Consider the following 43,245-nt stretch of genomic DNA (forward strand, 5'->3'; position numbering starts at 1 on the left):
GACCATCCGCATCGGCCTGGCGTTGGGCTGCCGGATCGCGTCGTGGTCGCGCTTCGCGCGGAAGAACTACTTCTACCCGGACATCCCCAAGGGCTTCCAGACCAGCCAGTACGACGAGCCGCTGTGCACGGCCGGGCACCTGGACGTCGAGGTCGACGGCGAGACCTACCGCGTCGAGATCGAGCGGGTGCACATCGAGGAGGACACCGGCAAGAACCTGCACGTCGGTGGTGCCACCGGGCGCATCCACGGCGCCGACCACTCGCTGGTCGACTACAACCGCGCCGGCATCCCGCTGGTCGAGATCGTGACCCGCCCGATCCCGGGGACCGGGGCCAAGGCGCCCGAGGTCGCGAAGGCCTACGTCACCGAGCTGCGGGAGATCCTGCTGGCGCTCGGCGTCTCCGAGGTCCGGATGGAGCAGGGCAACCTGCGCTCGGACGTGAACACCTCGCTGGCGCCGATCGGCAGCCTGGAGTGGGGCACCCGCACCGAGACCAAGAACGTGAACTCGTTGCGCTCGGTGGAACGCTCGGTGCGCTTCGAGATGCGCCGCCAGGCCGTCGTCCTGGACGCCGGTCAGCGCGTGGTGCAGGAGACCCGGCACTTCCACGAGGACACCGGCAGCACGTCGGAGGGCCGCAGCAAGGAGGAGGCGACCGACTACCGGTACTTCCCCGAGCCCGACCTCGTGCCGCTCGCGCCGGACGAGGAGTGGATCGAGAAGCTCCGGGCCGCCCTGCCCGAGCTCCCGGCGGCCCGCCGCGCCCGGCTCCGCGACGAGTGGGGCATCTCGCCGACCGAGATGGCTTGGCTGGTCAACGCCGGCGCCGTCGAGCTGGTCAGCGACACCGTCGCCGCCGGCGCCGACCCGGCCGACGCGCGCAAGTGGTGGCTGGGCGAGCTGGCCCGTCGCGCCAACGACGCCAGCACCGACCTCGGCGAGCTGGCCGTCACCCCGGCGCAGGTCGCGGAGCTGATCGGCCTGGTCTCCGCCGGCACCATCAACGACCAGCTCGCCCGGCAGGCCCTGGACGGCGTGCTCGCCGGCGAGGGTGATCCGGCGGCGGTCGTCGAGTCCCGCGGCCTGGCCGTCATGGGCGAGTCCGACGAGCTCGTCGCCGCGGTCGATGCCGCCATCGAGGGCAACCCCGACGTCGCGGAGAAGGTGCGCGGCGGCAAGGTGCAGGCGATCGGCGCGCTGGTCGGCGCGGTCATGAAGACCACCCGCGGCAAGGCCGACGCTGCGACCGTGAAGCGGATGCTCGAGGAGCGGCTGATCGGCTCCTAGCATCCTCGGCGGCGTGGAGCTGCCCGAGGTCGAGCTGCGGCCGCTGCGGCGCGCCGACCTGCCGCTGCTGGCGCGGTGGCTCGCCGAGCCGCTGGTCAGCCGGTGGTGGCGGCCGACGAGGCCTCCTGGCGGGCGCTGCGGCGGGCGGGCGCCACCTGGTACGCCGACGGCGAGCTGAGCCTCGGACAACCCGGTGGACTCCCGGCAGCACGTCGTCCACCGCTTCGTGCGCTGATCCCTAGAGCGGGGAGTTCGGCTGACCGCCGGGCGGGCGGATCCGCAGCACCTTGTCGTCGTCCTCGGCGGGTGAGCCGAAGCCGTCGTGGTTGGACGTGGTCACCCAGAGCGCGCCCTCGGCATCGAGGACGACGGTGCGCAGCCGGCCGTACCGGCCGCCGAGCACCTCGTCGACGGCGCCGTCGACCGGGACGCCGTTCTGGTCGAGGGTGATGACGTGCACCCGCTGCCCGTCCAGGGCGCCGAGGAACACCGTGCCGTTCGCCACCGCGCAGCCGCCCAGCCCGCCCTCTTCGGCGGGGACCGTCAGCAGGGCGACGCCCGGGCCGTCCTCCTGGACGATGTCCACCTCGTCGGGGCCCTCGCGCGCCTCGTCGGTCGCGTACAGCCGTTCCCCGTCCTGGCAGAGCGCCGTCACGTCGCGGTATCCCCAGCTGTACACCGGGCTGAGGCTCTGCACCGCGCGCCCGAAGACGTCGATGCGCAGCACCTTGCCGGCCAGCGACTCCGGGTCCGCCGCGAGCGCCGGGTCCCCGGTGTCGCCGGTGCCGACGTAGAGGTGCCCGTCGGCGCCGGTCATCAGCGCGCCGCCGTTGCCGGTCTCGCCGCGCGGGATGCCGGTGAGCACCGGGTTCGGCGTCCCCCCGATCGGGAAGCGCACCACCCGGTTGTCGGTCGCCGTGGTGATGTAGGCGAACAGCAGCCCGTCCTCGAGGAAGGTGGGGGAGAGCGCCAGCCCCAGGAGCCCGCCGTCGCCGCTGGTGTCCAGCCCCGGCACGGTCATGAGCTCCACGGCCGGCGACCGGTCGGGGAAGACCTGCAGCAGCCGCCCGGTGTCCCGCTCGCCGACGACGGCCGAGCCGTCGGGCAGCAGCACCAGGCCGGTGGGCACGCTCAGCCCGCTGGCGACCACGTTGGGGTCGCCCTGCTCCTCGCCCGAGCCGGGCTGCGCGGGGTCCGCGGGCGGCGGCAGGGTCGCCGTGGGCGGGCCGACCTGCGGCGGAGGGCCCTCCGGCAGCGGGCGGAAGGGGCCGGCGGGTTCGTAGCCGCCACCGCCGCAGCCGGCCAGCAGCAGGCCGGCGAGCAGCGCGGCGGCCGCGCGCGGTGCGCTCCGCGCCCTCGTCCGCCTCACCCGGCCCAGAGTACGTGCGGCGGACGCGCGGCCGGGGTGCGCACGCGGGCGCGCTGCTGGCTAGCGTGAGGCGGTGACGACCCTGGAGCTGGCGGCGGACGAGACGCTGCACGTGCTGGTCCCCTCCCGCCGGCTGGCCGAGGCGGTGGAGGAGCTGTCCCCGCGGGTGCGGGCGCGCAGCTGGAAGCCGGAGGACGAACCACCCCACGGGGAGGCCGCGCAGGCCCAGGTCTGGGTCCCCTCGACACGGACCGCGCCGGAGGGTCTGCTCGAGGCGCTGCCCCATCTGCGGCTGGTGCAGCTGACCAGTGCCGGCGCCGAGGGGTTCGCGGGGCGGATGCCCGAGGGCGTCGTGCTGTGCAACGCCCGCGGCGCGCACACCCCGGCCACCGCGGAGTGGGTCATGGCGGCGACGCTCGCCGCCCAGCGCGGGCTCCCCTTCTTCGTCCGCGAGCACGAGGCCCGCCGGTGGTCGTTCACCACGCACCGGTCGCTGGTCGGCGCCCGGGTGCTGGTGATCGGCGCCGGTGACATCGCGACCACGGTGGGCCGCATGCTCGCCGGGTTCGACGCGCGGCTCACCTACGTCGCGCGCCGCCCGCGGGAGGGGGTGCGCACCATGTCGGAGCTGCCCCAGCTGCTGCCCGAGGCCGACGTCGTCGTGCTGCTCGTGCCCCTGACGCCCGAGACCACCGGGATGGTCGACGCGCGGTTCCTGGCCGCCCTGCCCGACGGCGCGCTGCTGGTCAACGCCGCCCGCGGTCCGGTCGTCGACACCGCGGCGCTGCTGGCCGAGCTCACCTCGGGCCGGCTGCGCGCCGCGGTCGACGTCACCGATCCCGAGCCGCTCCCGGACGGCCACCCGCTGTGGCGCGCGCCGAACCTGCTGCTCACCCCGCACATCGGCGGTGAGGTGCCCGAGACGCGGGAGCGGGCGACGGCGGCGGTCACCGAGCAGATCGGCCGCATCCTCGCGGGGCAGCCGCTGGCGAACGTCGTCGGCGACTACTGATCCGCCGGGCGGGCGGAGGGGTCGGCGAGGCGCCCGCCCGAGGCGGCGGCCAGGCGGGGCAGGTCGCGCACCCGGAGCACCGGCAGCCGCACCTCGGTCCCGCCCGTCGTTCCCAGCCACACGTCGCCGCGCCCGCCCAGCCGGAGGCGGGAGAGCTCCGACCAGGCCACGGTGCGGGAACCCAGCAGCGAGCGGGCGGTGATCCCGCCCTCGCCGACGTCGACCCCGGTCCGCAGCACCCACGCGGCCACCACGGCCGGGATCAGCAGCAGCAGGAGGGTCCACGGGCTGACCAGGGCGGTGGGGAGGACGCAGAGGGCCAGGATGATCACGGGCAGCAGCGCGCTCCGGTTCATCCGGAAGCGGGCGGGAGGCGTCACGGAGGGCGATCCTCCCACCCGCGCCCCGCAGCCCGTCGGGGGACGGGCCTACCATCCCCGCTCGTGACGATCGGCGAGGACCTCATCCCCGGAAACGAGCCCGCGGGCGCGACCCACAGCCCGCTCAAGCCCCGCAGCCACGAGGTGACCGACGGGCTGGCGAAGGCCCCGGCGCGCGCGATGCTGCGGGCGGTCGGCATGGGGGACGAGGACTTCGCCAAGCCGCAGATCGGCGTTGCGTCCTCGTGGAACGAGATCACCCCGTGCAACCTGTCGCTGGACCGGCTGGCCAAGCGGGCCAAGGAGGGCGTGCACGCCGCCGGCGGGTTCCCGCTGGAGTTCGGCACGATCTCGGTGTCCGACGGCATCTCCATGGGCCACGAGGGCATGCGCGCCTCGCTGGTCTCCCGCGAGGTGATCGCCGACTCGGTCGAGACCGTCATGTTCGCCGAGCGGCTGGACGGCTCGGTCCTGCTCGCGGGCTGCGACAAGTCGCTGCCCGGCATGCTCATGGCCGCCGCGCGCCTGGACCTGGCCAGCGTCTTCCTGTACTCGGGTTCCACGCTGCCGGGCAAGCTCGGCGACCGGGACCTGACGATCATCGACGTCTTCGAGGGCGTCGGCGCGTGCGCCCGCGGGCTGATCACCCAGGACGAGCTCGACGCGATCGAGAAGGCCGCCTGCCCGGGCATGGGCTCCTGCGGCGGCATGTACACCGCCAACACGATGGCCAGCGTCGCCGAGGCGATCGGCATGGCCCTGCCCGGCAGCGCCGCGCCGCCCGCCCCCGACAGCCGGCGCGACGCGTACGCGGTCGCCTCCGGCGAGGCGGTGGTCAACCTGCTGCGCAAGGGGATCACCGCGCGGCAGATCATGACCCGCGAGGCCTTCGAGAACGCCATCACCGTCGTCATGGCGCTGGGCGGCTCGACCAACGCGGTGCTGCACCTGCTCGCCATGGCGCACGAGGCCCAGGTCGAGCTGACCCTCGACGACTTCAACCGCATCGGCGACCGGACGCCGCACCTCGCGGACGTGAAGCCCTTCGGCAAGTACGTCATGACCGACGTCGACCGGGTCGGTGGCGTGCCGGTCGTCCTGCGCGCGCTGCTCGACGCCGGGCTCCTGCACGGGGACGCGCTCACCGTGACCGGGAAGACGATGGCCGAGAACCTGGCCGAGATCGCCCCGCCGGACCTCGACGGCACGATCGTGCACGCCATGAACGACCCGATCCACCGCACCGGGGGGCTGAGCATCCTGCGCGGTTCGCTGGCACCCGAGGGCGCCGTGGTGAAGTCGGCCGGCTTCGACGCCGACGTCTTCGAGGGCACCGCCCGGGTCTTCGACGGCGAGCAGGGGGCCATGGACGCGGTCACCGACGGCACGCTGCAGCCCGGTGACGTCGTCGTCATCCGCTACGAGGGCCCGCGGGGCGGTCCGGGGATGCGCGAGATGCTCGCGGTCACCGGCGCCATCAAGGGCGCCGGCCTCGGCAAGGACGTCCTGCTGCTCACCGACGGCCGGTTCTCCGGCGGCACCACGGGCCTGTGCATCGGGCACGTCGCCCCCGAGGCCACCGACGGCGGCCCGATCGCCTTCGTGCGCGACGGCGACCGGATCCGGCTGGACCTGACCACCCGCACCCTCGACCTGCTGGTCGACGCCGACGAGCTGGCCCGCCGGGCCGAGGGCTGGGCGCCGCTCCCGCCGCGCTACACCACCGGCGTGCTCGGCAAGTACGCCAAGCTGGTCGGGTCGGCGGCGCAGGGTGCCATCTGCGGCTGACCCCCCGACGGGGTGACACCGGGGCGGCACCGGCTCAGCGGGACCGCCCCGGTGCCGATCCGGTGGTCGTGAGCAGGTGGCCCGAGCAACCCGGTGGCGGGCACGTCCTCGTGCCGTCGCACCCGTGGCTCCGCCCTGCCCCGCGGCTGCCGGTCGCGGTGCAGGTCCCGGCCGCACGCGAGGACGCCCGGTGCCGGCGGGAGTCGGCCACGGCGTTCGCGGTCCTCGGGCTGCTGGCCGCGCTGACCGTGGCGGTCCAGCTGCTGGCCGGCCCCCTCGCGCACCGGACCACCCCACTGCTGCTGGCGCTCTCGTCCGCGGTCGCGGCGGGGGTCGTCGTCCGGCACGGCAACCGGCTCGACCGCCGGTCGCGCCGGCCCTGGCGCGCCCTCGCCCTCGTCGCTGCCCTGCTGGTCTGCGGGCAGCTCGTGTCGGTCATCGACCCCGGTGGCGCGCACGCGCAGAGCATCTGGGCCCACGTGCCGCAGGTCCTCGCCGTCCCCCTCGCGGTCGCGAGCTGCCTGTCGCTCCTGTCGCGCCGCACCGGTCGCCGGCCGGGTGTGCGCGAGCTCCTCGACGGCGCGGTCGTGCTCGTGGCGCTGGTGCTGGTCGGCTCGCTGGTGCTCTCGGACGCCGTCGCCGGCCGCCGCGGTCCGGTCGACACGCTGCTGGCCGTCGGCTACCCCGTCTCGGGCGCGCTGCTCTGCGGCGTGGCCCTGGTGGCCGTCTCGCGCGTACCGCGGGTGCGCCGGCGGTCGGCCGTCTGGCTGCTGGTCACGATGGTCGCCCTGGTCGTCGTCGCGATCGCGGGTGCGCTCGCCAACGTGCTGGGCGACGCCGCCTCCGGTGTGCTCACGGTGGTGGCGTGGTCGGGCATGCTGGCCGCCGCCGTGCGCGCCGTCGACGACGACCCCGGCCAGCCGGTCACGGGTGCCGGGGAATTCGCGGTTCCCGCGCTGCTCGCTGTCGTCCTGGGCCACCTCACCAGCTACGGCGTGGCCGGCGTCGTGGTGGCGCTGCTCAGCGCCGGGCACGCGTTCACGCTCCTCGAGCAGGTGCTGGTCGTCCTGCTCGTCCTGCTGATGTCGGTGCGCGGGCTGCTCTGGGCCGCCGACGACGCCCGGTTGACCCGCCGGCTGGTGCAGACGGAGGCGTACTTCCGCGCGCTGGCCGCCAGCGCCGAGGACGTCACCGTCGTTCTGGACGACGACGGCCGGGTGCACTGGGTCTCCGGCGCGGTGCACAGCCAGCTCGGGTGGTCCGAGCGGGAGCTCACCGGCCGACGGCTGGCCGACCTGGTCGACGCCGACGACCGCGTGGTGCTGGAGGACGTCCTGCGCGGCAGCGTGCCGGCGGATCCCGCCGCGCTGCCGCCGACCGTCCGCATGGTCACCCGCGGCGGCGACCGGCGCGACGTCGAGCTGTCCGGTGCCGCCCGCGCCGGGGTGCCGGGGAGCGCGCTGCGCACGGGTCTCGTGCTCCACCTGCGCGACGTCACCGCGCACCGCTCCAGCCAGCGCGAGCTCGAGCGCATGGCCTGGACCGACTACCTCACCGGGCTGCCCAACCGGGCCCGGTTCCTCGCCGCGCTCGAGGACGCACGCGGCCGGGCCGCCGAGGGTCGGTCGAGCTGCGTGCTGCTGGTCGACCTCGACGGCTTCAAGGCCGTCAACGACGTCGCCGGGCACGAGGCCGGCGACGCACTGCTCACCCAGGTGGCCGACCAGCTGCGCACCGGCGCCCGGGAGCAGGACCTCGTCGCCCGGCTCGGCGGCGACGAGTTCGCGCTCCTGGTGCCCGGCGGTCTCCAGGAGGCCACCGGCCTGGCCGAGCGGCTGGTCGTGTCCCTGGACCGGCCGTTCCGGGCGCCGTTGCCCGACGGGCAGGGCGCCGGCCCGCGGTTCGCCGTCTCGGGCAGCATCGGCCTGGCCGAGCTCGACCCTGCCGCCGACGTGTCGGCCACCGTCCGGCAGGCCGACCTCGCCCTGCGCGCGGCCAAGGCCGCGGGCAAGCGCTGCGTGCGCTCCTCCGGCGAGGCGGTCGACGCGGCGGTCGGCCGGCGCACCCGGCTGGCCCGCGACCTGCCCGCGGCGATCGCCGAGGGCCAGCTGCGGGTGCTGTACCAGCCCGTCGTCGGCGTGCGCGACCGCCGCGTGCTGGGGCTGGAGGCGCTGGTGCGCTGGGAGCACCCGCTCCTGGGCACCGTGCCGCCGGACGAGTTCATCCCGCTCGCGGAGGAGGACGGGCTGATCGTCCCGCTCCAGCGCTGGGTGCTCCGGGTGGCGACCGAGCAGGCGGCGGTGCTGCTGGCCGACGGCTGGGACGTGCAGACGGGTGTCAACGTCTCGGTGCGCCACCTGCAGGCCGGCTGCCTGGCCCCGGACGTCGCGGCCGTGCTCGCCGCGGCGCAGCTGCCCGCAGACAAGCTCATCCTGGAGATCACCGAGTCGGTGCTGCTGGACGCGCACGAGGGGGCGCTCGGCGACCTGGAGGCGCTGCGCGGCATGGGCGTCGTGCTCTCGCTGGACGACTTCGGGCGGGGGTGGTCCTCGCTGGCGTACCTGGCCCGCCTGCCGGTGCAGATCCTGAAGATGGACCGCGAGTTCGTGGCCGGCATCGACACGGATCCGCGCGGTCGCGCGCTGGTGGCCAGCGTCGTGGAGCTCGGCCGCGCGCTCGGCATGGACGTCGTCGCCGAGGGCGTGGAGACCGAGGCCCAGCTGGCCGAGCTGCAGGCCATGGACTGCCGCTACCTGCAGGGTTACCTCTTCGGGCGGCCGATGCCCTTCGCCGAGCTGCGCGCGCTGCTCGCCAGCTTCGACGACTCGGTCCTGGACGTCCCCGAGCCCTCCGCGACGAAAATGGACGGAGATGTCCACCTGGTGGGACGCGACGGTTGACGGCAGGCGGGCCGCGGGCGCACAGTGTCCCCGTGCCTCGCACCAGCATGCCCGCCGACGCCCGCACCCCCGGCGTCCTCGTAATCGCCTAGCGCGTCCGGTCACCGACCGACGCGCTGACCCTTCGTGCCCGGGGCACGAGGGGTTTTTTGTTGGCCGTGACCTGCCGCACAGCGAGCACGTCGTCCGTCGCACCAGCCCGCACCACGCCGCAAGGCACAGGAGACCCGCGCGATGACCACCACCCCGAACGAGGCCCCCGACTCCGAGGCCGCCACCCGCGAGGCCGCCGCGGCGCTGACCGGTGTCGAGACCACGGCCCGCTCCGTGGCCGAGGCCGCCGCCCAGCCCGTGGCCGGTATCACCGGCGCGCAGAGCCTCGTCCGCTCGCTCGAGGCGGTCGGCGTCGACGTGGTCTTCGGCATCCCCGGCGGCGCGATCCTCCCGGCGTACGACCCGCTCTTCGACTCGCACGTGCGCCACGTGCTGGTCCGCCACGAGCAGGGCGCCGGCCACGCCGCCACCGGGTACGCCCAGGCGACCGGCCGGGTCGGCGTCTGCATGGCGACCTCCGGGCCCGGCGCCACGAACCTGGTCACCCCGCTGGCCGACGCCTACATGGACTCGGTCCCGATCGTCGCGATCACCGGGCAGGTCCCCAGCGCCGCGATCGGCACCGACGCCTTCCAGGAGGCCGACATCCGCGGCATCACGATGCCGGTCACCAAGCACAACTTCCTGGTGACCAGCGCCGCGGAGATCCCGCAGCGGATCGCCGAGGCGTTCCACCTGGCCTCCACCGGCCGGCCCGGTCCGGTGCTGGTGGACATCCCGAAGGACGTGCTGCAGGCGACCACCGACTTCACCTGGCCGCCGCGGCTCGACCTCCCCGGCTACAAGCCGACCACCCGTCCGCACGGCAAGCAGGTCCGCGAGGCGGCGGCGCTGGTCGCCGGCGCTCGCCGACCGGTCCTCTACGTCGGTGGTGGTGTCCTCAAGGCGCAGGCGACCGAGGAGCTGGCCGCGCTGGCCGCGCTGACCGGGGCCCCGGTCGTCACCACCCTCATGGCCCGCGGTGCTTTCCCCGACAGCAGCCCCCAGCACCTGGGCATGCCCGGCATGCACGGCACCGTCGCGGCGGTGACCGCGCTGCAGAAGGCCGACCTGATCGTCGCCCTGGGTGCCCGGTTCGACGACCGGGTGACCGGGCAGCTGTCGAGCTTCGCGCCCGAGGCGCTGGTGGTCCACGCCGACATCGACCCGGCCGAGATCGGCAAGAACCGCAAGGCCGACGTGCCGATCGTGGGCGACGCGAAGGAGACCATCGCGCAGCTGGTCGAGGCGCTGCGCGCCGAGCACGAGGCCGGCCGCACGCCCGACCTCGCGGCCTGGTGGGCCCAGCTGGAGGACTGGCGGGAGCGCTACCCGCTCGGCTACGACTGGCCCGAGGACGGCGAGCTGTCCCCGCAGTACGTGATCGAACGGCTGGGAGCCATCGCGGGGCCCGAGGCGATCTACACCTCCGGCGTCGGCCAGCACCAGATGTGGGCCGCGCAGTTCATCTCCTACGAGAAGCCCGGCACGTGGCTCAACAGCGGCGGGCTCGGCACGATGGGCTACGCCGTGCCCGCGGCGATGGGTGCCAAGTACGGCTGCCCCGAGACCACCGTGTGGGCCATCGACGGTGACGGCTGCTTCCAGATGACCAACCAGGAGCTCGCGACCTGCGCCATCGAGGGGATCCCGGTCAAGGTCGCCGTCATCAACAACGGCAACCTCGGCATGGTCCGGCAGTGGCAGACCCTGTTCTACGAGGGCCGTTACTCGAACACGAAGCTGCACGCGCGCAATGCCGACGGCACCCCGAAGCCGGTGCGCATCCCAGACTTCGTCGCCCTGGCCGAGGCGCTGGGCTGCGTGGGGCTCCGGTGCGAGACCAAGGAGGAGGTCGACGCGGTCATCCAGAAGGCGATGGAGATCGACGACGCCCCGGTGGTCATCGACTTCGTGGTCGGGGCCGACGCGCAGGTGTGGCCGATGGTGGCCGCCGGCGCGAGCAACGACGACATCCTGGCCGCGCGCGACCTGCGCCCGGTCTTCGGCGACGGGCAGGTGTGAGACAGATGAGCAGGCACACGCTCTCGGTGTTGGTCGAGAACAAGTCCGGCGTGCTGGCCCGCGTCTCGGCGTTGTTCAGCCGCCGCGGGTTCAACATCGAGTCCCTCGCCGTGGGGCCGACGGAGAACCCCGACCTGTCCCGCATGACGATCGTCGTCGACGCGGAGTCCCAGCCGCTCGAGCAGATCACCAAGCAGCTGAACAAGCTCATCGAGATCATCAAGATCGTCGAACTGGACGGCGAGGCCGCCGTGCAGCGCGAGCTGCTGCTGGTCAAGGTCCGCGCGCCGATGGCCGAGCGCACCCAGGTGCTGCAGACCGCGGAGCTGTTCCGGGCGCGTGTCGTCGACGTCAACCCGGACACCGTGACGCTGGAGGCCACCGGGACACCCGACAAGCTCCAGGCGCTGCTCGCGGTGCTCGCGCCGCTGGGCATCAAGGAGATGGCCCAGTCCGGCACCGTCGCCCTGGGGCGGGGACCGCGCGCGATGTCCGGCGCCGGTACCTTGCGCCCGGTCGAACGCACCGCGTGACGACAGCCCCGGGAGCATCGCAGCGAGGAACGAGCGAGGAGCGGACCGGGGCGCGGAGTCACGCCAGAGTTACCGCCTGAGTCTTCGCACCTCCAACCGAAGGGAACAACCACCAGCATGGCCGCCGAGATCTTCTACGACGACGACGCCGACCTCTCGATCATCCAGGGGCGGACCGTCGCCGTCCTGGGCTACGGCAGCCAGGGCCACGCCCACGCGCTGTCCCTGCGCGACTCCGGCGTCGACGTCCGCGTCGGCCTGCCCGAGGGCAGCAAGAGCCGGGCCAAGGCCGAGGCCGAGGGCCTGCGGGTCGTCACGCCGGCCGAGGCGGCCGCCGAGGCCGACCTGATCATGATCCTGGCCCCGGACCACGTGCAGCGGCACCTGTACACCGAGTCGGTCGAGCCCAACCTGCAGGACGGCGACGCGCTGTTCTTCGGCCACGGCTTCAACATCCGCTTCGGCTACATCAAGCCCCCGGCCGGCGTGGACGTCGCGATGGTCGCCCCGAAGGGCCCCGGCCACCTGGTGCGCCGGGAGTTCGAGAACGGCAAGGGCGTGCCCTGCCTGGTCGCCGTCGAGCAGGACGCCGGCGGCAGCGCGCTCACGCTCGCGCTCTCCTACGCGAAGGGCATCGGCGGCACCCGCGCCGGCGTCATCCGGACGACCTTCGCCGAGGAGACCGAGACCGACCTCTTCGGGGAGCAGGCCGTGCTCTGCGGTGGCGCGAGCGCGCTGATCACCGCCGGGTTCGAGACCCTCACCGAGGCCGGTTACCAGCCCGAGGTCGCCTACTTCGAGTGCCTGCACGAGCTGAAGCTGATCGTCGACCTCATGTACGAGGGCGGCATCGCCAAGCAGCGCTGGTCGGTGTCCGACACCGCCGAGTACGGCGACTACACCTCCGGCCCGAAGGTCATCGACGCCCGCGTCAAGGAGTCGATGAAGGAGGTCCTCGACGCGATCAAGGACGGCTCGTGGGCCGCGGCCTTCATCGCCGACCAGGACGCCGGGGCGCCGGACTTCACGGCCAAGCGGGCCGCCGCCGAGGCGCACCCGATCGAGGAGACCGGGCGCAAGCTGCGCGGGCTCATGAGCTGGGTGTCGGCGTCCGACGACTACACCGGCACCGCCGCCCGCAGCTGATGGACGACGGCCCCCGCTGCCCGAGGCAGCGGGGGCCGTCGTGCGTCCGGCGGGAGGTCAGAGGGACTGACCGCGCGAGGCGAAGTACCGCCGGGACTGCTCGGTGCGGAGCAGCACCACGACCAGGATCGGCAGCACGAAGCCCAGCAGGCCGGTGAAGACGAACCCCTCGTCCTGGACGAGGCCCCAGAGCAGGTACAGCAGTTGCAGCCCGATCGACGCGTAGCTGCCCAGCAGCAGCAGCCGCGGCTCCTGCCCCCGCAGCACCTGGATGCCGCCGATGAGCAGGACGACGGCCGCCGCGAACGACAGCAGCGCCAGGATGCCCAGCAGCGCGTCGATCTCGAAGACCGCACCGATGGCGAAGAGGGTGAGGAGCCCGCCCAGCGTGCCCAGGCCGCCGATCACCACCCCGATGATCGCCGCCGCGGTGACCTGACTCGGGCGCTGCCCGCCGGGCGCCTGCCTGTAGCCGGCCGGGGCGTCGGGGTAGCCGCCGGGCTGCTGGCCGTAGCCCTGCCCGTACTGCTGGGGGTTCTGCTGGCCGTACCCCGGGGCCGGCTGCTGGCCGGGCGGCGGCCCCCAGTCCGGCTGCCCCTGCGGTGAGCTGCCCTGCGGGTGGTCGGGATCGGGACCGGTGGAGCTGGACATCGCGGTTTCCTCCTGCTCGGGGTCCTCGTCGTGACCGACGGGGAACGGGTCGTAGGAATGGTCACACCGGCGTCGGGCCGGGGCAGCACCGGCCGGAGGAACTCCGGCCGGAACCACCCGGTTCAGCGACCGGTGCGGCGGTAGCGGTGGGCGGCGAAGAACTGGGCGGCCGGCTTGAGCGACAGCAGGACGACGATCGCGAGTGCCGCCGCGAAGAAGAGCAGGTTCACCACGACGTCCCCGGCGGTGCCGTCGACCACGCTGCCGAGGAGCCCGATGGTGGTGAAGGTGAGGGCGATCGAGCCGCCGACGAGCAGCAGCACCCGGCTGCGGCCGGTCAGGGCCCACACCGCACCCCAGACCATGACGACCGTCCACGCCAGGGCGAGCACGCCGAAGCCGAGGAGCGCGCCCCCGACGGCACCGGTGACCGCGCCGAAGCCGGGGATCTCCTCGTCCAGACCGCCGCCGGCGCCGCTGGCGGCGGCGCCGATGATCAGGAGGAAGAAGGTGACCAGCAGCCCGATTGCGCCGTAGACGAAGCCGAGCACGGCCGCCGTGATCACCCCGCCCGGCTTCGCGGGCACGCCGGGGTCGCCGTACCCGCCGTAGGGCTGGGGCTGCTGGCCGTAGGGGGACGGTGCTCCGTACTGCTGCCCGTAGCCCTGCGGCTGCCCGTACTGCGGCTGCCCGTACTGCGGTTGGCCGTACTGGCCGTACCCCTGCTGCCCGTGCTGCGGCTGGCCGTACTCCTGCTGCCCGTACTGGTGCTGTCCGTACTGCTGCTGCTCGTAGGAGGGCTGGCCGTGCTCCTGACCGCTCCCGGCGCCGTACGGCTGGGGCTCGGAACGACGCTGGTCGTCGGACTGGCTCACTGTTCTCCTCCGTCGGGGCCGGCCTGCGCCGGCGTCACGGTCAGGATGGCGGTGCCCCCGAGCGGGGGCAAGGACCGCCGCGGTCGGCCGGGATGGCCGGGACGACGGGGCCGGCGAGCGTTTCCACCGGAGCGTCGGCAGCCCGGCCCGCAGACCCGGCCACCGTCTGACCTAGTGTCCCTTCCCATGCGCCTGGCAGTGATCCCCGGAGACGGCATCGGTTCCGAGGTCGTGGCGGAGGGCCTCAAGGTCCTCCGCGCGGTCGCTCCCGACCTGGAGACGACGCCCTACGACCTCGGCGCCGCGCGCTGGCAGCGCACCGGTGAGCTGCTGCCGGACACGGTGCTCGACGAACTCCGCCAGCACGACGCCATCCTGCTCGGCGCCATCGGCGACCCCAGCGTCCCGCCGGGCATCCTCGAGCGCGGGCTGCTGCTGCGGCTGCGCTTCGAGCTCGACCACCACGTCAACCTGCGCCCCGCGAAGCTGTTCGACGGCGTCCGCAGCCCGCTGGCCGACGCCGGGCCGATCGACATGCTGTGCGTCCGCGAGGGCACCGAGGGGCCTTACGTCGGCAACGGCGGGGTGCTGCGCAAGGACACCCCGCAGGAGGTCGCCACCGAGGTCAGCCTCAACACCGCGTTCGGCGTGGAGCGCGTGGTCCGGTACGCGTTCGAGCGGGCCGTCACCCGTCCGCGCAAGCACCTGACCCTGATCCACAAGACCAACGTGCTCACCCACGCCGGGGGTCTCTGGTCGCGGGTCGTGGAGGAGGTGTCGGTCGAGTTCCCGGAGGTCAGCGTCGCCTACCAGCACGTCGACGCCGCCTCGATGTTCTTCATCACCGACCCGGGCCGCTACGACGTCATCGTCACCGACAACCTCTTCGGCGACATCGTCACCGATGTCGCCGCCGCGGTGACCGGTGGCATCGGGCTGGCGGCCAGCGGCAACCTGGACGCCTCGGGCACCAACCCGAGCATGTTCGAGCCGGTGCACGGCTCGGCCCCCGACATCGCCGGCCAGGGCATCGCCGACCCGACCGCCACCGTGCTGTCGGTCGGGCTGCTGCTCGAGCACCTGGGCCGCAGCGAGCAGGCGCGCAAGGTCGACGCGGCGGTCGCCTTCGACCTCTCCACGCGGGATCCGCGGGCGACGATCCGCACGGCCGAGGTGGGCGACCGCCTCGCGGCGCTCGCCGGCGGCTGAGGAGCGGCCGGGTTGAGGCCGACCCGGGGCCGACCTCGTCGCACGGTCGCCGTCCTCGGGGTGCAGCCCGAGGACGGCGGACCCGCGGTGAGGACGGCGATCATGGTCGGGGCCGTTCCAGTTGTGATTGACTGACCGCGATGCACCCCACCGGCACGATCATCATCGCCTAGCGCGCAGTCAACTCCCCGACTGCGCGCAGACCTCCCGTACCCGGGGGGTCTTTTTCGTGTTCGGGCCGACACCACCGCCCCGGGAGACCTCATGACCAGCACCGACTTCCACGTCTTCGACACCACGCTGCGCGACGGCGCCCAGCGCGAGGGCATCAGCTACTCGGTCGCCGACAAGCTCGCGGTCGCCCGGCTGCTGGACGAGATCGGGATCGGGTTCATCGAGGGCGGGTGGCCCGGGGCCCTGCCGAAGGACACCGAGTTCTTCGCCCGTGCGCGCACCGAGCTGCAGCTCAAGCACGCGGAGCTCGTGGCGTTCGGCGCGACCCGCAAGGCCGGCGTCGCCGTGGAGGACGACCTGCAGGTGCGCGCGCTGCTGGACGCCGGGACGCCGGTGGTCTGCCTGGTCGCGAAGTCCGACGTCCGGCACGTCCGCGAGGCCCTGCGCACGACGCTGGAGGAGAACCTGGCGATGGTGGCCGACACGGTCGCCTTCCTCGTGTCGCACGGCCGCCGGGTGTTCCTCGACTGCGAGCACTTCTTCGACGGGTACGCGGCCGACCGCGACTACGGGGTGCACGTGCTGCAGGCGGCATTCGAGGCCGGGGCGGAGGTCGGCGTCCTGTGCGACACCAACGGCGGCATGCTGCCCATGGGCGTGGGTCGGGTGGTCGCCGACGTGGCGTCCCGCGTGGACGGGAAGCTCGGCATCCACTGCCAGGACGACACCGGGTGCGCGGTGGCCAACACCCTGGCCGCGGTCGAGGCGGGCGTCACCCACGTGCAGGGGACGGCGAACGGTTACGGGGAGCGGGCCGGCAACGCCGACACGTTCGCGCTGATCGCCAACCTGGTCACCAAGATGGGCATCTCCGCGGTGCCCGCCGAGTGCCTCCCGGAGCTGCAGCGGGTCAGCCACGCGATCGCCGAGCTCGCCAACATCGCCCCCGACGACCACCAGCCCTACGTGGGCGCCTCGGCGTTCGCGCACAAGGCCGGCCTGCACGCCAGTGCGATCAAGGTCAGCCCCGAGCTCTACAACCACCTGGAGCCAGCGGTCGTCGGCAACGACATGCGCATCCTCGTCACCGAGATGGCCGGGCGGGCCTCGGTCGAGCTGAAGGGGCGCGAGCTGGGCGTGGACCTCACCGGCCAGACCGACGCGATCGGCCGGGTGGTCGACCAGGTGAAGGTGCTGGAGGCCGACGGCTGGTCCTTCGAGGCCGCCGACGCCTCCTTCGAGCTGCTGCTGCGCGCGCAGCTGCCGGAGGCGCCGCCGCCGCTGTTCGAGCTGGAGAGCTACCGGACCTCCGTCGAGCACTGGGGCAACGGCGTCGTCGTCAGCGAGGCGACGGTCAAGGTGCACGTCGACGGTGAGCGGATCATCAGCACCGGCGAGGGCAACGGCCCGGTGAACGCCCTGGACAACGCGCTGCGCCAGGCGCTGGTGCACCGCTACCCGCAGCTGGCCGACGTCTCCCTGGCGGACTACAAGGTCCGCATCCTCGGCTGGAAGGGCGGCACCAGCGCGACCACCCGCGTGCTCATCGACACCACCGACGGGGTGGGGGAGTGGACCACGGTCGGCGTCCACGCCAACATCGTCGAGGCGTCGTGGCACGCGCTCGTCGACGCGCTCACCTACGCGGTGCTGCGCCGGCCTCGGCCGTAGCGGGCGACGAAGTTCGCCAGCAGCCGGCCGGGCGCGGTCACCACCGCGGGGGTCAGCCGCTGGACGACGGCCTCCACCTCGGACGGCGCGAAGTAACCGGCGTGCTGGTAGATGCGCACCCGGGCGACGATCGCGGCGACGTCGAGCTCGGGGTGGAACTGGGTGGCGTACACGTTGCGCTTCACCTTGAACATCTGCACCGGACAGGCCGCCGACGAGGCCAGCAGGACCGCGGTCGGCGGCAGCACCCGGCACGCCTCCTTGTGCCCGACGAACGCGGTGAAGCGGTCGGGCACCCCGGCCAGCAGCGGGTCCGCCCGGCCCTCCGGGGTCACGTCGACCGCCACCGCCGACACCGGCTCGCCGTAGGTCCGGTCGACGACGCCGCCCTGGTGCGTGCCGAGGGTGCCGATGCCGTAGCAGGCACCGAAGAAGGGCAGGTCCCGGTCGACGATCTCGTCGAGCAGGCGGCCGACGTCGCGCTCGACCCGCACCTGGACGGCGGACTTCTCCGCGTCGGAGGAGTTGAACGGACCGCCGCCGAGGAGCACCCCTGCGTAGTCGTCCAGGTCGAGCGCCGGCAGCGGCCCGGCCTCCAGCCGGATGCGGTGCAGCCGCCCGGCGGGCAGGGCGGTGCAGCGCAGGAAGGAGGCGTGCTCCTCGTCCGCGGCCGCGTCCTCGGGGCGGGAGGACAGCAGCAGGAAGGGTTTCACCCGGTCAGCGCGGCTGGATCTCGCCCATCGGGCCCCAGCCGGCGACGTCGGGGGCGTCCACGTAGATGATCTGCGGCTGGGCGGAGACCAGGTCGGGGGCCTGCTCGACGAAGCGCGTGAAGGCGTCGGTGCCGACGTGGGCGGCGCCGGCGTCGGCGTCCCGGAAGCCCTCCACGCAGACGAAGGTGTGCGGCTCCTCGAGGCTCCGCGACCACTCGAAGAACAGCGAGCCCTCCTCGGCGTTCACCGCACGGGCGTAGTCGGCGGCCAGCCCGGTCCACTCGTCGGCGCGCTCGGGACGGACGGGGAACTTCACGACGATCAGGATCACCGAGACATTGTCGGCCTCCGGCCGACACCACGGCCACGTGCCGTCCCCTGCTGCGCGGAGCCGTGCCGTCACGGCTGCCCGGGGCCCTCCGGGCCCCACTCGCCCTGACACCGCGGCCACGTGCCGTCCCCCTGCTGCGCGGAGCCGTGCCGTCACGGCTGCCCGGGCCCCTCCGGGCCCCACTCGCCCTGACACCGCGGCCACGTGCCGTCCCCCTGCTGCGCGGAGCCGTGCCGTCACGGCTGCCCGGGACCCTCCGGGCCCCACTCGCCCTGACACCGCGGCCACGTGCCGTCCCCCTGCTGCGCGGAGCCGTGCCGTCACGGCTGCCCGGGCCCCTCCGGGCCCCACTCGCCCTGACACCGCGGCCACGTGCCGTCCCCGGCGACCGCCTGCTGGGGCAGTCGCTCTCTGCCCTCGTCGGCGGGGCAGAGAGCTACTGCCCGCAGGACATCCCGTGCGCCCGCGGCCGCCCCGTCAGACGGGGTCCAGCCGGGCCCTCAGCAGGCAGAACTCGTTGCCCTCGGGATCGGCGAGGACGTGCCAGGTCGCATCCGCGGGCTGGCCGACGTCGGCCGGCGTCGCGCCGAGGTCGAGCAGCCGCTGCAGCTCGGCGTCCTGGTCGCGGTCGGTCGGGCTGACGTCGATGTGCAGCCGCACCTTCCCCGGCGTCGGGTCGGTGACCGGCACGAAGATCAGCGTGGGCGCAGGCCCGCCGAAGCCGGCCTCCGGGCCGATCTCGACGGCGCCGTCGTCCTCCCGCCCCACGACCCGGTAGTCGAGCACCGCCGCCCAGAAGGCGGCGAGGGACTCGGGATCCCGGCTGTCGACGACGAGTTCGCTGAACCGGCAGGCCATGGGTGCACGGTAGGCAGGAAACGGCGCGACTAACCTCGGCTCGTGCGCATCGTCCGTTTCGCCAGTCCTCAGGGCATGTCCTTCGGCGTCCTCGACGGAGACGGCCAGGTGGCCCAGATCGAGGGCCACCCCTTCGGCCAGGTCTCCTTCACCGGCGCCCGGTTCGCCCAGGCCGACATCCGGCTGCTCTCGCCGATCCTGCCGAGCAAGGTGGTGTGCGTCGGCAAGAACTACGCCGAGCACGTGAAGGAGATGGGCACCGGTGACGCGCCGGGGGAGCCGCTGCTGTTCCTCAAGCCCTCGACATCGGTCATCGGCCCCGGTGACGCGATCCGCATCCCGCCGGGCAGCACCAACGTGCACCACGAGGTGGAGCTCGCCGTGGTGATCGGCGCCCGCGGGGCCCGCAACGTCACCCCAGAGCAGGCGCTGGGCAGCGTCTTCGGCTGGACCATCGCCAACGACGTCACCGAGCGGGACATGCAGAAGAGCGACGGGCAGTGGACCCGCGCCAAGGGCTTCGACTCCTTCTGCCCCCTCGGGCCGTGGATCGAGACCGACCTGACCGGCATCGGCCTGGACCCGGCCGACCTGGAGGTCACCTGCGACGTCGACGGCGAGCGCCGCCAGACCGGCCGCACCAGCCAACTGCTCTTCGGCATCCCCACGCTGATCTCCTACATCTCGCAGGTGATGACCCTGCTGCCCGGCGACGTCGTGCTCACCGGCACCCCGTCGGGCGTCGGCCCGATCCGCCCCGGCCAGACCGTCTCCTGCTCGGTGCAGGGGCTGGGCACGCTGACCAACACGGTGACGGCGGCCGACGCCGTCTCGACCGCCGGTGGCGCCCGGTGACCGTCCGCACCCGCTTCTGCCCGTCGCCGACCGGGCTGGTCCACGTCGGGCTGATCCGCACCGCCCTGTTCAACTGGGCGCACGCCCGCCACCACGGCGGCACCTTCGTCTTCCGCATCGAGGACACCGACGCCGCCCGCGACTCGGAGGAGTCCTACCGGCACCTGCTGGACAGCCTGCGCTGGCTGGGCCTGGACTGGGACGAGGGCCCCGAGGTCGGCGGCCCGAACGGCCCGTACCGGCAGTCGGAGCGGTCGGAGGTGTACCGGGAGGTGGCCGCGAAGCTGCTCGAGTCCGGGCACGCCTACGAGTCCTTCTCGACCAACGAGGAGGTCGACGCCCGGCGGCGGGCGGCCGGCCAGGATCCCAAGCTCGGCTACGACAACCACGACCGGTTCCTCACCGACGCGCAGAAGGCGGCCTTCCGGGACGAGGGCCGCCAGCCGGTGCTGCGGCTGCGCATGCCCGACGAGGACCTCACCTGGGCCGACCTGGTGCGCGGCGAGGTGCGTTTCGCCGCCGGCGCGGTGCCGGATTTCGTGCTGGTGCGCGGCAACGGCGCTCCGCTGTACCCCTTCGTGAACCCGGTCGACGACGCCCTCATGGGCATCACCGACGTGCTCCGCGGCGAGGACCTGCTGCCCTCGACCCCGCGGCAGCTGGCGCTGTACGCGGCGCTCACCGACATCGGCGTGGCACAGGCCACCCCGCGCTTCGGCCACCTGCCCCTGGTGACGGGCGAGGGCACCAAGAAGCTGTCCAAGCGCGACCCCACGTCGAACCTCGACGTCTACCGCGAGCGCGGCTTCGTGCCCGAGGGGCTGGTGAACTACCTCGCGCTGCTGGGCTGGTCGATCGCCGAGGACCGCGACATCTTCTCGACGGCGGAGCTGGTCGAGGCGTTCGACGTCACGCGGGTGAGCGCCAACCCGGCCCGCTTCGACCTGAAGAAGGCCGAGGCGATCAACGCCACCCACCTGCGGGCGCTGCCGGTCGAGGAGTTCACCGCCCGGGTGGTGCCGCACCTGGCCGCCGCCGGGCTCGTCGGCGAGCCGCCCACCGCCGAGCAGGACGCGGTGCTGCGGGCGATCGCGCCGCTGGCGCAGGAGCGCATGGTGGTGCTCTCCGAGGCCGTCGGGCTGCTGGGCTTCCTGTTCGTCGACGAGGTGGAGATCGACCCGGTCGCCGCCGAGAAGCAGCTGGCCGGCGACGGCGCCGTCGAGGTGCTGGACGCGGCGACGGCGGCGCTGGGCGAGCTGCCGGAGTGGACCACGCCGGCCATCGAGCAGGCGCTGAAGGAGGCGCTCGTCGAGGGGCTGGGCCGCAAGCCGCGCCAGGCGTTCGGGCCGGTCCGCGTCGCCGTCAGCGGGCGCACGGTGTCCCCGCCGCTGTACGAGTCGATGGAGCTGCTGGGCCGGGAGCGGACGCTCGCCCGGCTGGCCGCGGCCCGCACGGTGGCGTCGGCGGGATGAGCCACCCGGCGGCCGGCGGGGGTCCGGTCGAGGAGCCCTACGCCGGACCGCCGCCCACGCTGCGGCCGGCGCCGGGACGCTTCCCGGTGCCGCCGTGGCCGCAGGCACCGGGGCCCTACGCGCCGGCGCCCTGGCCCTACGCGCCGGCGCCGTTCCCACCGGGGCCCTACGCACCGGCGCCGTTCCCACCGGCGCCGCCGGCCGGGTGGGCGCTGCCGCCGGGCACACCGCCGCACGACGAGCCGACGTCGTTCCTGCACGCCATGCGCGCCCGCGACTGGGCCTGGTGGCGGCCCGTGCTGGGGCTGCTCCTGCTGGGGGTGGTCTTCCTCGTGGCCGGTGCGCTGCTCGGCGTCCTCGGCATCCTCACCGGGATCAGCCCCGACCTCGCGCTGGTCGAGCTCACCGACCCCGGCACGCTGCTGGTCACCAACGCGACGCTGGTCGTGGGCATCCCGGTCGTGTGGCTGGCCTGGGCGGTGGCGCACGGCATGCGGCCGGGCTGGTCGTCGTCGGTGCTCGCCCGGTTCCGGTGGCGGCTGCTGCCCCGGCTGACCGTGCTGGCGCTGCTGTCGATCGGCGTCGTCATCGGGCTGTCGGTGCTCGTGGGCGTCACCGCGGGGGAGGTGGAGGTCACCGGGCCGATCCGCTCGTGGGGCTGGCTGCTGGCCGTCGTCCTGCTCACCACGCCGCTGCAGTCGGCGGCGGAGGAGTACCTGTTCCGCGGCTACCTGAGCCAGGCGATCGCCGGCTGGATCCGCGCCCCGCGTGCCGGCGCGGTGGTGGCCGCGGTGGTGACCGGCGCGATCTTCTCCCTCGCGCACCTGCCGCCGGACCTCGCCACCTTCCTCGACCGCTTCCTCTTCGCCCTCGCCGCCTCCGGGGTGGTGTGGCTGACCGGTGGCATCGAGGCGGCCGTGGTGATGCACGCGGTCAACAACGTGGTGCTGTTCCTGCTGGTCGCACTGCTGGGGGACGCGGTGGCCACGAACGTGGTGCCCGCCGGGCTCGTGCCCGTGTCGCTGGCGCTCACCGCGGCCGGCTTCGGCGGCTTCGTCCTGCTCGTCGGCCGGTGGCGGCGCCGGGCGCGGCCGGAGCTGCGCACCCCCGCCCTGGACCTGCGCGTCCCGCCGGGAGCGGCACCCGTGCCGGCGCGCTGACCCGCCGGCCGGGGGGTGGTGCGTCCCGCCCCTGGGACGTCGGGTACAGTTCTTCCCGGCGCCGCGAGGTGCCACCCATGGGGTATGGGGTAATTGGCAGCCCGACGGTTTCTGGTTCCGTTAGTCTAGGTTCGAGTCCTGGTACCCCAGCGAGGAAGCCTGGTTCCTCTTGCACCACCCAGCACGGCCCCGTCGTCTAGCGGCCCAGGACGCCGCCCTCTCACGGCGGTAGCGAGGGTTCGAATCCCTTCGGGGCTACGCGACCGAGAGCCCCCGACCACTGGTCGGGGGCTCTCGCCGTTCCCGGGCCCCGGTGCGGGACCCGGGAGCGGGCATGGCAAGATGTCTCCCGCACGGCCCCGTCGTCTAGCGGCCCAGGACGCCGCCCTCTCACGGCGGTAGCGAGGGTTCGAATCCCTTCGGGGCTACGCGACCGAGAGCCCCCGACCGCTGGTCGGGGGCTCTCGCCGTTCCCGGAGCTCGTCCGCGGGGGCTCTCGCGTTCCAGGTGGCAGCGTGATCACGGGCGGGCTTACCGTCTGTCCGCCATTCAGGCCCGTGAAACGGTGGGGAGGCGGGCGCACGGTGTTCCGGACGAGGCGTGCCCTGGCCGACGGCCGGGAGATCCTCTACTTCGACGCACGAGCCGTGGCCCGCGACGCCGTGGACGGCCGCGACCTGCCCGCCGTCGCCACCCGCTCGCAGCGGCGGTTCGACCCGCTGCTCGGCGAGTGGGTCGTCGTCGCCGCGCACCGGCAGACGCGGACCTTCCTGCCCCCGGCCGACCAGTGCCCGCTGTGCCCCTCCCGGCCCGGCCGGCCGACCGAGGTGCCCGAGAGCGACTACCAGGTGGTCGTCCTCGAGAACCGGTTCGCGTCGCTGGCCACCGACGTCGACCGGGACGTGCCGACCGCGGCGCCCGGCAACCCGCTCGCGGAGCGGCGGCCCGGGCTGGGCCGCTGCGAGGTCGTCTGCTTCACCAGCGAGCACGACCGCGACTTCGCCCAGCTCGACCGGGACCGGACGCGGCTGGTCGTCGACGTGTGGGCCGAACGCACCGCCGAGCTCTCGGCGCTCGAGGGCGTCGAGCACGTCTTCTGCTTCGAGAACCACGGCGAGGAGATCGGGGTGACCCTCGACCACCCCCACGGCCAGGTCTACGCCTATCCGTTCGTGCCGCCCCGGGTGGAGCGGGTGCTCACCTCGGCACGGCGGCACCGGGCCGCCACCGGACGCGGGCTCTTCGCCGACGTGCTCGCGGCCGAGCGGAGCGGCCCCCGGGTGGTCGCCGCCGACGAGCACTGGACGGCGTTCGTGCCGGCGGCCGCGCGCTGGCCCTACGAGGTGCAGCTGTTCCCCACCCGCCAGGTGCCCGACCTCCCCGCGCTCGACGACGCCGAGCGGGACGCCCTCGCCGAGGTGTACCTGGACCTCCTCGGCCGCTTCGCGCACCGCTTCGACACCCCGATGCCCTACATCGCCTCCTGGAACCAGGCGCCCGTGCACGAGGGCCGCGAGGAGTGGTGGTTGCACCTGCAGCTGTTCTCGCTGCGCCGGGCGCCGGGCAAGCTGAAGTACCTGGCCGGCTCCGAGTCGGGCATGGGGGCCTTCATCACCGACACCGATCCCGAGGACGTCGCCGAGCAGCTGCGGGCCGTGACCTGGTGACGGCGGAGCGGGCCGGTAACCGTGCCGCCGAGGCCTTCGCCGAGCGGTTCGGCGGGCTCCCCGAGGGGGTCTGGGTGGCGCCGGGGCGGGTCAACGTCATCGGTGAGCACACCGACTACAACGGCGGCCACGTGCTGCCCATCGCGCTGCCGCACACGACGCGCGCCGCCGTCAGCCGGCGGGACGACGGCCGGCTGGTCCTGCGCTCGCTGCAGCACCCCGACGACGACGCCGACGTCGCCGTCGCCGACCTGGAGCCGGGCACCCCCTCGGGCTGGGCCGGCTACGCGGCCGGGGTCGTGCACCAGGTGGCCGGCTCGGCACCGGGTGGGCTGAGCGTCCTGGTGGACGGCGACGTGCCGGCCGGGGCCGGGCTGTCCTCGTCGGCCGCGCTGGAGTGCGCCGTCGCCCTGGCCCTGCGCGACCTGCTGGACCTCGACCTCGGCCCCGGCGACCTGGTGGACGTCGCGCGGCGCGCCGAGAACGACTTCGCCGGCGCCCCGACCGGGATCCTCGACCAGTCGGCGTCGGTGCTCTGCACGGAAGGGCACGCGCTGTTCCTCGACACCCGCGACCGCAGCAGCGAGCAGGTGCCCTTCGACCTGGCCGCCGCCGGTCTGGCGCTGCTCGTGCTCGACAGCGGCACGACGCACCACCACGCCGCCTCCGGCTACGGCGACCGGCGCCGCGAGTGCGAGGAGGCGGCCGCCCGGCTGGGGGTCGACCTGCTGCGCGAGGTGCCCGACGTCGCCGCGCTCGACGCCCTCGCCGACGGCACTCCCGAGGGCGGGCGGCTGCACCGGCGGGCGCGGCACGTGGTCACCGAGGACGCCCGGGTGCTGCAGGTGGTCGGGGCGCTGCGCTCGGGCGCCGTCCCCCGGTCGATCGGCCCGCTGCTCACCGAGGGCCACGCGTCGCTGCGCGACGACTTCGAGGTCTCGGTGCCGCTGCTGGACGCCTGCGTGGAGGCCGCCGTGGCCGCCGGCGCCCACGGCGCGCGGATGGTGGGCGGCGGCTTCGGCGGCAGCGCGATCGCGCTCGTCGAGGCCGACGCCGTCGACGCCGTCACCGCCGCCGTCGCCGACCGGTTCGCCCGCGAGGGCGCCCCCGCCCCCCGCTCCTTCGTCGCCGTCCCGTCCGCCGGGGCCCGGCGGCTGCGCTGAGCGCACCGCCCGGTGGGCGAGCGGGCCGGGGTTCCCCGGAGGTCTACCGGGCCGCGCGGGAGATGGCCGCCGCGGCGTCGAGCACGGCGCCGACGACCTCGGGGCTCGGCCGGCGGCCGAGCCGCTCCACCGGGCCGGAGATGGACACCGCGCCGAGCACCGTGCCGGTGGCGTCGCGGACCGGTGCCGACAGCGAGGCGACGCCGGCCTCGCGCTCGGCCACGCTGTGCGCCCAGCCGCGCCGCCGGACGTCGAGCAGCGTGCGCGCCGTGAAGCTCGCCGACGGCAGCAGGCGGGTCACCTCGTCGGCGGGCATGAACGCCAGCAGGGCGTGCGCCGCCGACCCCGCCGTCATCGGCAGTCGGGCGCCGACCGGGACGGTGTCCCGCAGGCCGCTGGTGCGCTCCGCCGCGGAGACGCACACGCGGGTGGCGCCGTCGCGCACGTAGAACTGCGCGCTCTCGCCGGTCGCGTCGCGCAGCGTGACCAGGTGGCGCGCGGCGATCTCGCCGATGTCGGCGGTGCCCCGCCCCAGCTCGGCGAGCGCCGGCCCCGGCGCCCAGCTGCCGCTGTCGGTGCGCCGGACGAGGCGGTGCCCCTCGAGCGCGACGGCCAGCCGGTGGGCCGTCGCCCGGGGCAGGCCGGTGCGCGCGACGAGCTCGGCGAGGGTTGCCGGCTCGTGCGCGACGGCGTGCAGGATCGACACCGCTTTGTCCAGAACCGCGACCGGGTTAGGCTGTCCCACACAGCAATACTCGCATCCCGAAGAGTGAGACAGTCAACTCGGGATCGACCAGTCACCCGAAGGGGACGAGCCCGTGCCGAAGACCCTGGCCGAGAAGGTCTACGACGCCCACGTCGTGCGCAGCACGTCGGGGGAGCCCGACCTGCTCTACATCGACCTGCACCTCGTGCACGAGGTCACGAGCCCGCAGGCCTTCGACGGCCTCCGGGCGGCCGGGCGCACGGTGCGCCGCCCCGATCTCACGATGGCCACCGAGGACCACAACGTCCCCACGCTGGACATCCTGTCGCCGATCGCCGACCCGGTCAGCCGGGCGCAGGTCGACGCACTGCGCCGGAACGCCGCCGAGTTCGGCATCCGCCTGGCCCCCATGGGTGACCGCGACCAGGGCATCGTGCACGTCATCGGCCCGCAGCTGGGGCTCACCCAGCCCGGCATGACCATCGTGTGCGGCGACAGCCACACCTCCACACACGGCGCGTTCGGGGCCCTGGCCTTCGGCATCGGCACCAGCGAGGTCGAGCACGTGCTCGCCACCCAGACGCTGCCGCAGTACCGCCCCAGGCAGATGTCGGTCACCGTGGACGGCGAGCTGGCCCCCGGCGTCTCGGCGAAGGACATCATCCTGGCCGTCATCGCGCAGATCGGCACCAACGGTGCCGCCGGCCACGTCATCGAGTACCGCGGCAGCGCCATCGAGGCGCTGTCGATGGAGTCCCGGATGACCATCTGCAACATGTCGATCGAGGCCGGCGCCAAGGCCGGTCTGATCGCCCCCGACCAGACCGCCTTCGACTTCCTGCAGGGCCGGCCGCACGCCCCGCAGGGCGCCGACTGGGATGCCGCGGTCGAGTACTGGTCGACGCTGCGCACCGACGAGGGCGCGGTCTTCGACGCCGAGGTCGTGCTGGACGCCTCGTCCCTGACGCCGTTCGTCACCTGGGGCACCAACCCGGGACAGGGGCTGCCCATCAGCGAGCGGGTGCCCGACCCCGCCGAGATGGCCGACGAGGGTGAGCGCCGTGCCGCCGAGCAGGCGCTGGCCTACATGGGCCTGACCCCCGGCACCCCGCTGACCGAGATCGAGGTCGACACCGTCTTCCTCGGCTCCTGCACCAACGGCCGGATCGAGGACCTGCGGGTCGCCGCGGACCTGCTCCGGGGCAGGAAGATCGACCCGGGCACCCGGATGCTCGTCGTCCCCGGCTCGGTGGGCGTCAAGAGCCAGGCCGAGGCCGAGGGCCTGGACAAGGTGTTCGTCGACGCCGGCGCCGAGTGGCGCGGCGCCGGGTGCTCCATGTGCCTGGGCATGAACCCCGACCAGCTCAAGCCCGGCGAGCGGTCGGCGTCGACCAGCAACCGCAACTTCCAGGGCCGCCAGGGCAAGGGCGGGCGCACCCACCTGGTGTCGCCCTCGGTGGCCGCCGCCACCGCACTCACCGGCCGCCTCACCGCCCCCGCCGACCTGATCGGAGCCTGACGCCATGGACGCCTTCACCACGCACACCGGCACCGTCGCGCCGCTGCGCCGCAGCGCCGTCGACACCGACCAGATCATCCCGGCCGAGTACCTCAAGCGGATCACCCGCACCGGGTTCGAGGACGGCCTCTTCGTCGCCTGGCGCACGAACGAGCCGGACTTCGTGCTCAACAAGCCGGAGTTCGCGGATGCCTCGATCCTGGTCGCCGGGCCCGACTTCGGCACCGGTTCGTCCCGCGAGCACGCCGTCTGGGCGCTGCTGGACGGCGGCTTCCGCGTGGTCATCAGCTCGCGGTTCGCCGACATCTTCAAGAACAACTCGACCAAGGCCGGGCTGCTCACCGTCGTCCTGCCCCAGGCCGAGGTGGAGGCGCTCTGGGCCGCCGCCGAAGCCGACCCCACCACGCAGGTGACCGTCGACCTGCAGGCCAAGCAGATCACCTACTCCCCGGGGGGCGGTCAGAGCACGACGGTGCCGTTCGACGCCGACGACTACACCCGCTGGCGGCTGCTGGAGGGGCTCGACGACGTCGGCCTCACCGAGCGGCACCTCGCCGACGTCGAGGCCTACGAGGCCCGCCGCCCCGCCTGGCTGCCGAAGGCGCTCCCCGCGATCCCGGCCTAGCTGCCCCTGGGCATAGGAAGCTCTACCTGCGGATCCGGGCCCCGAACCGCAGGAAAAGCTTCCTATGCTCACTCGGGCGCGTCCGGGTCGGGCTCGAAGTCCCGGTAGTAGTCGGCCACCAGCGCCCCCCGCCGGCCGCCCAGGGCCCACACGCTGCCCTTGGCGGCCGGCGGCGGCAGGCCGGGGACGCCGTGCCCGTGCACGCCGAGCGCCTGCAGCAGCGACGGGATGACCCCGCCCTGGCTGCACAGCACGGTGACCCCGTTCCCCCGGTGCCCGAGCACCTGCTCGAGGGCGGCCAGCGTCGCCTTCGGGTCGTCCGCGAAGCACTCCTCGCCGAACTCCGGCCGGTCGTGCACGGCCAGGCCCACGCGCTCCGCGAGGGGCTCCACCGTCGAGCGGCACCGCAGCGGCGGGGCCGAGGTCACCGCGCCCGGGTGGAAGTACGGCAGCGCCCCGGCCAGCCGCTGCGCCTGCCGCCCGCCCTTGGCGTCCAGCGGCCGCAGTTCGTCGGGGCCGTCGAACTCCTGCTTGCTCCCCGCGCGGCCGTGGCGCACCAGCAGCACGGCGACCTCGCGGGGGACGTCGGTGCGGGCGGCGTCGGTGACCACCAGCCGGTCGTGGTCGTGGGTCACCTGCGCGGCGGCCTCCTCGGGGGGGAGCCAGCGCAGCTCGTCGACCTCGTCGTTGGCCACGAAGCTGCCGCCCACGCAGCGCATCGCCCAGTAGTCGACGCGCTTGGGCGCCCCGTCGACGACGTAGCGCGTCGTGGGGCAGCGGCGCCCGGCGACGACCTCCAGGCCCGTCTCCTCGACCACCTCGCGGCAGGCCGCCTGGAGGGGGTGCTCGCCGGCGTCCAGCTTGCCCTTGGGCAGCGACCAGTCGTCGTAGCGGGCGCGGTGGACGACGGCGACCTCGATCCCGTCGCCGTCGGCCGGCCGCCAGACGACGCCGCCCGCGGCGACGACGGTGCGGCGTTCAGCCGGCGAGCTCATGGACCCTCCGCATCAGCGCCGCCTGGTGGTCCCGCCCCTCCAGCCGCTCCCAGCTGCCGTCGCTGCGCAGCTCCCAGCAGCGGACCCCGGGGGCCATCGCGGGCTCCAGCGCCTCCTCGAGCTGGATGCGGGCCGCCTCGTCGCAGACCCGCAGCAGCACCTCCACGCGGCGGTCCAGGTTGCGGTGCATGAGGTCGGAGCTGCCGATCCACCACTCGGGGTCGCCGCTGTTGTGGAACGACATGACCCGGGAGTGCTCGAGGAAGCGCCCGACGATCGAGCGCACCCGGATGGTCTCCGAGACGCCGGGCACCCCGGGCCGCAGCGCGCAGATGCCGCGGACGAACAGCTCCACCGGGACGCCGCCGCGCGAGGCCTCGTAGAGGGCGTCGATGATCCGTTCGTCGACGATCGAGTTGGCCTTGATGCGGATGCCCGACGGGCGGCCCTCGGCGGCGTGCCGCGCCTCGCGGCGGATCTTCTCGATCAGCCCGTTGCGGATGCCGTGCGGCGCCACCATGAGCGTGCGGTAGTTGGTCTGCCGCGAGTAGCCGGTGAGCACGTTGAACAGGTCGGTGAGGTCCGCGCCCACCCGCGGGTCGGCGGTCAGGATGCCCAGGTCCTCGTAGATGCGGGCGGTCTTGGGGTTGTAGTTGCCCGTGCCGATGTGGCAGTACCGGCGGATGACGCCCTGCTCGCGGCGCACGACCAGGGCGGTCTTGCAGTGCGTCTTGAGCCCGACCAGCCCGTAGACCACGTGGCAGCCGGCGCGCTCCAGCGAGCGGGCCCAGCTGATGTTGGCCTCCTCGTCGAAGCGGGCCTTGATCTCGACGAGCACCACCACCTGCTTGCCGGCCTCGGCCGCCTCGATCAGCGCGTTCACGATCGGGGAGTCGCCGGAGGTGCGGTAGAGCGTCTGCTTGATGGCGAGCACGTGCGGGTCGGCCGCCGCCTGCTCGATGAACCGCTGCACGCTCGTCGCGAACGAGTGGTACGGGTGGTGCACCAGCACGTCGCCCTCGCGGAGGGTGGCGAACACGCTCTTGGGCGTCTCGCCCTCGGACAGGCGCGGGTGCGTCGCCGGTACGAACGGGTCGTCCTTCAGCTCCGGACGGTCGAGGTCGTAGAGCGCCGTGAGCGAGGCCAGGTCCAGCAGCCCGGGCACGTGGACGACGTCGTCGGGGAAGACCTCCAGCTCGGAGATGAGCACCTCGAGGATCCGCGGGTCCATCGGCTCGGCCACCTCGAGGCGGACGGCGGGGCCGAAGCGGCGCCGGGCCAGCTCGCGCTCCAGGGCCTGCAGCAGGTCCTCGTCGCGGTCCTCCTCCACCTCCATGTCGGCGTTCCGCGTGACCCGGAAGAAGTGGTGGTCGATCACCTCCAGGCCCGGGAACAGCTGGGCGAGGTGGGCGGCGATGAGGTCCTCGAGCGGCAGGAAGGTGGCGGTGGAGTCGGCCGCCTCGACCGCGACGAACCGCGGCACGTTGTTGGGCACCTTGAGGCGGGCGAACCGCGGGGCGCCCGTGTCGGGGTCGCGCACCGACACCGCCAGGTTCAGCGACAGCCCGCTGATGTAGGGGAACGGGTGCGCGGGGTCGACCGCGAGCGGGGTGAGCACGGGGAACACCTGGTCGCGGAAGTAGTCCCGCAGCCGGCGCGTGTCCTCGTCGGCGAGGTCCTCCCAGTGCACGATCCGGATGCCCGACCGCTCCAGCCGGGGCAGCACGTCCTCGTTGAAGACGTCGGAGTGGCGCTGCACCAGCTCCTGGGTGCGCGCGGTGACCAGCTCCAGCTGCTCCCGGATGGTCAGCCCGTCGGGCGAGCGGATGGTGAGCCCGGTGCTCTGCCGGCGCTTCAGGCCGGCGATGCGCACCATGTAGAACTCGTCCAGGTTGCTGGCGAAGATGGCCAGGAACTTGACCCGCTCCAGCAGCGGCAGCGAGTCGTCCTCGGCCAGCTCGAGCACGCGGGCGTTGAAGTCCAGCCAGGACAGTTCCCGGTTCAGGTAGCGGTCGGCGGGCAGGGCGTCGGTCCGGGGATCGCTCTCTGGGGCCACTCCCTCATCGTGCCGTACCGATCCGGCTCGCGAGCAGCGGCGAAGCCCGCACCAGCCCGGTCGTGCACGGACCGGCCCCGAGCCCGAGAACCGCCCGCAGGTCGGCGGGGACGTCGACGTCGCGCCGCAGCCCGGGCCACGCGCCGGTCAGCCGCACCGCTCCCTCGATCTCGTGGGCGTGCGCCGAACCGCGCCCGAACCGCGGGTGCAGCGGCACGCCGGCGGCGGTCAGCAGCGTGGTCCCCGTTCCCTGGGCGTCGGCCACGAAGCAGCGGGGAGCCGCCTCCGCGGCCGCCAGCGCCGCGGCCAGCTCCTGGGGTCGCAGGGCGGGCAGGTCGGAGGAGAGGGCGGCCACGTGCGTGTTCCCGCTGCGCCGCGCACCGTGCTCCAGCGCGGGGTTGAGGCCGCGGTCGGGCTCGTCGGCGACGGCGGTGGCACCGAGGTCGCCCGCCAGCTCCGCGGACGCCGGTTCGTCGGTGACGACGACGACCGACCCCACCCGATCGCAGGCCAGCGCCGCGGCGACCGTGTCGGCGAGCAGGGCGAGGACCAGGGCGCGGTGGTCGCCGCCGGGGCCGGCGGTGAGCGGGCGCAGCCGGGTCTTGGCCGCGACGAGGCGCTTCGCCGGGACGACGACCGACCACCTGGACACGGCCCCACAATGTCAGCACCCGGTGGCGCGCGACCCCGTCGGACCGGACCCGGTGGTCCGGGTCCGGCGGGACGGGTCGATCATGGGCTGGCTCGAGGCAGAGGGAGGCGGGTCGGTGACGGAGGAGACGTCCCCGCGCGGTGCGGGCGCCGACGGGGGACCGGGCGCCCGGCCGGAGGGCAGGTGGCGCACCCGGGGGCGCATCCCGTTCGCCCTCTGGCTGTGCATCCTGGTGATCTACCCGGTGGCGTCCCTGCTGTTCCGGCTCCGCTACCGCCACCTCGAGCGCATCCCCGTGCGTGGACCGGTCCTGCTCGTGGTCAACCACGTGTCGGTGCTCGACCCGCTGGCCTGCGCCCGCCTCGTGTTCGACCGCGGGCGCATCCCGCACTTCCTGGCCAAGGAGGCGGTCTTCAAGGGGCTGGCCGGGACGATCCTGCGGGCCGCGGGGCAGATCCCGGTGGCCCGGTACTCGTCGGCCGCCCGGGGTTCCCTCGACGCGGCGCGGGCCGACCTGCAGGCCGGCGGCATCGTGGTGATCTACCCCGAGGGGTCGGTGACGCGGGACCCGGCGTGGTGGCCCATGAAGGCCCGCACGGGTGCGGCGCACCTGGCGCTCACCAGCGACGCCGTCGTCGTCCCGGTGGCCCAGTGGGGCCCGCAGCGGGTGCACGACTACCACACCAAGAAGCTGCACCTGCGGCTCCGCGTGCCCGCCGACCACCTGGTCGGCGAGCCGATCGACCTCTCGGCCCTGCGGGCCGAGGTCCGGGCCGGCCGGCCGCTGGACACCCCTCTGCTGCGGGAGACGACCGACCTGATGATGACCCGGGTGCGCCACCAGCTCGCCGAGCTGCGGGGCGAGCCCGCCCCGGCCGCCGTCCACCCCGGACCGGGCCGCCCGCGCCCCGACGGCGTCGCGGGGAGCGCCGCGTGACACGGGCGGCGGTGCTGGGCGCCGGTTCCTGGGGCACCACGTTCGCCAAGGTGCTCGCCGACGCCGGCTGCGACGTCCGGCTGCACGCGCGCCGGCCCGAGCTGGTGCAGGCCATCAGCGACCGGCGCGAGAACCCCGACTACCTCCCGGGCGTGCGCCTGCCCGACAGGCTGCGGGCGACGGTGGACCCGGCCGACGCGCTGGACGACGCCGAGGTGGTCGTGCTGGCGGTCCCGTCGCAGACGCTGCGCGGCAACCTGACGGAGTGGCGCGAGCTGCTGCCGCCGGACGCCACGCTGCTGTCGCTCATGAAGGGCATCGAGCTCGGCAGCACCAAGCGCATGAGCGAGGTCATCTGCGAGGTCACCGGCTCCGGGACGGGGCAGGTGGCTGCGCTGTCGGGCCCCAACCTCGCCCGGGAGATCGCCGAGGAGCAGCCGGCCGCCACCGTCATCGCGTGCTCCGACCCCGACCGCGCCGCGGTGCTGCAGGCGGCGTGCCACACCCGCTACTTCCGGCCCTACACCAACCCGGACGTCGTCGGCTGCGAGCTGGGCGGAGCGGTGAAGAACGTCATCGCGCTGGCCGCCGGGATCGCGGAAGGGCTCGGCTTCGGCGACAACACCCGCGCGTCGCTGATCACCCGCGGGCTGGCCGAGACAGCCAGGCTGGGCCTCGTGCTGGGCGCCGAGCTGACGACCTTCGCGGGGCTGGCCGGTCTGGGCGACCTGGTGGCCACCTGCAGCTCGCCGCTGTCGCGCAACCGCACCTTCGGCGAGAAGCTCGGCCGCGGCATGACCCTGGAGCAGGTCCAGCAGAGCACCCGGCAGACTGCGGAGGGCGTGAAGAGCTGCCGCTCGGTGCTCGACCTCGCGCGGGCGCACGGCATCGACGTGCCCATCACCGAGGCCGTCGTCCGGGTGTGCCACGAGGGCGAGGCGCCGGCGCAGATGGTGCGGGAGATCATGTCGCGGGAGGCGAAGCCGGAGTGAGCGAGTACGGGGACGGGACGCGGTCGGTGCGTGCGGGGGAGGACCCGGCGGTGCCGGGCGCGCCGCTGCGTCCCTCGCCGGTGTTCGCCGCGCCGTTCCACCTCGCCGACCAGCCGCCGCGGGCCGGTGGCGCCGATGCCTACGCGCGCACCGAGCAGCCCACGCTGCGGGCGTTCGAGGACGCTGTCGGCGAGCTCGACGGCGGGCGCTGCCTGTCCTTCGCCACCGGGATGGCCGCGCTCACCGCCGCCGTCCTGGCCTTCGTCCGGACCGGTGACCGCGTCGTCCTGCCCTCGGACGGCTACTACACGACCCGGCTGCTGGCCGCCGAGGAGCTGGCCCGCTTCGGGATCGACGTGCAGTACGTGCCGACGCCGGAGATCGAGCGGGTGGCCGCCGGCGGCGGGCTGGCCGGGGCGCGCATGGTCCTGCTGGAGACGCCGAGCAACCCGCAGCTGGACGTCTGCGACATCGCGGCGGTGGCCGGGGCCGCGCACGCGGCCGGCGCCCTCGTGGCCGTCGACAACACCACCGCGACCCCGCTGGGCCAGCGGCCGCTCGCCCTCGGGGCCGACCTCACCGTGGGCAGCGACACCAAGGCACTGACGGGGCACAGCGACCTGCTGCTCGGGCACGTGTCGATGACCGACGACGAGCTCCACGCCCGGGTGAAGGGCTTCCGGGACCGCACCGGCAGCACACCGGGACCGTTCGAGGCGTGGCTGGGGCACCGCTCCATGAGCACGCTCGATCTCCGACTGGCCCGGCAGGCGGCGAACGCGGCGGCGGTCGCCGAGGTGCTCGCCGGCCACCCCGCCGTCACGAACCTGCGGTGGCCGTGGCGCGCCGGCGACCCCTCGTTCGGGCTGGCTGCCCGCCAGATGCTGCGCCCCAACGGCGTCGTCTCCGCCGAGCTGCCCGACGAGGCCGCCGTCTCCCGGCTGCTGGGGGCCAGCCGGCTGTGGGCGGCGGCGACCAGCTTCGGCGGCGTGCACAGCACGATCGACCGGCGGGCCCAGTGGGGCGGGGACGCCGTCCCGGAGGGCTTCGTGCGGCTGTCCTGCGGCATCGAGGACACCGCGGACCTGGTCGCCGACCTATCCCGCGCGCTCGACGCGCTCGGCTGACGCGGACCGGCGGCGGGTGCCGGCCACCGTGAGCCAGATGCTCACGCCGAAGTAGTAGGCCAGGTACACCAGGCTCACCGCGACGACCACCGGGTGCGGGTCGGGGTACTGGACGATCAGCACGGCGAAGGCGACGAGCCAGACCGCCGCCAGCCCCAGGTTCACGCCCCGCAGCAGCTTGGTGCGCGACGGGTAGACGTACTTGACCGGTACGAACACCAGCACGGTCAGGACGGCCAGCGCGATGCCGACGCCGGCGGTGCCGACGTCCAGGACGATCGCGTAGAAGGCCACCACGTTCCAGTAGCTCGGGAAGCCGAGGAAGTAGTGGTCCTCGGTCTTCGCGTCCACCCGGCAGAACTGGTAGCAGGAGGCGAGCAGCGGCAGCGCGGCGAGCACCCAGCCGAGCGCGCCACCGGGCAGCCGGTCGGTCGTCCAGAGCAGCACGATCGGGGCGAAGACGTAGGTCAGGTAGTCGACGATGTCGTCCATGCGGGCGCCGTCGAACCAGGGGATCGTCTCCTTGACCCGGAACCGCCGGGCCAGCATCCCGTCGGTGCCGTCGATGAACAGCGTCGCGAGGATGAGCCACAGGGCGGTCTCGACGGCGCCGTCGAAGGCCGCCAGGACGATGAGCAGGCCGAGCACCGAGCCGCTGGCGGTGTACAGGTGCACCGCCGTGCCGGCCAGGCGCAGTCCTCGGGAGTGCTCGGGCCCGTCGGTGGTGCGCGCGGCCCCGGGTGCGGTCTGGTGAGCTGGGTCGTCGGGCACGGCGACGAGGCTGCCACACCGCGCCCGGCCCGGCGGACCGGCGCGTGCACCGACGTCGCGGCGGGGGCGGCGGCAGGCCCTCGGTTAGGGTCGCGTCGATGAGCGGACAGCGGGGCAGGGTGCGGGTGGCGGTCGTCTTCGGCGGGCGCAGCGAGGAGCACGCCATCTCCTGCATCTCGGCCGGGAGCGTGATGGCCGCGCTGGACCCCGAGCGCTACGAGGTGGTCCCGGTGGGCATCGCCAAGGACGGGCGCTGGGTGCTGCCCGACCCCGGCCAGCGGCTGGCGCTGACCGACGGCGCGCTGCCCGAGGTCACCGGCGGCACGGCGGTCTCCCTCGTCGGCGACCCCGAGGCCCGCGGCCTCGCCGTCCTCGAGCCCGGCGCCGCGGTCGGGCGGGCGCTCACCGAGGTCGACGTGGTCTTCCCCGTCCTGCACGGGGCCTTCGGCGAGGACGGCACCGTACAGGGCCTGCTGGAGATGACCGGACTGCCCTACGTGGGCTCCGGGGTGTTCGCCAGCGCCGCCTCCATGGACAAGGAGTTCACCAAGAAGCTCCTCGCCGCGGCGGGCCTGCCGCAGGGCGACCACGTCATCCTGCGCGACGAGCACGGCGCGGTGTGCGCGGACGCCGCCCTCCTCGGCGACGCCGAGCGCGAGCGCCTGGGCCTGCCGGTCTTCGTGAAGCCCGCCCGCGCCGGCTCGAGCATCGGCATCAGCAAGGTCACCGACTGGGCGCAGTTCCCGGCGGCCGTCGCGGCGGCCGCGGCGGTCGACCCGAAGGTGGTCGTGGAGGCCGCCGTCCCCGGCCGGGAGATCGAGTGCGGCATCCTCGCCGCGCGTGGCTCGGGGCTGCCCGAGGCGAGCCTGCCCGCCGAGATCCGGCTGCGGCCGGGCGTGGACTGGTACGACTTCGCCGCGAAGTACCTCGACGACGCCGCGGAGTTCGACATCCCGGCCGACCTCACCGCCGAGCAGCTCGCCGCCGTGCAGGACACCGCGCGCCGTGCCTACCTGGCGCTGGACTGCCGCGGGCTGGCCCGGGTCGACTTCTTCCTCGGCACCGGCCCCGACGGCGCGGACCGCCTGGTGATCAACGAGGTCAACACCATGCCCGGGTTCACGCCGATCTCGATGTTCGCCCGCATGTGGGGCGCCACGGGGGTCGACTTCGGCGAGCTGGTGGACCGCCTCGTGAGCGGGGCGCTCGCCGGCGGCGCACGGCCGGGCCGGTGACGGCCGGGCGGCCGGGCCGTGGCGGAGCCGCCACCGGGTACCGGATCGCCCCGGGTCTCCTCCTGGCCGTCTGGCTGCTCGCTGCCTGCGGGCGCGCGGTCGACGGCGTCCCCACCGCCGCGCCGCCCTCGGACCGGCCCTCCGCACCGGCGGAGCTGGAGGCGCTCGTCGTCGAGGAGGTGCCCTCGGGACTGCCACGGCTGCCCGACGACGAGCTGGAGCCGCCGGCCGGCGAGAAGCGGCTGGAGGACGTCGCCGCCTACGCGCCGGACCCGGAACGCGAGCTGGCGGTCCTTGCCGACTACGGCTACCGGTACGGGTGGGAGCGCTTCTGGGGGCGGGAGTCCGGCCCCATGACCGGGGTCTTCGTCGACCAGTTCGAGCAGCGGGCCGGCGCCGGCGCCTACGCGGAGGCCCTGGCGCGCAACGACGCCGACCTCTACGGCGGTGTGCTCAGCGTGGACCCGCCCGAGCTGCCCGCGAACTGCCGGTTGCTCACCGTGGACACCCCCGTGCCGGAGGCCGGGCTGACCGACCCGGCGGCGTTCGCGTGGTGCTGGCACGGCGTGTTCAGCGTGTCGGTGACCGCCGTGGCCGGGTCGGTCCCCGACGCGGTGCGGGAGGTCGGCGCCGTCCTCGACGAGCAGCTGGCGCTGCTGCCGCCGGCGTGAGCACGCGCAGGCGCTCAGGGGCCGGGCGCGGGCTCCTGGTAGGGGAGCGCCTCGGCCAGCGGGACGGTCAGCGCCGTCACCGGGGCGCTGTCGACGCCGGGAGGCAGCCGCACCTCGACGTAGACGGGGCGGTCCACCGCCGTCCACACCGTCGCCTCCGGATCGCTGGTGTCGACGTGCCACTGCACGCCGTTGATCTGGATGGCCGAGGCGGAGACGGTCCAGCCGGCGGGCCGGTCGACGCCGCAGGTCAGCACCACGGGCGGCTCGCCCCAGGCGTAGACGAACGGGGTCTCGGACTGCACGCGGCGGGACGGCTCCCCGGCCAGCTCCAGGGGGAGGTTGCCCATCAGCGCGGTGCAGGACTCCTCGGCCTCGGGGCCGAGCTCCGGGCTGTCGAGCTCGAGCGTCGGCAGGTCCTCGGGGCGGACCGGCGTGACCCCGTCGACGGTGGCCGGGCCCTCGGGCTCCGGCGCGGGCTCCTCGCCGCGCACGTTGACCAGCACGACGAGCGCGATCACCACCGGGAGGGTGACCGCCGTGATCAGGATCGCGGCCCGGCGGAGCGGGTCCACGGGACGAGCGCTCAGATGTTGACGACCGGGCAGGTCAGCGTCCGGGTGATGCCGTCGACCGACTGCACCCGGGCGACCACGAGGCGGCCCAGCTCGTCGACGGTGTCGGCCTCGGCGCGCACGATGACGTCGTACGGACCGGTGACGTCCTCCGCCTTCGTGACGCCGCTGATCTCGGTGATCGTCGCGGCGACCTGGGCGGCCTTGCCGACTTCGGTCTGGATGAGGATGTAGGCGTGGACCACGGGAGATCCTTCCTCCGGCAACAATGCCGAGACGTCGTCCCCGCCGGCTGGCGGACTCGTCGGCAACCTACCGCAGCGACTGGAGTGCATCGATGAGCCGACCCCGCCCCCTGGTCCCGCGCGGCGATCCGGCCGACACCGTGCGGGTCGTCGGGGAGTTCGGCGTCATCGCCCGGGTGCTGGCCCGGTCGGGCACCGCGGCGGCCGCCGAGGTGGGGCCCGGCGACGACGCGGCCGTGGTGCGCACGCCCGACCGGCGGGTGGTCGCCACCACCGACGTGCTCGTCGAGGGCCGGCACTTCCGGCGGGACTGGTCCTCGGCCGAGGACATCGGGCACAAGGCGGCCGCGGCCAACCTGGCCGACGTCGCGGCGATGGGTGCCCGGACGACGGCGCTCGTGGTGGGTCTGGCCTGCCCGCCGGAGACGCCCACCAGCTGGCTGGAGGGCGTCGCCACCGGGCTGGCCGAGGAGTGCGCACCGCAGGGGGCCGCCGTCGTCGGAGGGGACACGGTGGCCGCCGCCCCCGGCAGCACCGCCGTCGTCCTCTCGGTGACCGCCCTGGGCGATCTGGGCGGCCGGGCGCCGGTGCTGCGGTCGGGCGCGCGGCCCGGTGACGTCGTCGCGCTGGCCGGCCGGCTGGGGTGGTCGGCGGCCGGGCTGGCGGTGCTGCGCCGCGGCTTCAGCAGCCCGCTGGCCGTGGTGGCGGCGCACCGGCGCCCCACGCCGCCGTACGCGGCGGGGCAGGTGGCGGCCGACGCCGGCGCGACCGCGATGTGCGACGTGAGCGACGGGCTGCTGGCCGACGCCGGGCACATCGCGGAGGCCAGCGGGATCGTGCTGGACCTGGACCGCGCTGCGCTGGTGCGGGCGTGCCTCGAGCCGGTCGGCCCGCTGCAGCAGGTGGGTTCGGCGCTCGGGGTGGACCCGATGGCGTGGGTGCTCACCGGCGGGGAGGACCACGCACTGCTGGCCACCTTCCCGCGGAAGGTGGCGCTGCCCGAGGGGTGGACGCCGATCGGGCTGGTCCGGCCGGGGAAGCGTGGACCGGACGTGCGGGTGGACGGGGTGACCGCCGCCGACGCGCTGGCGGCCGTGGGCGCGGAGAGGGCGGGGCATGTGCACTTCGGCTGAGCGGGTGCTGCGGGACGGGGCGGTGGTCGGGCTGCGCCCGCTGCCCTACGAGGACCCCCTGGCGCAGCTGCTGGTCGAGCGGGTGCAGCAGGAGTACGTGGCGCGGTACGGCGGCCGTGACGAGGCCGTCGTCGACCCGGGGGAGTTCCGGCCGCCGACCGGGCTGTTCCTCGTCGCGGAGGTGGACGGCGTGCCGGTCGGCTGCGGCGCGTGGCGGGCCTACCCGCCGGGCGGCGCGGAGATCAAGCGCGTCTACGTCGCGCCGGAGTTGCGCCGGCGGGGGCTGGCGCAGGTGCTGATGGCGGGGCTGGAGGCTTCGGCCGCGCGAGCGGGTCACCGGTCCGTGGTGCTCAACACCGGCCAGCGGCAGCCCGAGGCGGTGGCGCTGTACCGGGAGCTGGGCTACGCGCCCGTACCCGGTTACGGGGTCTACGCCTGCTCGCCGGAGGCCGTCTTCCTGGGCAAGGAGCTGCCGGTGCACGAGGAGGAGCCGACGTGGGCGTCGTGACGATCTCGGCCCCTTACGGCGCGGCGGGGGCGGAGGTGGCGCCGGCGGTCGCCGCGCGGCTGGGGCTGCCCTTCCACGACCGGGCGATCCCCGCCCAGGTCGCCGGGCGGCTGGGGGTGCCGGTCGAGGAGGCCGAGGCCAACGACGAGACGGTGGTGCGCGGGCTGTGGCGGCTGGTGGCCTCGCTGGGCACCATGCCCGACCCGGTGGGCGGCGTGGTGCCGGGGGCGCCGCTGCCCGACACCCGGGCCTACCGGGAGCAGACCGAGCGGATCCTCGCCGAGTTCGCGGCCGGGGACGGCGGCGTGGTGCTCGGCCGGGCCGCGATGATCGTGCTGGCCGATCGCGCCGACGCGCTGCACGTCCGGCTGGACGGGCCGCGGGAGCGGCGGCTGGCCGCGGCGGTGGCCCGGTCGTGGCGCCCGCGCGAGGAGGTGGCCCGGGAGCTGGCGGCCAACGACCGGGCGCGCGAGGCCTACGTCCGGCACTTCTACCGCCGCGACCCGGCCGATCCCCGCCTGTACCACCTGGTCGTGGACGCGACCGCGTTCCCGGTGGAGACCGTCGTGGACCTCGTGGTGACCGCCGCGCGCGGGCGGGGCATCGGCCGCTGAGCATCTGGCCCAGCCGCCCGCGCACGGTGCCACAGGCAGAGCGGCACCGGCGCGGGCGGTCACGAACGCCCCGGCGTACGGGCGCGTGCGAGGGGTGGCCCGGGTGCATGCGTTGATCGATTCGGCGACGCTGGTGCCAGCTCGCGGCCCGGGGCTCACATGAGCGGGCTCGCGGGCAGTGTCGGCACGGGGGCCGGCTCGCCAGCGCCGTCCTCGGTGCGCTGGCCGGGGACCACCGCCCGCACCCCGACGCCGACTGCGGTGGCGGCATCCCGGCGGCGGCTGCGCGGCACGGAGACGGGGCGCGGCGACGCGGGCAGCGACCACTGATCCCCCAGCCATGCGTCGAATTCGCGGGGCTGGAAGCGCGTGACGCCGCCGCCGGGATAGGGAGTCAGCTCGCCGAACCAGAGCCGGTCCCCGGTGCTGTACAGGTCGACCCGCATGAAGTCGAAGGACTGCCCGAGCACCTCCGCCGCGTGCAGCATGGCCGCCAGGTTCTCCGGGGCCGCGGTCGGCACGCTGCTCGCCACGGTCTTCCGGACCGAGATCGGCTCCCACTGGGGCGTGTAGTAATTGCGGGCGTGCGCACCGGTGAACCTTCCCCGGTCCACCTGGATGGCGGCGACCCGACCGTGGAAGACGAGGAGCTTGTAGTCGTCCAGCGGCTCGCCCCCGGAGATGTCCTCCTCGATGAGGAGCAGCCGCCGCGCCTGGCTGTAGGCCCACTCGCCGAGCAGCACGCTCTGGTCGTCCCGCAGCCACTCCCGCGTCGCCGCCAGCGTGGATGCGTCCACGGTCGCGTCGGCCGACCCGAAGCGGACGAGGCCGCTGCGGTGGTTGGGCTTCAGCACCCAAGGCCGGTCGAAGGTCCGACCGGTCACCGCGATCAGGTCGTCGCCCGCCCACAGCGTCTCGGGGACGGCGATGCCGGCCTCGTCGCGGAGCTTGGCGGCGTGCTCTTTCATCGCCAGCTTGTCGCAGGTCCACGCCAGGTCGGGGCTGCGGTCGCACAGGATCCGCCAGTTGACTTTCTCGGAGAACGTCCGCGGATCGTGGAGCCGGGGAAGACGGCCCTGCCCGGCCAGGAACAGGTACCGCCGCCGGGCCGCTGCGGGCAGGAGTCCGGCGATCCGTCGGTGCGCTGGCTGCAGCCGCGAGCGGATGACGGAGTTCAGTTGGCTGCGGGGCATCGATAGATCCTTCTGCGTGCGGGGCGCCGGTACGTCGAGCGACCTCCGGGCCGAGGCGGACGGGGATGTCCCACGGCGATGGGGACGCTACGGAGAGTTAGGACGTATTGACGTCCCTCCAACGAGCGAGACGGCACTGTAGGGGTAGTGCGCGCGTTCGGACCGGATGGCGCCGATGACGTTGGCGAGGGCGGCGATGGGCGCTGACATCAGGCGAACCAGCGCCCCGACGGCGGTGGCCGCGACCAGCCCCTCGACCGCCGCAGCCACGGGAAGCCTTGGTGTGGGCCAGCGGGATGCCGTTGCTAAGCAGCCGCTTGAAACCGCCCGTCGAGGCAATCAGATTCCGAACATTCATCCTCGGCGTCAAGCCCCGTGGTGTCGACGTAGGTGCCCTAAAGTATGGAACTCGAACGTCGTAGCGTCCACGATCCCGACCACGATTGTTGTCGTGGTCGGGATCGTGGGCTCACTTCGGGGAAGTTGAATGAGCAGCCTCCCTAGGTCATCCGTCGTACACGCTAAGCGCAAGACCAGCGATGGCCAGGGCGAAGCCGAACGCCGCAATGCGTTTCAGCCACACATTCGCCTCTCTGCGCCTACTGATTATGTGCAGCCCTCCGGCAATAGCCATGCCAACGAGGATTGCCAGATTTGCGACGAGTCTCACAGTGCATACACCTTTCCTATGTCAGTCACAAAGCAGCTCAACGCCCGCAGCTACACCGGCTCCCAGAATCCCGGTTACGACCCCAACCCCGAACGCGGTCGGCGCTACAAGTGGAAAATAATAGGCGATACCAAAAGCACCCGCAGAGCCCGCGAGCAGTAGAGCCGATGTGTCGTCAAAGAAGTCACATGTGGACAGTCCCGTCGGGTCGACGTAGTTGATGGGGTTGCTGGCGGCGTATTCGTAGCGGTTGGCGCGGGTGGGGTCGGCAAGTGTTTCGAGACTGTCGGGCTGGGTGAAGCGGCCGGTGGCCGGGTCGTACCAGCGCTGCCCGAAGTGGACGAGGGTGCTGTTGGGGTCGTCGATGCCGCCGGCGTAGCCGTAGGGGTTGAAGCGGGTGACCTCGGCGGCGTTTTGCCCGGGAGTGGTGACGCCCCAAGGGTCGTAGCTGTAGGTGCCGGTGGTGGCCCCGTTCTGGTTGGTCAGGTGGGTGACCGAGCCCAGGCCGTCCTGGGTGTAGTAGTGAACCTGGCCGTCGGGAGTGCGCAGGGCGATGGGGGTGCCCTGGGGGTCGTGGACGAGGAAGGCGGTGTTGTCCAGGGTGTTCAGCCCCACGGTGTGGGCCTTGACCAGCGGGATGCCGTTGGCGTCGGTGCGGCCGTAGGCGTAGACGTTGTTCAGCCCG

The 43,245-nt window shown here is 74.1% G+C and carries 41 protein-coding genes and 3 tRNA genes (1 of these 44 cut by a window edge); 28 read left to right on the top strand and 16 right to left on the bottom strand.

Annotated features, from left to right (window positions below; translation table 11 throughout):
* Both gatB and BMW62_RS22765 read left to right on the top strand, forming a co-directional pair.
* Positions 1-1,291, top strand: partial view of an Asp-tRNA(Asn)/Glu-tRNA(Gln) amidotransferase subunit GatB gene (gene gatB, locus BMW62_RS16905; protein ID WP_091933231.1) — the 3' portion only. The gene continues 209 nt to the left of window position 1, outside the view; 1,291 of the gene's 1,500 nt are visible here — the last part of the coding sequence; its start codon lies off the left edge, out of view; the stop codon is at positions 1,289-1,291.
* Positions 1,292-1,304: 13 nt separating this feature from the next.
* A complete protein-coding gene (locus BMW62_RS22765) occupies positions 1,305-1,469 on the top strand; it encodes a GNAT family N-acetyltransferase (RefSeq protein ID WP_170852440.1) in 165 nt (54 codons plus the stop codon).
* A gap of 60 nt (positions 1,470-1,529) precedes the next feature.
* On the opposite strand, the gene BMW62_RS16910 is transcribed toward BMW62_RS22765, so the two are convergent.
* The gene (locus tag BMW62_RS16910) at positions 1,530-2,660 is read right to left on the bottom strand and encodes a PQQ-dependent sugar dehydrogenase (protein ID WP_091933232.1); all 1,131 of its coding nucleotides are present in this window, start codon (positions 2,658-2,660) and stop codon (positions 1,530-1,532) included.
* A gap of 73 nt (positions 2,661-2,733) precedes the next feature.
* Here BMW62_RS16910 and BMW62_RS16915 point away from each other — a divergent pair, with 73 nt between their 5' ends.
* Positions 2,734-3,672, top strand: a complete 939-nt coding sequence (locus tag BMW62_RS16915; RefSeq protein ID WP_091933234.1) for a 2-hydroxyacid dehydrogenase — start codon at positions 2,734-2,736, stop codon at positions 3,670-3,672.
* Here BMW62_RS16915 and BMW62_RS16920 read toward each other — a convergent pair.
* Positions 3,666-4,052, bottom strand: coding sequence for a PH domain-containing protein (locus BMW62_RS16920; protein ID WP_091933236.1), 387 nt, complete (start codon positions 4,050-4,052; stop codon positions 3,666-3,668). The two genes, BMW62_RS16915 and BMW62_RS16920, sit on opposite strands and share 7 nt — an antisense overlap.
* A 63-nt stretch (positions 4,053-4,115) precedes the next feature.
* Between BMW62_RS16920 and ilvD the strand changes: the two genes are divergently transcribed.
* The 5 genes from ilvD to ilvC all read left to right on the top strand — a co-directional run bounded on the left by ilvD (position 4,116) and on the right by ilvC (position 12,537).
* Complete coding sequence (gene ilvD / locus BMW62_RS16925) at positions 4,116-5,840, top strand: dihydroxy-acid dehydratase (RefSeq protein WP_091933238.1); 1,725 nt, start codon at positions 4,116-4,118, stop codon at positions 5,838-5,840.
* A 68-nt stretch (positions 5,841-5,908) separates the two neighbouring features.
* A complete protein-coding gene (locus BMW62_RS16930) occupies positions 5,909-8,740 on the top strand; it encodes a putative bifunctional diguanylate cyclase/phosphodiesterase (protein WP_139206298.1) in 2,832 nt (943 codons plus the stop codon).
* Positions 8,741-8,974: 234 nt separating this feature from the next.
* Positions 8,975-10,858, top strand: a complete 1,884-nt coding sequence (locus tag BMW62_RS16935; RefSeq protein WP_091933245.1) for an acetolactate synthase large subunit — start codon at positions 8,975-8,977, stop codon at positions 10,856-10,858.
* Positions 10,859-10,863: 5 nt separating this feature from the next.
* Entirely contained in the window at positions 10,864-11,391 is a 528-nt protein-coding gene (gene ilvN / locus BMW62_RS16940) for an acetolactate synthase small subunit (RefSeq protein WP_091933248.1), read from the top strand.
* A 117-nt stretch (positions 11,392-11,508) separates the two neighbouring features.
* On the top strand, positions 11,509-12,537 hold the full coding sequence (ilvC, locus tag BMW62_RS16945) for a ketol-acid reductoisomerase (RefSeq protein WP_091933251.1): 1,029 nt from the start codon (positions 11,509-11,511) through the stop codon (positions 12,535-12,537).
* Between the two features lie 57 nt (positions 12,538-12,594).
* On the opposite strand, the gene BMW62_RS16950 is transcribed toward ilvC, so the two are convergent.
* Both BMW62_RS16950 and BMW62_RS23000 read right to left on the bottom strand, forming a co-directional pair.
* The gene (locus BMW62_RS16950) at positions 12,595-13,188 is read right to left on the bottom strand and encodes a hypothetical protein (RefSeq protein ID WP_091933253.1); all 594 of its coding nucleotides are present in this window, start codon (positions 13,186-13,188) and stop codon (positions 12,595-12,597) included.
* Between the two features lie 122 nt (positions 13,189-13,310).
* Entirely contained in the window at positions 13,311-14,063 is a 753-nt protein-coding gene (locus tag BMW62_RS23000) for a hypothetical protein (RefSeq protein ID WP_211435173.1), read from the bottom strand.
* A 186-nt stretch (positions 14,064-14,249) separates the two neighbouring features.
* Between BMW62_RS23000 and BMW62_RS16960 the strand changes: the two genes are divergently transcribed.
* Together BMW62_RS16960 and cimA are read left to right on the top strand one after the other, a co-directional pair.
* A complete protein-coding gene (locus BMW62_RS16960; protein WP_091933256.1) occupies positions 14,250-15,272 on the top strand; it encodes a 3-isopropylmalate dehydrogenase in 1,023 nt (340 codons plus the stop codon).
* 264 nt (positions 15,273-15,536) lie between these two features.
* The gene (cimA, locus tag BMW62_RS16965) at positions 15,537-17,117 is read left to right on the top strand and encodes a citramalate synthase (RefSeq protein WP_091933259.1); all 1,581 of its coding nucleotides are present in this window, start codon (positions 15,537-15,539) and stop codon (positions 17,115-17,117) included.
* On the opposite strand, the gene BMW62_RS16970 is transcribed toward cimA, so the two are convergent.
* The 3 genes from BMW62_RS16970 to BMW62_RS16980 all read right to left on the bottom strand — a co-directional run bounded on the left by BMW62_RS16970 (position 17,087) and on the right by BMW62_RS16980 (position 19,019).
* Complete coding sequence (locus BMW62_RS16970; RefSeq protein ID WP_091933262.1) at positions 17,087-17,830, bottom strand: glutamine amidotransferase; 744 nt, start codon at positions 17,828-17,830, stop codon at positions 17,087-17,089. The two genes, cimA and BMW62_RS16970, sit on opposite strands and share 31 nt — an antisense overlap.
* Before the next feature lie 4 nt (positions 17,831-17,834).
* Entirely contained in the window at positions 17,835-18,161 is a 327-nt protein-coding gene (locus BMW62_RS16975) for a putative quinol monooxygenase (RefSeq protein WP_091933265.1), read from the bottom strand.
* Between the two features lie 477 nt (positions 18,162-18,638).
* The gene (locus BMW62_RS16980; RefSeq protein WP_091933267.1) at positions 18,639-19,019 is read right to left on the bottom strand and encodes a VOC family protein; all 381 of its coding nucleotides are present in this window, start codon (positions 19,017-19,019) and stop codon (positions 18,639-18,641) included.
* Between the two features lie 42 nt (positions 19,020-19,061).
* Here BMW62_RS16980 and BMW62_RS16985 point away from each other — a divergent pair, with 42 nt between their 5' ends.
* The 8 genes from BMW62_RS16985 to galK all read left to right on the top strand — a co-directional run bounded on the left by BMW62_RS16985 (position 19,062) and on the right by galK (position 25,336).
* Positions 19,062-19,874: a fumarylacetoacetate hydrolase family protein gene (locus tag BMW62_RS16985; RefSeq protein ID WP_091933270.1), complete on the top strand. Its 813-nt coding sequence runs from the start codon at positions 19,062-19,064 to the stop codon at positions 19,872-19,874.
* Entirely contained in the window at positions 19,871-21,346 is a 1,476-nt protein-coding gene (gene gltX, locus BMW62_RS16990; RefSeq protein ID WP_091933274.1) for a glutamate--tRNA ligase, read from the top strand. Before BMW62_RS16985 ends, gltX begins: the two co-directional genes overlap by 4 nt.
* A complete protein-coding gene (locus tag BMW62_RS16995) occupies positions 21,343-22,506 on the top strand; it encodes a CPBP family intramembrane glutamic endopeptidase (RefSeq protein WP_091933277.1) in 1,164 nt (387 codons plus the stop codon). The genes gltX and BMW62_RS16995 overlap by 4 nt, the downstream gene beginning before the upstream one ends.
* Before the next feature lie 78 nt (positions 22,507-22,584).
* A tRNA-Gln gene (locus BMW62_RS17000) sits at positions 22,585-22,656 on the top strand.
* Positions 22,657-22,691: 35 nt separating this feature from the next.
* Positions 22,692-22,764 (top strand) — tRNA-Glu (locus BMW62_RS17005).
* 97 nt (positions 22,765-22,861) lie between these two features.
* Positions 22,862-22,934 (top strand) — tRNA-Glu (locus tag BMW62_RS17010).
* Positions 22,935-23,090: 156 nt separating this feature from the next.
* A complete protein-coding gene (gene galT / locus BMW62_RS17015; protein WP_091933280.1) occupies positions 23,091-24,173 on the top strand; it encodes a galactose-1-phosphate uridylyltransferase in 1,083 nt (360 codons plus the stop codon).
* Positions 24,170-25,336, top strand: a complete 1,167-nt coding sequence (gene galK / locus BMW62_RS17020; RefSeq protein WP_091933283.1) for a galactokinase — start codon at positions 24,170-24,172, stop codon at positions 25,334-25,336. The genes galT and galK overlap by 4 nt, the downstream gene beginning before the upstream one ends.
* Before the next feature lie 43 nt (positions 25,337-25,379).
* Here the strand turns inward: galK and BMW62_RS17025 are convergent, their stop codons facing one another.
* Positions 25,380-26,081, bottom strand: a complete 702-nt coding sequence (locus tag BMW62_RS17025; protein WP_091933288.1) for an IclR family transcriptional regulator domain-containing protein — start codon at positions 26,079-26,081, stop codon at positions 25,380-25,382.
* 73 nt (positions 26,082-26,154) lie between these two features.
* On the opposite strand from BMW62_RS17025, the gene leuC reads away from it, so the two are divergent.
* Positions 26,155-27,561 carry a 3-isopropylmalate dehydratase large subunit gene (gene leuC / locus BMW62_RS17030; protein ID WP_091933291.1) on the top strand — a complete coding sequence of 469 codons (1,407 nt, stop codon included), beginning with the start codon at positions 26,155-26,157 and terminating at the stop codon, positions 27,559-27,561.
* 4 nt (positions 27,562-27,565) lie between these two features.
* The gene (gene leuD / locus BMW62_RS17035) at positions 27,566-28,186 is read left to right on the top strand and encodes a 3-isopropylmalate dehydratase small subunit (protein WP_091933294.1); all 621 of its coding nucleotides are present in this window, start codon (positions 27,566-27,568) and stop codon (positions 28,184-28,186) included.
* A gap of 68 nt (positions 28,187-28,254) precedes the next feature.
* Here the strand turns inward: leuD and BMW62_RS17040 are convergent, their stop codons facing one another.
* Genes BMW62_RS17040 through cofC form a run of 3 tightly spaced genes read right to left on the bottom strand, consistent with a single transcriptional unit; the run spans position 28,255 to position 31,889 of the window.
* Positions 28,255-29,181, bottom strand: coding sequence for an NUDIX hydrolase (locus tag BMW62_RS17040; protein WP_091933297.1), 927 nt, complete (start codon positions 29,179-29,181; stop codon positions 28,255-28,257).
* Positions 29,165-31,237 (bottom strand): RNA degradosome polyphosphate kinase, encoded by a 2,073-nt coding sequence (locus tag BMW62_RS17045; protein ID WP_091933300.1) that lies wholly within the window; start codon positions 31,235-31,237, stop codon positions 29,165-29,167. The genes BMW62_RS17040 and BMW62_RS17045 overlap by 17 nt, the downstream gene beginning before the upstream one ends.
* A 4-nt stretch (positions 31,238-31,241) precedes the next feature.
* Entirely contained in the window at positions 31,242-31,889 is a 648-nt protein-coding gene (cofC, locus tag BMW62_RS17050) for a 2-phospho-L-lactate guanylyltransferase (RefSeq protein ID WP_091933303.1), read from the bottom strand.
* A gap of 115 nt (positions 31,890-32,004) precedes the next feature.
* On the opposite strand from cofC, the gene BMW62_RS17055 reads away from it, so the two are divergent.
* From BMW62_RS17055 to BMW62_RS17065, 3 genes are read left to right on the top strand one after another with little or no spacing between them, the layout of a single operon-like run.
* Positions 32,005-32,826: a lysophospholipid acyltransferase family protein gene (locus BMW62_RS17055; RefSeq protein WP_244524109.1), complete on the top strand. Its 822-nt coding sequence runs from the start codon at positions 32,005-32,007 to the stop codon at positions 32,824-32,826.
* The gene (locus BMW62_RS17060; RefSeq protein ID WP_091933306.1) at positions 32,823-33,818 is read left to right on the top strand and encodes an NAD(P)H-dependent glycerol-3-phosphate dehydrogenase; all 996 of its coding nucleotides are present in this window, start codon (positions 32,823-32,825) and stop codon (positions 33,816-33,818) included. Before BMW62_RS17055 ends, BMW62_RS17060 begins: the two co-directional genes overlap by 4 nt.
* Positions 33,815-34,945: a cystathionine gamma-lyase gene (locus BMW62_RS17065; protein ID WP_091933309.1), complete on the top strand. Its 1,131-nt coding sequence runs from the start codon at positions 33,815-33,817 to the stop codon at positions 34,943-34,945. The genes BMW62_RS17060 and BMW62_RS17065 overlap by 4 nt, the downstream gene beginning before the upstream one ends.
* Here BMW62_RS17065 and BMW62_RS17070 read toward each other — a convergent pair.
* A complete protein-coding gene (locus tag BMW62_RS17070) occupies positions 34,916-35,716 on the bottom strand; it encodes a CDP-alcohol phosphatidyltransferase family protein (protein ID WP_244524110.1) in 801 nt (266 codons plus the stop codon). The two genes, BMW62_RS17065 and BMW62_RS17070, sit on opposite strands and share 30 nt — an antisense overlap.
* 98 nt (positions 35,717-35,814) lie before the next feature.
* On the opposite strand from BMW62_RS17070, the gene BMW62_RS17075 reads away from it, so the two are divergent.
* Positions 35,815-36,951 carry a D-alanine--D-alanine ligase family protein gene (locus BMW62_RS17075; protein ID WP_091933312.1) on the top strand — a complete coding sequence of 379 codons (1,137 nt, stop codon included), beginning with the start codon at positions 35,815-35,817 and terminating at the stop codon, positions 36,949-36,951.
* Entirely contained in the window at positions 36,948-37,622 is a 675-nt protein-coding gene (locus tag BMW62_RS17080; protein WP_091933315.1) for a hypothetical protein, read from the top strand. The genes BMW62_RS17075 and BMW62_RS17080 overlap by 4 nt, the downstream gene beginning before the upstream one ends.
* Before the next feature lie 14 nt (positions 37,623-37,636).
* Here BMW62_RS17080 and BMW62_RS17085 read toward each other — a convergent pair whose 3' ends face one another.
* Complete coding sequence (locus tag BMW62_RS17085) at positions 37,637-38,197, bottom strand: DUF3515 domain-containing protein (protein ID WP_091933317.1); 561 nt, start codon at positions 38,195-38,197, stop codon at positions 37,637-37,639.
* 11 nt (positions 38,198-38,208) lie between these two features.
* On the bottom strand, positions 38,209-38,442 hold the full coding sequence (locus BMW62_RS17090; protein ID WP_091933320.1) for an Lrp/AsnC ligand binding domain-containing protein: 234 nt from the start codon (positions 38,440-38,442) through the stop codon (positions 38,209-38,211).
* 92 nt (positions 38,443-38,534) lie between these two features.
* On the opposite strand from BMW62_RS17090, the gene BMW62_RS17095 reads away from it, so the two are divergent.
* The 3 genes from BMW62_RS17095 to BMW62_RS17105 are packed head-to-tail and all read left to right on the top strand — an operon-like array spanning position 38,535 to position 40,697.
* Entirely contained in the window at positions 38,535-39,575 is a 1,041-nt protein-coding gene (locus BMW62_RS17095; RefSeq protein ID WP_091933323.1) for a thiamine-phosphate kinase, read from the top strand.
* Positions 39,559-40,083: a GNAT family N-acetyltransferase gene (locus BMW62_RS17100; RefSeq protein ID WP_091933326.1), complete on the top strand. Its 525-nt coding sequence runs from the start codon at positions 39,559-39,561 to the stop codon at positions 40,081-40,083. The genes BMW62_RS17095 and BMW62_RS17100 overlap by 17 nt, the downstream gene beginning before the upstream one ends.
* Complete coding sequence (locus BMW62_RS17105; RefSeq protein ID WP_091933329.1) at positions 40,071-40,697, top strand: cytidylate kinase-like family protein; 627 nt, start codon at positions 40,071-40,073, stop codon at positions 40,695-40,697. The genes BMW62_RS17100 and BMW62_RS17105 overlap by 13 nt, the downstream gene beginning before the upstream one ends.
* 155 nt (positions 40,698-40,852) lie before the next feature.
* Here BMW62_RS17105 and BMW62_RS17110 read toward each other — a convergent pair whose 3' ends face one another.
* A complete protein-coding gene (locus tag BMW62_RS17110) occupies positions 40,853-41,890 on the bottom strand; it encodes an ATP-grasp fold amidoligase family protein (protein WP_091933332.1) in 1,038 nt (345 codons plus the stop codon).
* 691 nt (positions 41,891-42,581) lie between these two features.
* Positions 42,582-43,245: RHS repeat-associated core domain-containing protein (locus BMW62_RS17115; protein WP_139206299.1), on the bottom strand; the 664-nt coding region annotated here is incomplete at its 5' end.

The sequence above is a fragment of the Blastococcus sp. DSM 46786 genome (genome assembly GCF_900109665.1).
Classification (GTDB): Bacteria; Actinomycetota; Actinomycetes; order Mycobacteriales; family Geodermatophilaceae; genus Blastococcus; species Blastococcus carthaginiensis.

Bases quoted from the DNA above. Each gene is read 5' to 3' on its own strand.
- ilvN (WP_091933248.1), top strand. From the start codon at position 10,864: ATGAGCAGGCACACGCTCTCGGTGTTGGTCGAGAACAAGTCCGGCGTG.
- BMW62_RS17100 (WP_091933326.1), top strand. From the start codon at position 39,559: ATGTGCACTTCGGCTGAGCGGGTGCTGCGGGACGGGGCGGTGGTCGGG.
- BMW62_RS16960 (WP_091933256.1), top strand. From the start codon at position 14,250: ATGCGCCTGGCAGTGATCCCCGGAGACGGCATCGGTTCCGAGGTCGTG.
- cimA (WP_091933259.1), top strand. From the start codon at position 15,537: ATGACCAGCACCGACTTCCACGTCTTCGACACCACGCTGCGCGACGGC.
- BMW62_RS17095 (WP_091933323.1), top strand. From the start codon at position 38,535: ATGAGCCGACCCCGCCCCCTGGTCCCGCGCGGCGATCCGGCCGACACC.
- BMW62_RS16995 (WP_091933277.1), top strand. From the start codon at position 21,343: ATGAGCCACCCGGCGGCCGGCGGGGGTCCGGTCGAGGAGCCCTACGCC.
- BMW62_RS17075 (WP_091933312.1), top strand. From the start codon at position 35,815: ATGAGCGGACAGCGGGGCAGGGTGCGGGTGGCGGTCGTCTTCGGCGGG.
- BMW62_RS17040 (WP_091933297.1), bottom strand. From the start codon at position 29,181: ATGAGCTCGCCGGCTGAACGCCGCACCGTCGTCGCCGCGGGCGGCGTC.
- BMW62_RS16980 (WP_091933267.1), bottom strand. From the start codon at position 19,019: ATGGCCTGCCGGTTCAGCGAACTCGTCGTCGACAGCCGGGATCCCGAG.
- leuD (WP_091933294.1), top strand. From the start codon at position 27,566: ATGGACGCCTTCACCACGCACACCGGCACCGTCGCGCCGCTGCGCCGC.
- ilvC (WP_091933251.1), top strand. From the start codon at position 11,509: ATGGCCGCCGAGATCTTCTACGACGACGACGCCGACCTCTCGATCATC.
- BMW62_RS17110 (WP_091933332.1), bottom strand. From the start codon at position 41,890: ATGCCCCGCAGCCAACTGAACTCCGTCATCCGCTCGCGGCTGCAGCCA.
- BMW62_RS16935 (WP_091933245.1), top strand. From the start codon at position 8,975: ATGACCACCACCCCGAACGAGGCCCCCGACTCCGAGGCCGCCACCCGC.
- BMW62_RS16950 (WP_091933253.1), bottom strand. From the start codon at position 13,188: ATGTCCAGCTCCACCGGTCCCGATCCCGACCACCCGCAGGGCAGCTCA.